This window comes from Candidatus Flexicrinis affinis, assembly GCA_016716525.1.
Taxonomy (GTDB): domain Bacteria; phylum Chloroflexota; class Anaerolineae; order Aggregatilineales; family Phototrophicaceae; genus Flexicrinis; species Flexicrinis affinis.
Window position 1 is genome coordinate 2,018,501 of the sequence record JADJWE010000001.1, and the last position, 56,950, is coordinate 2,075,450.

The following is a 56,950-nucleotide window of genomic DNA, read 5'->3' on the forward strand; positions in this document are numbered from 1 at the left end:
GAACCTGTTCCCGTCGAACATCAAGGGTCTGCCCACGTGGTACACCATCCGCGCGAGCAAAGACGGCTACACCGCCCGCAAGGCCGTGACCGAAATCTGCATCGCGTTCAATCAGGACACGGCCGCGGAAGACATCAGTAAGCTCCCGCCCGGCGGCGTATGCATTCTGCCGAGCGAGTGGAACTGGGGCCACAGCCGTGAAGACGTCATCTACTACGAGATCCCGGTGAAGGACCTCGTCAAGACCGTCGACATCAACCCGGATTTCCGCGACCGAATCAGCAACATGGTGTATGTTGGCGCAGTCGCTGAACTGTTCGACATCCCGCAGGACAAGATCTACGCGGCGCTGCTCGACTCGTTCAAGGGCAAGACCAAGCCGGCCGACATGAATATGAACGTCGTGAAGGCCGCTGCCGAGTGGGCGCGCGAGAACCTCGAGAAGCAGGACCCGTACAAGTTCGCGCCGCTCAACCTCAACGGCGACAAGATCGTCATCACGGGCAACGAGTCAGCGGCGCTCGGGGCGATCTTCGGCGGCGTGTCCGTCGTCGCGTGGTACCCGATCACGCCGTCGACCAGCCTTGTCGACGCGATCATGGGCTACCAGTATCTGCGGCGCGATCCGGACAACGGCAAAGAGACGGTCGCGGTCATTCAGGCCGAGGACGAGATTGCCGCGATCGGCATGTTGGTGGGCGCAGGCTGGGCTGGCGCGCGCGCGATGACCAGCACCAGCGGCCCGGGCATCAGCCTCATGGCCGAATTTACCGGCCTCGCCTACTATGCCGAGATCCCCCTCGTAATCTGGGACATCACGCGCATGGGCCCGTCGACCGGCCTTCCGACGCGCACGTCGCAGGGCGACTTGATCTTCACCTATTTCCTCGGCCATGGTGACAGCCGGCAGCTCATTCTGCTGCCTGGAACCGTGGAAGAGTGCTTCGAGTTCGGCTGGCGCGCCTTCGACATCGCCGAGGCGCAGCAGACGCCCGTTTTCGTGCTCAGCGACCTCGACATCGGCATGAACAACTGGATGGCCGAGCCGTTCCAATATCCCAGCGAGCCGCTCAACCGCGGCAAGGTGCTCAACGCCGAGGAACTCCAGCAGCACATCGAGAAATTCGGCACGTGGGGCCGCTACAAGGATGTCGACGGCGACGCGGTCGGATACCGCACGCTCCCCGGCACGAATCACCCGCGCGCGGCGTATTTCCTTCGCGGCACCGGCCACAACGAGATGGCGGTCTACAGCGAGCGTGCCGACGATTGGGTGCAGAACATGCAGCGCCTGCATCGCAAGTTCGAAAACGCGCGCACGCTGCTGCCTACGCCGATCGAAGTCTGGGACAAAGCCGCGCCCAAGAGGATCGGCATCGTGACCTTCGGCAGCAACGAAGACGCCATCCGCGAAGCGCGCGACTGGCTCGCGCAGGACGGCGTCGAGTCGGATTACTTGCGCGTACGTGGTCTTCCGTTGCATCCCGATGTTGCGGAGTTCATCGCGTCGCACGAACACGTCATTGTGATCGAAAACAACTTCGACGGCCAGCTCAATCAGGTGATCAACGTCGATATGGAACAACGCCCGCCGCGCAAGACATCGCTGACACTGGGCGACAGCCTGCCGATGACACCCGAATGGGTGTACGAGCAGGTCACTGCGGTAGTTTCGTAGGTCCGATCCATCGCTAGAGTGTGACAGAGGAAAATCATGTCTGCGAACCCTCGCATCAAGACTAACCCGATCGGCCTGACCCGCGAAGACTACAAGGGCGGTAAGTCCACCCTATGCCCCGGCTGCGGCCACGACTCGATCTCGAATCAGATCATCAGCATGGCCTTCGATCTGGGCCTCGAGCAGTACAAGATCATCAAGCTGAGCGGCATTGGCTGCTCGTCAAAGACGCCGGCCTACTTCCTCGGCCGGTCGCACGGCTTCAATGCGATCCACGGCCGTATGCCGTCGGTCGTGACCGGCGCGACGACCGCCAACCACAGCCTGACCGCAATCGCGGTCAGCGGTGATGGCGACACGGGTTCGATTGGCTTCGGCCAGTACAAGCACCTGCTGCGACGCAACGTGCCGATGGTGTACATCATCGAGAACAACGGCGTTTACGGCTTGACCAAGGGCCAGTTCAGCGCGACAGCCGATCAAGATCAGACGCTGAAGTATTACGGCACGAATACGCTCCGGCCGATCGACCTCGCGCTCGAGGCCGTCATCGGTGGGGCGACGTTCGTCGCGCGCAGCTTCAGCGGCGACGCCAAGCAGGTCGAGGCGCTGATGAAGGCGGCCGTGAATCATCGCGGGACTGCTGTCATCGACATCGTCAGCCCTTGCGTGACGTTCAACAACGAGATCACGTCGACCAAGAGCTACAGCTACGGCAAGGCCAACGAAATGCCGCTCCATGAAATCCGTTACGTGGCCCCGGGCTACGTTCCGGAGAAGGAAGAGATCGTCATCGAAGACTACGATCCGAACGAGGTCATCGAAGTCGAATTGCACGGCGGCGCGATCGTCCGGCTCAAGAAGCTGGGCCGCGACCATGACCCGCGCAACAAGATGCAGGCGATTCAGGCGCTTGAAGACGCCGAACGCGACGGCATCCTCATCACCGGCTTGATCTACTACGAAGAGCCGCGCCCGACGCTGGCTGAAACGATGCATCTGACCGACACGCCGCTCTCGGCGTTGCCGGCCGGCAAGCTGCGCCCCAGCGAGGACGCGCTCAAGAAGGTCTTGGCGAGCTTCCGCTAGCTCGACCGTCGGACTACGTGAACCGCCCTACGATGTCTCGCAGGGCGGTTTTGATTCGTGCCCCCGAAATGTGGGGACAGTCTGCCGCAGGTCTTGACAGTACTCATATTTTGACGATCATCTAATTTGACGCACATCACATTAAAAGGAGGTGGCTCGTGCTCACTAAAGCGCAGCAGATGGACGTGCTGCAACTGTTCAAAGCGCTGGCAGACGACACCCGGTTTGCCATGTACGCTCAGCTCGTGCAGGGTGAACAATCGGTCGGCGTGCTTGCAGAGGCGCTGCAGATCACCGAACCGACCGCTTCGCATCATCTCGGCAAGCTGCGGCAGGTCGGCTTGGTGACGATGCGTGCCAGCGGTACCCACCGCATGTACTCGATCGACCCCGGTCGCGTGAAGTACTTCAAGGCGATGGTCGGCCAGATCGACCAGCTCGACCATTCGGACGAACCCGAAGACAAGGCATGGCTCGACAGCCTCGATGTCAGCGAGGACGACCGCAAGGTGTTCAAGGACTACTTCGCCAACGGCCGGCTGACGCAAATCCCGACCAAGCAGAAGAAACTGCTGGTCGTGCTGCAGTGGCTGGCGACCAAGTTCGAGGCCAACCGCGAATACACCGAGCGCGAGGTCAACGCCATCGTGTCGGAGGTCCACGAGGACTACGCCACGCTGCGCCGCAACCTGATCGAGTTCGGGTTCCTGCGCCGCGAGCGCGGCGGGGGCCGCTATTGGGTAACGCCGGAGGACGAAAAAGGGACGCAGTGGGTTGAGTTCTAGCCGAGCGTCAGTAGCTGCGCTTCACAGCGAGAGTTGACTGAGCGCACAGCGACAGTACGGAAAGACCGCCGCATCGGTATGGTATGATTCGCTCCCTACTGCGGGGCACGGAGCATACCGCCGATGCGGATTCAGCGTTTACTGTTGGGAGTATGGATCGTCGTCGCGGCCGCAGGCTGCAACCTGACGGCATCCGAGCCAACGTCTACTCCTACGCCCGATGTGACCGTCACCGACACACCAACCGTGACCGCCACGCCGACTGCCAGCGCTACACCGACAGCGACGTTTACGGCCTCGGCCACATTCACGCCGAGCAGCACTCCGACCGTCACGCCCACACCGTCGCCGACGTTCACACCGACCGTAACACCCCAGCCCGTCGCGCTCCTGCGGGTTGACAACAGCGCGCTGCTTGACATCGCCGGCGACGTCCGCGACGGACTCGAGTTCCCGCACGTCGCCTATACTGTCTCCAACGACCGGCAGACGATCACGAACTTGTCCACTGCCCAGCCCGAGACAGGCATCGTGACGCTCTACTTTGCATCACCGTCCAACCCCGCCGGCCGCATCGAAATCGTCGAGGTCAACAGCCAAATCGACGATCAGTTCTACATTGCGCCAAGCGGCAGCGCCGCGGCCTACCTCGTCAGCGACCCATTGGGCTTAACCAGCGGGCTGTATGTCGCCGACGTGGCGCTTGGGTTAAGCGCGCGCATCAGCACGATGAACAGCTTCACCCAGCGTGGGCGGTTTAGCGCGCCCGATTTCTCGCCCGATGGGCGCAGGCTCGCCGTGGCGATGGCCACCGGATACGACCTTGACGTCTTCCTCTACGACCTCGATCAAGCACAGTGGTTCAATCTCACTAACGCCGGGTCGTATGACTGGGCGCCTCAGTGGTCGCCGGACGGGCGATTCGTCGCATTCCTGTCCGACCGCGAGACGTGTTCGTCTTGGATCCCGGGCGATGGCGGCTGTGTCGCAGGCGTCGACGAGCCGCAAGCTGCCGGCCATATCTATCTGTTCGACGTCACCAACGGCAGCGTCACGAAAGTGTCCGAAGACGCTGTCGTCGAACAGCCGCGTTGGGTCACGCCGAGGCTGTTGTCGTACGCCGTGACCGACCCGACCGACATACTCAGCCAGGAACGCAGTCTGTACCTCGCCGATGTCATCAGCGGCACGGTATCGCCGGTGCGCATCCGCGGGACGCAGGGCATGACCATCTACTCGAGCGAGGCATACTCGCGGGATGGGCGCTATGTACTGCTGCAGAACAGCACCAGCACGGCCAATCAGGTCGTTCTGATGACCGTGGCCGGCGACCCGATCGCCACGACATCGGACCTGAACTTCCCGCGCTTCGGCATGGCAGCGTCGTGGGACGCGGCCGGGACGCGGATCGTCATCGGCGGGCTGGCAGGACAGTGTCCTTTCGGCCGCGTAATGGTCGATGTGGCCGCAACCGTCGCGCAGCAGCAGTTCGTGTATACCGCTTCGCCGCTACCTCCTAACCCGACCAGCATGTGCCAGCCCGTGTTCAACGGGGACGGAACATGGGCGGCGCTCGTCGGCGTCAGCCGGCCTTCAGCGACCGCCCCCGACGGACGCGAGGACGTCTACGTCGTCAACAACAACGGCTATGACCAGCGCAACATGACCGGCACATTGCGCGGCTCGTTCCGGCTGCTTGGATGGGTCGGCGGCTGATCCGCCGCGATTGTGAGCATTGCGTTGGAATACTGGCGCGGCGCCGACAACTCGCGTATCATTTGAAAATATTCAAACGTGCTTGAAAGGATACCCCGCATGACCGATGCTCCCGCAGCGGAAGCCAAACAAACCGGCGCCGAAGACGTCGTTTGGGATCTCTCCGTATTCTATTCGAGCCTCGAAGATCCCCAAATCGAGGCCGATATCCAGCGTACGCACGAGCTTGCCGACGAGTTCGCGCGGCGCTACAAAGGCAAGGTCGCCACGCTCAGCGCCGACGAGATCGTCTCGGCGATCACGCTGTCCGAGGAAATCCAAGACCTCGAGGGCCGCGTCTCGTCGTTTGCGTACCTCAAGTTCAGCGAGGATGCGATCGATCCGAAGGCCGGCGCACTCGTGCAGCGTGTGACCGAGTTCGGATCGGAGATCGGCCAGAAGATGGTGTTCTTCGAGCTTGAGTGGAACGAAATGGACGACGAAGAGGCCATGGACATCATGGTCGAACCGCAGGTCGCCAAGTACCGCTTCCAGCTCGAGTCTGCGCGCCGCTACAAGAAGCATCAGCTCAGCGAGATCGAAGAGCAGCTGCTGATGGAGAAGTCGGTGACTGGCAACGCGGCGTGGGGGCGCTTCTTCACCCAGATCACCAGCGCGATGCGCTACGAACTGGACGGCGAGAAGCTCACGCAGTCGCAGATCATGGAGAAGATGCGCGATCCCGACCGCGAGCTGCGCCGCCGTGCGGCAGACGCGGTGACCAAGACCCTGCGCGAGAAGTCGATGGAACTGACCTACATCTTCAACGTGCTGGCCGCGGACAAGGCTCAGAACGACAAGCGCCGCGAGTACGAGTCGTGGATTTCGGCACGCAACCTCGCCAACCTCGCGCCAGACAGCGTGGTCGAGGCGCTGATCAGCGCCGTGACCGCCAGCTACGATATCGTCGCGCGGCACTACGACCTCAAGCGCCGCCTGCTGGGGGTCGAGACCTTGTACGACTACGACCGCTATGCTCCGCTTGCGCTTCAGGAGTCTGACGCGTTTTACCCGTGGGGCACTGCGCGCGAGATCATCCTCGAGGCGTTCGACGCCTTCAGCCCGACGTTGAAGGACACTGCCAGCAAGTTCTTCGACAACAACTGGATCCACGCGGCGCCGATGCCCAACAAGCGCGGCGGCGCGTATGCCAGCCCGACCGTGCCCAGTGCGCATCCGTTTGTATTCCTCACTTACCTCGGCAAGACCGACAACGTGCAGACGCTCGCCCACGAACTCGGCCATGGCATGCACATGTACCTGTCCGGGCAGGCGCATTCGTGGCAAGGTCTGTACACCCCGCTGACAACCGCAGAGATGGCTTCGGTCTTCGCCGAGATGTTGGTGTTCCAGGACCTGCAGAAGAAGGAGCCGAATCCCGAAGCGCGCCTTGCGATGCTGTTCGAAAAGGTCGAAAGCACGTTCGCGACCGTTTTCCGCCAGATCAGCATGAACCGCTTCGAGGACGCGATGCACACCGCACGCCGTGCAGAGGGCGAGCTTTCGCATGAGCGGCTCTCGGAGCTGTGGATCGAGACGCAGCGCGCGATGTTCGGCAGCAGCGTCGATCTGCGTGACGATTATGGCGCGTGGTGGAGCTATGTCCCGCACTTTTTGCAGGCGCCGGGCTACGTGTATGCGTATGCCTTCGGCGAGCTGCTCGTGCTGGCACTGTATAACCTGTATCTGGAGCGCGGCGCGGAATTCGCGCCCAAGTACGTGGACGTGCTGGCCGCCGGCGGTTCGGATTACCCGGACAAGATCCTCGCCAAGGTCGACGTCGACCTGAACGACCCGGCGTTTTGGAGCAAAGGTCTGGATGCCATTCGTGCGCTGGTTGCTCAAGAAGAGCAGATCGCGCGCGAGCTGTACCCCGAGAAATTCGCGTAGGACTGGCCCGCAACATACAACGGCCCGAGGGATCGCCCCCGGGCCGTTGTGATTCGGTCAAGTTTTCGCGGCGTCCTACGCCTCTTGCGACGTCGCTTCCAGATCACGTTCGGCGCGGCTGGACGCTACGCCGGTCAACCAGCGAAGGACGATCAGCACGGCGCCCACGACCGCGAAGACACCGGCTGCCCACTGCACGCGCGGGGGCATCGCGCGAACCCGCGCAACCACGCTCCGATCCGGCGTCCCGAGCAGGTCCGCGCGTAGATCGCGCACGAACTTGTGCGACGGCTCGACCGGCGTGAACATCGACCGCAGCGCGAGCAGGATCGGAATAAACGGCTCGACAAGGTCTTGATCATGCTCCCGCGCGCTGCGGCGCATGCCGGACTCGCCCGACGAGCCGAGCAGCGCCTCGGTCATCGCATTGAGTGCATCATCGAGGGGTGTTTCGACGTTCATCGGGTCGCTTTCCTTCGTTTCGACTTCTCGTCCTTCGGGGCCGTGTCAGTGGCCGGCCACGGCTTTTGCATTTCGTCGCGCAGCGCCAGCAGCGTGCGGTGGTACAACGATTTCACCGCGCCTTCGGTGCGGTCCATAATGGCGCCGACTTCTGCATTGGACAGCCCTTCGACGAACTTGAGCGTCAGGAGCTGTTGGCGTTCCTCGGGCAAGGTCTTGACAATGGCCCGCAGTCGATCGACATCTTCCTGTTCTTCCACGGCGCGGTCCGGCGCGTCGCTCACAAGCTCGCTGGCGATGTAATCCTCCAGCGCAACGATCTTGCGCCGGCCCTGATCGCGGTGCCAGTTAGCGGTCAGATTGTGTGCGATGCGATACAGCCACGCCTGAAATGGGATGCCGCGGTCAGTGTACGAGTCGATATGCCCCATCGCGCGGAAGAACACGCGCGACGTTAGGTCTTCCGCGTCTTGTGCGCTGCCGGTGCGGAAGTAAATGTAGTTGTAGATCCGTTTGACGTAGCGTTCGTACAGCTCGCCGAACGCCGCTTGATCGGTATGGCAATGCTCGACCAACTCCACATCGGATAGGTCTTTGAGGCTGGGCCGTTTGGGGACACGCTTAAAGAGTTTCATCACTACCAATAACCCACGTTTGCCCACTTCGTTGCGATTCGGCAGACAATTGTTTTGCACCCGCCGCTACACCGATGGTATGCTAATTGTTACAGTTTCCTGACCTTTTGGGAACGCGTATGTCCAAGTCGAAGATATTGCCTGTGTTGGCATTGTGTGCCGCTGTTGTGCTGAGCGGCTGTTTTCGTCAGGCTGATGAAACGTTTGACGAAGTGACGCTTGCCCCGGCAACGAGCTCCGGATTGGGGATCACGTCTGTGCCGGTGACCAGCGTCCTCGGGCCGACCAATACGGTCCCCCTGCTTATCACTCTGGCGGTGACAGAGACGCCGGGCACCTTGGCTACCGAAGCTGCGTCGGGCCAGTCTCTGACCGTCACGCCTGCGCGGACGTTCATCACGCCCGGTTCGCCGCTCGGCACCTTTACCGTCCCGACCATCACGCCTACGCTTGGGCCGACTGAGACGATAACGCCGGGCGGACTGATCACGCCGACCGACTTCTTCGACGCCGACGAGGCGGGCGTCAACTCGGCCTGCGAGTATGAGGTGCGCGGCGGCGACACGCTGTACAGCATCGCCCTGCGCAATCGCACGACGATCACGGCTATCAGAGAGGCGAACGAGCTCGCCAACGATACGATTTTCCCCGGCGACATTCTGATCATCCCGGGCTGCAACGACGAAGACGAGACCGAGAGCGCCGACGCTCCTGACGCACCGGACGTTCCGGAAGGGTTCATCGTCCACATCGTCCAGTCTGGCGAGGTGCTCGGTGCGATTGCCGAACGCTACGGCGTAGGCCAAAGCGTCATCGTCTCAGCGAACAACCTGACGAACCCCAACGCACTGTCGGTCGGCCAGCGCCTGCTGATCCCGGTGCCGACCGAGACTCCATAGAGGATTACCCCCATGGCCGACGCCGCCGATTCGATCAAGACCATCGCCGAGACCGAGAACTATCTCGCGTACAGCGCCGTCGAGCCAGACGGCGAGCAGACATTTCATCTCGAGCTCGGCTCCGTCACGCTGCATTTCTTCCGCGAGGAGTGGGACGAACTGTTGGGGTTGATGGACGACGCGATCGCTGCCTCTGGTAACAAAGGCAGACGCTGATCGATGGTCTCACCGCGCGTGGAACGACTGCTGTCGGAGGCGATGCTCAAACATCTACCGCCGAGTCAGTCGGCTATGCGAGTCCTCGATGTTGGCGGCAGGCTCAATGCGCTCATCAACGAGCGCCGGCCCGAAATCCACGTGACCGAGGTTTCGGGCGGCATTGCTGCCTCCGCGATCGAGCCTGTTGATGCGGTCGTCGCGTTTGATCACGGCCTTGATCCCGACCTGCTCGCCAGCGCAATTGCCGCGCTGCGCCCCGGCGGGCGTCTGATCGTTCTGTCTGTCGATGGCGATCCAGCACCGGAGCAGGTCGAAACCCTTGAGCGGTACGGTTACACACGCATTCTGGTCGAAACGGCCGCCGAGTGCCCTCTTCCGGTCGGCGTCCTCATGCGCGGTGAAAAGCCGCACACGACCGACGACACCCTTCAGCGCATCAAAGTCGCCGCGGACCCGGACACCGCAACCGGTGCGCTCGCTTCCTACTCCGGCCGGTACGTCTACCTGCTGATCCGCCAGTCGCCCAACAAGCCGGCGTGGGCGATGCGTGCCGACGACGTGATTGTGTGGGAGGCGGCGACGTTCGACGATCATCTGCTGGCGTTCAGCAGCTTGCCGAAAGCGGTCGCCTTCATGCAGCCTGTGATCCTCGGCGGGGCGCAGTTGGGCGTGTCCAAGGTCGCCAAGTTCCGCACCGATGTCGTCGCGTCGTGGGGCGTGCCTGTGCATATCAACCCTGCCCCCGCGCAGATCGATACATCCAAGATCGGCATGCTGCGCGTGGACCACGCCGCGGCTGAACAGGCCGACGAATAGGCGAAGCCGGCCCCGATTGACGGGCATGGCCGCCTGAACTACAATCGGGCCACCGAAGGTCGTGGGACATCAACGTCATGAAGTATCACATCTGGACGTACGGCTGTCAGATGAACACAGCCGATACCCAGCATCTTGCATCCGAACTGGAGCGCATGGGCCATCAGGCCGCGGCCCATGAGGACGACGCGGACATTTTCGTGGTCAACACGTGCGTCGTGCGCCAGTCTGCCGAAGACAAAGCGATGGGCCGGCTTCACCTGCTGCGCAAGGTCAAGCAGAACGACCCCGAGAAGGTCATCGGCGTCATGGGCTGCATGGTCGGTGTCAAAGACCCGCTGTGGATGCGCAAACGCCTGCCGTGGGTCGACGTGTTCCTGCCGCCTAGCGAACCGACCCCGATGGTCGAGTATCTTCGCGATCGCGGCTGGGAAGGTGAAGCGGTCGCCGCCGAGTACAACGAGCGTCTCAAGCGCGACGCCATTCAGGACGGCGACCTGATCCTGCCGGCGCACGAGGCCGGCGGGCTGATCAGTGCTCACGTTCCGGTCGTTTATGGCTGTTCGCACGCCTGCACGTTCTGCATCATCCCGTTCCGCCGCGGCATTGAGCGTTCACGCCCGGTCGGTGAAATTGTGGCGCATGTCCGCAGCCTCGCGCTGCAAGGCGTCAAGGAAGTCACGCTCCTCGGGCAGATCGTCGATCGCTACGGCAAGGACATCGCCGACGGCCCGGACTTGGCCGACTTGCTGCGGGTCGTGCACGACACCGCCGAGGAGTACGGAGTCCATCGCATTCGCTTCCTGACCAGCCACCCCAACTGGATGACTCCGCGCCTGCTCGACACGGTGGCCGAACTGCCGCGCGTGATGCCGGTGATCGAAGTGCCGGCTCAGGCCGGTTCGGATGCCGTTCTTGCGCGCATGAAACGCGGCTACACCAACGCGCAGTACCGCGCCCTGATCGAGGATATTCGCCAGCGCATCCCCGACGTCGCCATTCACACCGACATCATCGTCGGCTTCTGCGGCGAGACCGAGGCGCAGTTCATGGAGACGTACCAGCTTCTGGACGACCTCAAACTCGACAAGGCGCACCTCGCCCGCTACAGCCCGCGCCCCAACACCGTCAGCGAGCGCAAGATGGAAGACGACGTTCCCGACGAGGAGAAGGTTCGCCGCCACCATATGCTCGAAGAGCTGCAGAAGCGCGTGCTGGGCGAGCGTAACGCGCGCTGGCTCGGCGAGACGGTGCAAGTCTTGGTCGAGGATCAACACAACGGCAAGTGGCGCGGACGCACCCCGCAGAACAAGCTCGTCTTCTTCGAGGACGCCGCCGACTGGCAGGGCCAGCTTGTCGATGTCGAGATCGTGCACACGACGCCGTACAGCATGCAGGGTCGCCTGCCTGCCGATCCGCGCCCACAGGCTGACGATCCTCTGGTCGTGTTCGCCGGCTAACTATGTCGAGTGACAGCGCAAAGCCTTAACGCTAGGTTGTTGGGGAATAGCCTGTCGTTTGATATACTTTTCTAGCGTAGAATGGCCCGGCATCCGTAGGTGTCATTCCCACCACACACTCTGGAGGTCCGCAAGCGATGGCTCGCGACAAGAGCGGCTACTACTACCCCAACAAATTCGCCAAGATCATTCTTGAGTCGATGGAAGACGTCATGGGGACCAACGGCCTGAACACGGTGCTCAACCGCGCGGGCTTGCAGAACTACGTTGGCAACTATCCCCCCGACAACTTGGAGAAGGGGTTCGACTTCGCGGACTTTTCGTCGCTGACCGAGGCGCTTGAGGATATGTACGGTGCGCGCGGTGGGCGGGCGCTTGCTCTGCGTGCAGGCCGCGCGACGTTCGCCGAAGCCTTGCGCGGGTTTGGCGCGCTGGCCGGCGTGAGCGATCTTGCCTTCAAGGTGCTGCCGCTCAGCGCCAAACTGCGCATCGGCCTGCCGTCGATGGCCAACATTTTCAACCAGTTCAGCGATCAGATCTCGCACGTGCACGAAGAAGGCACCGACCGGATGATCTACACGCTGGAACGCTGCCCGATGTGTTGGCAGCGCAAATCGGACAAGCCGATCTGCCATGTCGGTCAGGGCCTACTGCAAGAAGGTTTGCGCTGGGTGAGCGGCGGGCGCGAATTCCAAGTTGATATGTCGACGTGTATCGGCGTCGGTGACGACATGGGCCGCTACATCATTTACAAAGAGCCGCTGAGCTGATTTGCGCGGCGGCCGCACACGCGAAGAATTCCCCCTAGCATTGCGGTAAAAAGCCGCTATACTGGCCCTTCGCTTCGTTTGATAGGAACCGACCGGGCTTATTTCCGGTTGTTTCGCTTAGGATAGGAATCACGCACAGGATGGCATCGTATCACGGCCCAAAGGCGAAGGTTCAGCGCCGCTTCGGTGAGGTGCTGATCCCGCGCGCCAAGTATCAGAAGATCCTCGACAAGCGGTCGTATCCGCCCGGCGAGCACGGCAAGGAAAAGCAGTTCAAGAGCGGCCGTCGCAGCGACTACGGCACGCAGTTGGACGAAAAGCAGAAGCTGTCGTTCATCTACAACATCCGCGAGCGTCAGCTGCGTACGTACTACCGCCGCGCGACCCGGTTGACCGGCCGTACCGGCAGCAACCTGATGGCGCTGCTCGAAACCCGGCTCGACAACATGGTCTACCGTTCGGGCCTCGCCGCTACGATTTGGGCCGCCCGTCAGCTGGTCAGCCACGGTCATGTCACGGTGAACGGCTCGGTAGTGAACCTGCCGTCGTACGCCGTGCGCGTGGGCGACACGATTGGCCTGACCGAGAAGATGCGCAAAAACGTCCATGTGGTCGAATGGTCGGAGTCGTCGGTCAATCCGCCTGAGTATCTGCTCACCGACAAGACCGCGTTGACCGCGACCTTGAGCCGCATGCCTGAGCAGGAAGAGATTCCGGTACAGGTCAACATTCAGCTCGTCGTCGAGTTCTACAACCGCCTGACCTAAACCCTCAGGGCAAGAACAGCCAACATGCGCCCGCCATTCCGCGGGCGCTTTCGTTTCTAGGGGCAGATCAGTCGTGCGAAAAGCAGCAGCGTGGGCAGTCCACTTCTACACCGGCCTTGGCGGTCTGATCGGGGTCATGGCCCTGCTGTTAGCCGCATCCGGCGACATTCGCGGCGCGTTCGGCCTGCTGGTCGTCACCATGATCATAGACGGCACCGACGGCATCCTCGCCCGCCGTGTGAAGGTATGGGAAGTCCTGCCACGCTTCGACGGTGCCTCGCTTGACAACGCCATCGATCTTCTGACGTACGGTTATATCCCGATCTTCATCATGGCCAACGAGGGCCTACTGCCCCATCCGTTCTGGGCGCTCGTACCGGCAGCGGCGCTGCTGTACGCCTACGGACAGGTCGACATGAAGACGCCCGACTCGTTCTTTCTCGGGTTTCCGAGCTACTGGAACGTCGTCGCGCTCTATATGTTCTGGCTTGAGCCGGCAGCGCCGATTGCCATCGCCATGGTCGTCGTCCCGGCTGTCCTCACCTTCATCCCGACCCGATACCTCTACCCGAGCAAGAATCAGATTTTGTGGCGCGTGACGTGGCCGCTGGTCGCAATCTGGTTCATCCTGCTGCTGGTGATGCTTGGCCAGCACCGGCCGGACCCGTCGCTCGTGCTGCTCAGCCTGTACTTCCCGATCTATTATACGGTTGCCAGTTTCTGGGTCGATTTCCGCGCACGCCACGGCACGCTGCCGCGCGAACCGCGTGAACCCGGCGGATGGCGCCGCTTCCGCCTGCTCCGGCGTCCATTTCAACGTATGCGCCGGCCCTTTCAGCGCGGCCATACCCACCACCACTAGGCGCGAATCTCGACGACGACCCCGTCCTCGGCCCACTCGTACAACTGCTGGATATTCGTGTTGCTGAGCAAAATACAGCCGTAAGTCACGCGCGTGCCGAGGCTGTTCTCCCACAGGATCTGCCCGCCGCCACGCGTTGGAAAGCCGTGGAACCCGTTTGTGAAATCGGCACCGGGGATCGGCTGATACACGCCCATGAAGTTCGGCATCCACAGATTCCAGTTGCCTGCGTAGGCATTCGGCACGTGCGAGATGATCTGATAGATGCCGGGCCACGTTGGACTGCTGGAGATCCCGGTGCTGGCCGGCCACTCCCACTTGACCGCGCCGTTCTCGTACACCCACACGCGCTGCTGACTCAGGCTCACGATGATGCGCTTGCCCGGCACTGGCTCGAACGGCATGAAATGGTCGACCGACGGAATGGTAATGGTCTGCCCGGCGTTAACGAGCTGGATGCCGCCGTTGGCCTGCTGGATCCACGGGTACGGCACGCCTTCGTCATAGGCGATGCTGATGATCGTCTCGCCGGACACCACGACGCGCTGCCGGTCACGGTGGTAGACGCGTGCGGTCACACGCGGGTTGCGCTGGCCGATAGCCGCCTGAATCCGTTCGACCACGGCGTCGACATCGATGTACTGGTCGTTTTCGAGGCGCGCTTGGCCCTGCGCTAGGAACCCGCGCAGCGCGTCATCCTCGAGGCTCAGGCGCAGTCCGCCCGGTGCGTTCGAATCAGACGCGGCACGCAGCCACCCCGCCCAGCTCTGCGGCGCGGCAGTCCACTGCGAGACGCCGCCGCTGCGCGGATCGTACACGTCGATCGTCAGTGGATTGGCCAGCAAGGCCTCGGCCGCGGCCACCATTGGCGCGGCATCGGTGATCGCCGGAGCCAGCGCCACCATCCTCATCGGGATTTCGCCGTGCTCCAGCCAGCCGACCGGGTCGGTTGCGATCAACTCGGCAGTGCCCTCAACGTCGATCGCGCGTCCATCGCGTGCGGGAAGCGCCTGAACCCGTCCGTCAACCAGCGCGATCTGCGCATCGACAGCGGGCTGCGTCACCTGATCGGCGAGGCTCGCCAACCCGCTGCGCGCGGCCTCAGGGTCGAACGTCAGCACAGGGGTCACCGAGGCGCCAAGGATTCCAGCAACCGCGTTGCCCGACACGCGCCCATAGCCGAACGCACGGGCGGCGCTCGCCGCCGGATCGACGATCAGTCCGAGCCGCGCGGGTTCAATCTGCCACTGGCGATCCGTCGCCCGGTCTTGCAGCAGCACCACCGGCCACTGTCTCGTCAACCGCTGCTCCGCTTCGATGACCGATAGCCCCCCGACCGATACGCCGCCTACGCGTACCCCGGGCAGGATATTGTCGCCGTTGACCAACGACACGCCGAGGATCAGCGCAAAGACGCCGGCGAACACCGTCGAGACGCCAAGCGCCACTACTGCGATTAGCCACAACGGGATGCCCGGACGCGGCTTGTGCGCCGCAGCGGGCATGCGCGGGAGCACGGGCGGCGGGCCGGGCGGGCGCGTGGCATATGACGGCGGGCGGGCAGCCCCCATCGGCAGCGTGTTCTGGGCCTGCTGCTGGGTATGCAAGGCGCGCTCCTCAAAGGGGCGCTCAGGGCGCGGGCCGCGCGGGTGATGTGGCTGCTGCGGCGGGCGGGATCGCGAATTTGCCATCGTCGGGTCTGGATGCCTTACGGAACATATGGTCTGAAGTCGCACAATTATAGCCTGATTTCTACCGGCGTAGGCCGGGCGTCAGGCAAGCGCCGTCGCTCTGTTTGGTCTTGACGCGGAAAGCGATTGACCTATAATGTTCCATACAACGCCTCCCTAGCTCAATTGGCAGAGCAGTTGACTCTTAATCAATTGGTTGTAGGTTCGAGTCCTACGGGGGGCACAGCGGCGGGATACCTGAACGTATCCCGCTTTTGATTCGTGGTCGACAGCAATGGGAGGCGAACACCATGCCGGTCTACGTGTCACTGCTGCGAGGTATCAACGTTGGCGGGAACAAGAGGATCAAGATGGCCGACCTCAAAGGCTTGTACGAGGCGCTTGGACTGCGGTCGGTGTCCACCCTACTCCAGAGCGGCAACGTCGTTTTCGAGTCGGACACGGCGGATGCTTCGGGGCTGACGTCGAAGCTTGAAGCCGCCATTGTTCACCACTTCGGGTTCGAGTCGAAAGTCATGCTGCGGAGCGGGCAGCGCCTCGCAGAGATCGTCGCAGGCGTACCGCTCACGCCTGAGCAGCTTGCCGAACCGAGCAGGATTCTCGTCACGTTCCTGCGTGAGACGCCGTCGGATGACCGCATCGCCGCCTTGCACGAAGCTCACGCCGGGCCGGAAAAGTTACAAGTTCGCGGGGATACATTGTATGCGTTCTATCCCGACGGCATGGGACCCTCGAAGCTCGACAATGCGTTCGTTGAGCGGCGACTCAAGACCCTCGGCACCGGGCGCAGCTGGAACACCGTCACCAAGCTGCTTGCGCTGGTCGGCAGCAGCGGAGTCTAAAGTTCGTCCTCGTTGGTCCGCCGTACGGATCGTCGATACAGCCGATAATCCTTGACTGCGCCGAGTTCCCTCGGCGTAAGTGGGCGCTGCTGTTTTGGACGCGGCCGATGCTCTGCCTCTTGTGGCTCGGGTGCGAGATCAGCATCAGGACTATCCCTGCGCGTTCTTCCAGAGAGCGGTTCGCGTTCACGAAATGACTCTACGGCGTCAGACCGTGAGTCCGCCGGGCGACGATTGCGCAGCTTGCGGAATCGTTCAGGGGGCGGCGGACTGTTCGAGAACTGCGGTTCCGGACGATATCGCTCCAGTTGTTCTCGGCGTTCTGCTTCACGCCGTGCCCTCCGCTTCAAGTAGCTGTATACATCACCTGAGAAAATGTGGACTTCGCCTAATGCCCAAATTCCCACGCCTGCCGTCCACAGCAGGGCGGCGAATGATAGTCCCACTATCAAACGCCAGACCAGAGAAGCGGCAACGAAGAGCGTTCGATCGACCTCGATCGGAGCCTGAAGGAAGTAGACTGTAACCATACGTGTGTTGAACGGACTTGGACGCAGTGGTGAATCAAAGCCCGCGCTGATCAGAACTCCGAGCGCGACCACGATTGCCAGGCTTCGCAGCAAGACGCTGCTAATCCAAAACGCTCCATATCCTCGCATGGTGGCAGTCCCTCACAACGCGTGTACACACCATGCTACGAATTGTAACGTATTATTGCCGCACGACCGTTAAGCTCGGCTAGTTGATCAGAGCCGGCGTGTGCCCTTGGATCGCGAATCATCCTCGACCTCGAACGTTACTGTCACATCCTTGATTCGAACTCTACGCCCGTCCAGATAGGCGGCCGCCAGCAGCCGGTCCGGCAGCGCAACCGCCGACCGCATGACGGCCTTCACATACCACTGCTCAAGTGTAGAAAGGTCTTCGTGCAGCGTGATGATTTGTCGTTCGGCCGGTTTGCCTGCCTTCACCACATGCCAGAACGCAACGACCGGTGCGTTGAGTACGTCGGCAAGCGACGGGCGATCTGGATATCCCTCATTGCCCCACGCACGCTCGTGCTCCTGTACGCGGTCGATTAGGTCACGCGACTTCTCTCCGGCCACCCCGACCTCCTAGCCAAACCGATATTCCTGTCCGGATTATATCGGCTTGATATCAAGCTTGTCGGAGAGATTGCCGAGCGAAAGGCTCAGGACGCCGTCGCTGCGCAGGAAGCCCATCGGGAACTCCGACCGGAATCCGCTGATCTTGCTCAGTGCAGCCATCTGATCGTCGGACAGGCTGAATTCAAGACATCCGAGGTTGTCTTCGAGATGCGCGACCTTGCGACAGCCCAGAATCGGGATCACGGTGCCGGACTGCTGGCGCACCCAATTGAGCGCGACCTGTGCCGGTGAACGCCCGATCTCCCTGGCAATCGCCACGACCGCCTCGCCCATTGCGCGTTCGCTGTCGCTGATCTCGCGGTTGCGCTTGGGATCGGTATTGTTCGGGTCGCTGTACTTGCCGGTCAGGACGCCCGCCTCCAGCACGCCCCATGGCAGCAGCGCCATATCGTGAAAGCGGGCCATCGGCGCAACCTCCCGTTCGATCGCACGGTCGGCGAGCGAATACGGCACCTGCATCGCGCACGGGCGCGTCCAGCCAAAGTCGTCGGCCTTCGCGACCGCATACGAGACGACCCACGCCGGCGTGTCGCTGAAGGCGAAGTGCAGCACCTTGCCGTGACGGATCAGGTCGTCCACGGCGCGCAGCACTTCCTCCGGCGCCGTCGTGAAGTCCCACATGTGGAGGTACAGCAGGTCGATGTATTCGGTCTGCAAGCGCCTCAGGCTGCCCTCGACCGAGCGCATCATGTTCTTGCGGTGGTTGCCGCCAGTGTTCAGGTTGTTGCGATTCTCAATGAGCGTGTACTTGGTGGCGATCACCCACCAGTCGCGCTCCCCCTTCGTGAACTCGCCGACGAACTTCTCGCTCGTCCCGTTGGTGTAGTTGCACGACGTATCGATGAAGTTCCCGCCGGCCTCACGGAATTTCTCCGTGATCTGCCGGCTGACGTCCATACTCGCTCCCCATCCCCAATCCTCGCCGAACGTCATCGTCCCGAGGCACAGCTCACTCACGCGTAATCCAGTTCGACCCAGCAGCTTATATCGCATCTCACCCTCCATTTGAAAAAACTTGAATGACGGTATGAGTATGCCGTGAACATCCCCGGCTTGCCAGTGAACTACGGCGAATCGACCGTTAAACTAGACCAAAGTACAGGAAGGAACCTGCCCGATGCCCAACCGACTCGCTCAAGAGACCTCGCCCTACCTGCGCCAGCATGCCGACAACCCGGTCGACTGGTACCCATGGAGCGACGAGGCATTTGAACGCGCCCGCAGTGAAGACAAGGCTGTTCTGCTGTCGGTGGGGTACAGCGCGTGCCATTGGTGCCACGTCATGGCCCATGAGAGCTTCGAGCATCCTGAGACGGCCGCGTTGATGAACAGTTTGTTCGTAAACGTCAAGGTCGACCGCGAGGAGCGCCCCGACGTCGATGACATCTACATGAACGCCGTACAGGCCATGACCGGTCATGGTGGCTGGCCGATGACGGTCTTCTTGCTGCCGGACGGCAGGCCGTTCTGGGGCGGCACGTACTTCCCGCGCGAGCCGCGCTACGGAATGCCGTCGTTCTCCCAGATTCTGCACGCCATTCACGACGCCTACGCCAATCGTCGAGCCGAGGTCGAACAGGCGGCAGCGAGCCTCACCCAAGCGCTCGACAACAGCCTGCTCGACGTGGGCACGTCTGCCGACGACCTGACCACCACGCTTCTCGATCGCGCTGTTTACAAGCTGGTGGGTGGATTCGACGAGATTAATGGCGGATTCGGCGGTGCGCCCAAGTTCCCGCAGCCCATGAACTTCGCCTTTCTGCTGGCGCATTACGTCCGTACTGGCAACACGGACCCGCTTGACGTCGTTACGCACACGCTTCGCAAGATGGCGCGTGGCGGCATGTACGACCAGATCGGCGGCGGCTTCGCGCGTTACAGTGTGGATGAGAAGTGGCTCGTCCCGCACTTCGAAAAGATGCTGTACGACAATGCGCAGTTGTCGCGCCTGTACTTGCACGCGTGGCAGGTGACCGGCGACCGGTTCTTCAAAGCGATCGCCGAGGAGACCTACGACTACATCCTGCGCGAGATGACGTCCCCTGAAGGCGGCTTCTACTCCGCCACCGATGCCGACAGCGAAGGCGAAGAAGGCAAGTTCTTCGTCTGGACGATCCCCGAAATCGAGTCCCTGCTGAGCGCAGACGACGCACGCGTTGCCATCGCCTTCTACGGCATGACGCCGGGCGGCAACTTCGAGGGCAAGAACATCTTGAACGTCCCGCGCGAACCGGAGGACGTCGCCGCCGAACTCGGCATGTCGGCTGACGATCTCGCTGCCGCCGTGGACCGGATCAAGCACACGCTGTACGCCGCGCGGTCGCACCGCATCCATCCCGGCCTCGACGACAAGGTCCTCACCGCGTGGAACGGTCTGATGCTCGGCAGCCTTGCCGAAGCGGCACGCGTCCTCGACCGTGACGACTATCGTTCAGCAGCAATTCGTGCCGGCGAGTTCCTGACGTCCACGATGGTTGATCAGACGGCCAATGGTCCGCGCCTGCTGCGCACGTACAACCACGGCAAAGCAAAGCTCAACGGCGTACTCGAAGACTACGCGTGCCTCGCGGAGGGCTTGCTCGATCTGTACATGACGACATTCGATCCGGCGCACTTTGACCTCGCGCGCGGGTTGACCGATCGCGCGTTGGCGCACTTCCGGGCCGAGGACGGCGGCTTCTTCGACGTCAGCGACGATCACGAAGCGTTGATCGTCCGCCCGCGGAGCCTGCAGGACAACGCCGTGCCGTCCGGCAGCGGAAAGCTGTGCCGCGTGCTGGCGCTGCTGTCCGCTTACACTGGCGATCCTCGCTACGATGACGCCGCACGCGCCGCGCTGCGTCTGCTGGTCAGCGGCATGAGCGAGTATCCGCAGGCGTTCGGCGAGTCGCTTGGCGCGGTCGAGCTGCTTGCCGGCGGCATGATCGAGCTGGCGCTGGTCGGACCGAACGAGTCGCCGGCCATGCGCGCGCTCACGCGCGAGGCGTGGTCGGCCTATCGGCCCAACCTGATCGCCGCGCACGCGGGATCGGATGCCCCGGTCGACCATCCGATCCCGCTGCTGGCCGGGCGTGCGCAGCGCGATGGCAAGCCAACCGCGTATGTGTGCCGGCAGTTCGCGTGTAAGCTGCCGGTCACGGAACCTGCAGCCCTGCGCAGCCAACTCGAGTCGATGGACTAACGTGGATCGCTTGAGTCGGCGCACCGCCTAAGCGATAATATCGGCCTAGCCACACGGGGGAGATTGTCTCATGCCGCGCATCGCAGATCGTGTCGTGCCGTTCGGGACGACGATCTTTACCGAAATCAACCAGCTTGCTCAGCAGCATAATGCACTGAACCTCGGCCAAGGCATGCCCGACTTCGACGGGCCCGCGGCGGCGATCGAAGCCGCGGTCGCGGCGCTGCGTTCAGGGAAGAGCAACCAATACCCGCCCGGGCCGGGCATCCCGGAGCTGCGGCAGGGGATCGCCAACCACGCGGCCCGCAGCTATGGTCTCTCCGTCGATCCGGCTAAAGGCGTTGTCGTGACACCGGGCGCGACCGAGGCGATCTTCGCGTCGATCATGGGCCTTGTCGACCCCGGTGACGAAGTAATCGTCATCGAGCCATTCTTCGACAGCTATGTACCCGACATCCTGATGGCCGGCGCGACTCCGGTGTTCGTGCCCATGCACGCGCCAGATTGGACGTTCGATCCGGACGAGCTGCGCGCGGCGTTTTCGCCCAAGACCCGCGCCATCCTGATCAACACCCCGCATAACCCCACCGGCCGCGTGTATACCCGCGACGAACTATCCCTGATCGCCGACCTCGCCAAGGAGTTCGACGCGACCGTCATCAGCGACGAGGTCTACGAGCATCTCGTCTTCGACGACGCACAGCACGTCGCAATCGCCACGCTGCCGGGCATGTTCGATCGCACCGTGACGATCGGGAGTGCGGGAAAGACGTTTGGCATGACCGGATGGAAAATTGGCTGGGCATACGGCCCGTCGGAATTGATCAAAGGTGTCGGGCAGGCCCACCAGTTCATCGCATTTGCGGCCAATCACCCGGCACAGCGGGCTGTCGCGTTCGCCTTCACGCTCGACAGCACGTACTACGAAGAATACCGCGAGCTCTACACACGTAAGCGCGACCTGATGTTGCAAGGTCTCGACGCCGCCGGCCTGTCCTACGTCACGCCGCAAGGGACATACTTCGTGATGGCCGATTTCAGCAGCGTGTTCGACGGTGACGACGTCGCGTTCAGCCGACACCTCATCGAGCAGGTCGGCGTCGCGACCATCCCGCCGACGTCGTTCTACAGCGCCGGGCACAAGCATCTCGGCTCGAAACACGTGCGATTCGCGTTTTGCAAGAACGACGCGACACTGGAGCAGGCCGCAGAACGTCTCGCGCGGCTCAAGCGCGGTTAGGGCGCTTACTCGCCCTTGGCGTGGGCGGTCTGCGCGAGATGCCCGACGTCGACCCGCACAAACACGGAATCCCCGACGGCGGTCAACACATCGCCGGCGTAGACCTCGCACAAGACGCGCGTCTTGCGCCCAACCTCGCCCTCGACGCGGGCGCGCAAGTTCAGTGGGACGCCCAACGGCGTCGGCTTGATGTACTTGACCGTCAGCGTGCCGGTGACGCAGTCGATGCGCGGCTGCGAGCCAGCCTCGCGGACCTCGGCGCGGTAGTGGTGCGCCATCGCGGTCCAATTCGAGTGGCAGTCGATCAGCATGGCGATCAGGCCGCCGTAGACCAAAGACGGCCAGCCCGAGTACTTGGGTTCGGGTATGTGCGTCATCACGACATGCACGCCGTCCGGATCCCAGAAGCTCTTGATCTGCAGCCCATCCTTGTTGGCCGAGCCGCAGCCAAAGCAAACGCCGTCAGGCGCGGCCAAATCCTGCAAGGCGATGGGGGCAGAGAGTTGGGTAGACATCACGCGGTGGTCCCCGTTGATGGGTATAATGAGTCTATTGTACAGGGAACCTTTCTATGAACGGAAAACGTGTTCGCATCACGGTCGATGCCTCGAATCCGCCGCAGCAGCAGCTGGAAGATTTGGCGTGGGGGCGAGAGAACGAAGACCGCCTTTTCACGCAATACGGAGATTGCTACGTTCTGATCTATAGACGACAAGTCGTTGGATCAGGGACGACAATTGCGGATGCGGTTTCAGACGCAGAGACTAAGTTGGATAAGGGCGAGGACGCAATCACTCCGGCGATTCACAAGCTGGTCGACCGAAGTAAGGCGGTGTTGTTCGGAGTTGTCCGTTCGGGCTCCACGCGGTGACACGAATCAACCTCAGGTTCTACGCGAAGGGTTTCGTCGAGGTGTTCTGTCGACTAAAGACTCGACACGAGTCAGCCTACAGACTGACAGCGGTGGTGGATACCGGTGCTCAAATCTCACTCCTTCCGCTTGAAATTCTGGACCTGCTTGAAGATGCCGGATCACCGCAGACGCGGATTTCGCTTGAGCAAGCGGGAATCACCAGGCATTCGTTTGAAGCTGTAGAAGCACGTATTGCCCTTCAGTTCGAGGATTTGGAAGGCAACGTATCGGAAGTCATTACCGCACCATGCTGGTTCGCAGATACCGAAGTCGCGCTGATTGGTTTCGAAGGCGTGCTGGATCGCGCCGTGCTGCACATTGACTACCCCGGCCGTATCGGATGGATTGACGTTTAGACACCGATGAACGACGAACGACTGACCAACTGCACCTACGATTTCTGGCTCGACACGTGGTTCTCGACCGCCCAATCCGAACATGCCGGCATGTGGCCGCATAACGCCGCCGGTTACTGGTGCAACCTGCCGCCTGAGATTGAACTCGAGTATGTGACACGCGCCTTCCAAACGGCGGACACTGCCCTCGCCCGGTTCCAAGAAGACCATGTCGCTGAGGCGCTCTGGGAACTGGCTGGATCGTCCGGAGTCTTTCACGTGCTCTCGCAGTTCCCAGCAGACAGCGCTCCTGTTGCAGGCTGTCTTGAGTCCATCGTCACGTTGTTTCGCGATTACCTTGCGCCGCGCTGCAGACCGGTGCTCGGGCACCTGGACGAGGCCGGCGCCGAACCGCTCAACCGCGTGTGCTATATGTGGTGGGACATCTTCCCGTTCGCGATCGGCATGAACGGATTGACGGCGCTGGACCGCTCGCTGCTCGATGTCATGAAGCAGCAGCTCACTATTGACCACGACGCCGTCCGCGAAAGCGCCTTGCACGGCCTCGGCCATGTCGTTAACCCGCGTGAGAGCGCCGTGCAGATCATCGACGGATTCCTAGACTCGCATCCGCGCATTCGCCCCGAACTGCGCCAGTACGCCCTCAACGCGCGCGCTGGGTGCATCAACTGAGTGATGAGTTGTGAGTGATGAGTGACGAGTCGGCGCTCAATCGCTCATTCGCAGTGTGCATCTGAGCAAGGGGCAGACGCCAGTCGTCGTCATGGAGTGGGCTAACGTGCGACCAAGTCGATCTTGAACACCAGCATGTCGCGCAACAGGATCCCGTTCTCGACCACTGGCGGGTCGATGTAGGCGAAGTAGTCGCGCTTGACCGCGTGCATGCGAAAGCCGCATTTCTGGTAGAACGCGATGTTGTCGAGGCTGCAGTTGCCTGTTCCGACGATCACGCTCGCCACCCCGCGCCGCCGGGCTTCCGCGACGCTCCACAGCACGATCGCCTTCCCGATTCCCTTGCCCCGGACAGCCGGCTGCACCGCCACGTAGACGATCTCCGACTCGTCCGTGTCCCAGCGCATGACCAGCGCCGCGACTCGCTGATCGGCGACCGATGCGGCATACGCCAAGACCGCCGGTTCGGCCAATGCGCGCCGGATTCGCTCGCTGCCTTCTTCCGCTTCGTCAAGCGCTTCAACGAGCCATTCGATGTCGGCGCAGACGTCGATGTGGAGGTGCAGCAGTGTCATGGCCCGAAGGAGTGGTTGAGCAGCTTGTAGAACAACACCGTCGAGATGAACTCCCCGTTGGCTGCGCGCGCAAAAACCGGGATTTCGCCGGCCCGAATGTATCCCAGTAGCGGATACATCTGCTCCGCGCCGCTGCCCAGTTCGGTGTCGAGTACCAGCAGCCACCGCCCCGCCTTGCGTGCTTCGTCCTCGATCGCCGCCATCAGCACCCGTGCAATCCCGCGCCGGCGCATGGACGTCAACACGAGCACTTTCTGCACCTCTGCGCGGTGCGCGCCATTGGGCTGACCGGCCATCGCGAGATGCGCGCAACCCACCACGCGCCCGTCGACTATTCCGCAGACCACGACCCGCTCGCCACGCTCGACCTCGCCGCCAACGCGGTCCCAAAACCGGCGATTAAGCCCCTCATCCAGCGGTGGAAGAAAATTGACAGACGAGCCGCCATCGACCGAGTCGCGCAGGAGCTCCACGAACTCGTCGATGCGGTCGCGAATCAGGCTCGCCGGCACACTGACCACTTCGAGTTTCGTTATGGCTTCCATCACCTGCCCCTTAGCCAAGCGGAATGACGATGAATGGGTCCTCGAGGTCCGATCCCTCGGGTCCAGTCGCAGACTCGGAGATTGTGCTCCATCCGATGCGCAGTGTGCATTGTGAAATGTCGACAGAATCCGGCAGCACGAACACCAGCGAATCCCGCACCGTTTCGCCTGCGGTCCACGTCGAAGTCGGTTCATATCCACCGAGCGGCGGGCGGTCTTGCTGCTGGATGATCTGCCCGTCCGGCCCAACGACGTGAACGAACCACGCATGGTCTGCCTTAAGCGACTCAGTCGCGGTCCACTCCAGCACGACTGAGAGCCGGCTTCCCGACCAGTCTACACCGTAACGCGCCAGCGTGATCGGGCCGAACGACCATCCGCCGGGTTGATCGGCCTCCGGCAGCGGCGAGGTGTCGAACAGCAGCGCGCGGTGCCCAGCGGCGGTTGTCTCGCGCACAAAAGCGGAGTCGCGCCACAGCGACTCCTCGATCCAGTTTGACGGGTCGCCCGGCAGAAACCATGTCACGTACCACATCAGATCGCCGCTCAACGCGTCAATTTGCGCCTTCACCGGCGGATGACCCACCGGCGCCTGCGGGTTGGTCACCACGAACCGCTGGTCGTTGTTGACGTCCATTAGCAGCGGGCCGATCTCGAACGAACCGACGAGCGCGGGCGCCGCCGGGATCAGGTCATGGCGGATCTGCTGCACCACCGCCCAATCAGGCCGGGCCTGCTGCCTCAGCGCAATGACCGCACTTCCAGCAAGCGCGACACACGTCAGGGCGATCAACGCTGCACGGCCGCCAAAGCGCCACGCCGCCCATGCAGCGATCAGGATCGCGCCCACCGCAGCGAAATGCACTCCATCCACGCCGTATTCGAGCCACGCCGGGGTCAGCACCGCGCCCTGCCTGATCTGATCCAACGCAGCCGCAAACATCGGCTCGGACGGGTCGAGCGCAGGGCTGATGGCACGCCCTTCGTAATACGGCACGTAGTCGGTAACCGCACCGAGGACGGACACCAGAATCGAAAAAGCGGCGACTGCGCCAACGAGAATCTGGCCGGGCCGATGGATCCACAGGCCGCGAATCGCGGCTGCGACGAACGGTATCCACAGCGGCAGGATTGGCAGCAGAAAGCGCGGCCCCCAGCCATATGCGCCGTCCCATGCCCACCACAGGCCGTAGACGATCGACTGCACGAAGGTCAACGCCAACGCAAGCGCTAGCCACGTCCGCAGTGCAGTGCCTGCACGGCGTCGTAACAGACTTCCAATACTTCCCCAAACTGCCAACAGCATGAGCGGGCTGTACCAGAACACACCGCGGTACGGGCTCAGCCAGTTGCCGTACAGTCCGAGCGCCAACGGTGTCGTAAAGCCCTCGCTTTGGCCGAGGCGGTAGCCTGTTAGCGCATCGAACCGTGCGAGGTTGTCAAGCAAGACGAGCGCAAGCGCAAGTGCCGCCGGGACTCCGAACCCGAGTGCCGACCGGACGCCGCCGCGCCCGATCACAACGAGGCCCGCGACACCGACAAGCGCGGTATACGTCAAGTTAACGCCCTGCGTGAGGCCGAACGCCGCGCCAGCGAGGATCAGCCAGCGCAGGTCGCGCCGGCGCGTCCACTCGAGCAGGGCGCCCACTCCGGCCAAGAGCAGAAACGCGGCCAGCGGCTCGCCAAACAGCGACCCGGCAAGCACCAGCGCCATCGTGCCTACGCCGTACAGCAGCGAGGACACCGCAGAGATGCGCCCGTTGAACCGCATGCGGCGCAAGATGGCGTACAGCACGCCACAGGTGGCCGCCGTAACCAGCGGATTGAGCAGCATTGCGACGGCACGCGTGGGCAAGTCGTCCCAGACTGTAGGCGCGATCAGCAGCGGGACGAGCGCGATCGACGGCAGGATACCCTTCTTGCTCGTGCGCTCGCCGTCCGGGCGAACAAGGTAGAGTTCGCCGCCTTGACCGTCCGACTCAATAAGCTGACGCGGCGAACTCAGGATCGTTGACGCTGCTATACCGTGCCGCAGCCACGTCTGCGCCATGTCGAGCGTGTCTTGGCCGTCAATGCTGCGCGGTGACGCCTGATACACGAGCAACGTGAGCGCAAACACGACCGCAGCGACGATCGCCGATTGACGAGCTGTCGATGCCGTGCCGGTGGATGTCGCGTTCACAGTCCTCCCGAGCCGAAGCCGATCTAGTCGGACGCGAGGGCGGTGCGGGCGTTCTCGATGTACTCAAGCGATTGATGGCGGAAGTACGTGTCGTACAGCTCGGCATAGTGCCCGCCTTGTGCCATGAGCGATTCGTGGCTGCCCTGCTCGATGATCTCGCCTTCGCGCAGCACGATGATCCGGTCGGCAGAGCGCACCGTGCTCAGGCGATGGGCGATCAGAATCGACGTCGACTGCTGCAAGATCAGGTCGAGCGCCTCCTGAATCTGCGACTCGGTGAACGGGTCGACACTTGCGGTCGCCTCATCGAGAATGAAGATCGCCGGGCGCTGCAATAGCACGCGCACGAGGCTAACCAACTGGCGCTGCCCCATGCTCAACCGCGCGCCGCGCTCCCCGACGCTGCTGTTTAGACCCTCCGGCAGCGTCTCAAGCCACTCACCGCCGCCGATGCTGTAGGCCACCGTACGCACGTCCTCTTCCGAAGCATCCGGCCGGCTGTACCGGATGTTGTCGATGATCGTGCCGCTGAACAGGAATGGCTGCTGCGGGACGATCCCCATGCGTGAGCGGTAGTCGTGCAAGTCGAGCGTGCGAATGTCCCGCCCGTCGATGCGAATCGCGCCCTTCTGAAACTCATAGAACCGAGTAATGAGCTTGGCGATGGTCGACTTGCCCGCGCCGGTATGGCCGACGAATGCGACGCTCTCGCCGGGCGCGATGGTCAGGTCAAAGTCCTTTAGCACCGTGGTCCCGTCGTCGTAAGCGAACGTGACGTTGTCGAACTCGATCTTGCCTTTGAGTTCGGTCACCGGGTCATTGGCCGTCTGCACGACGGTGTTCTGCGCGTCGATCAGCGCGAAGATGCGCTCCGTCGAACTTAGCGCTTGCTGGAACTGGCTCCAGAACGTCGACAGGTTGAGGATCGGGAAGTAGAAACGGTCGATACCCTGCAGGAACAGATACCACGCGCCCACGCCGATCGCGCCGAACACCACCTGCTGCGCGCCGGTCATCAGTACGAGCGAAACCGCCAGACCGGAGATCAGGTTGAGCATCGGAAACACCGATGCCAGCACGAACCCGCGCGCCAGATTGGTCTGGTAAGACTGCGTGTTGACACGCGAAAACTCCGAGTACAGGAATTCCTCGCGGCGGAAGTTCTTGGCGACGCTGATCCCGCTGACGCTCTCCTGAATGTTGTCGTTGACGTTGGCCATCGCGCGCGATCCGTAGCGGGTTGCGCGGCGTGCGAGGCGGCGGAACAGCATCGACGCGCCGATCGTGAGCGGCGTCGTCCCGACGAGTACGATGGTCAGAAACAGCGATTGGCTGAGCAGGACGAAGAACAGCACGATCAGCGAAATCAACTGTGTGACGACATCGCTGGCGATGATCGCGACGTCGCCGAACTCCTGCGTGTCGCTCGTGATGCGGCTGACGATCTTGCCGGACTTGTTCTTGTCGTAAAACGCCAGATCGCGCTGAAGGGCCGCGTCGAAAGCGTCCTTGCGCAGCGACGCGACCACGTTGCCGATCACCTTCGACATGAGAAACCGGCGCGCGTAGTTGATGAAGTACTGCAAGATGCCGGTAACGACCAGCGCAGCGACTAGGCCGAGGACGACCGTTGAGTTGCGGTCGAGTTCGAGTTCGTCCAGCGCGGCGCTGAACCACACGGGCTGAAACGACGCGACGAACGACAAGACCGCCAATCCGACGACGATGATCGTGACTTCGCGCCTGAAGCCGCGCAGGTAACTGGCGATGCGGCGGTACAGATACGTGTCCCCGTACTGCCGGTCGTACTTGTCGCCTTCGTCCAAGCCGCGAAAGAATACTGCCATGATCTACCCCGGTAATGTCGTTCGGTCGAGTCGTGAATGCGACTACTTTATCATTGGCATGCCGGCAACCGGTATGAAATGGTCTACGACCCCGGCACCATGAACCAGTCGAGCGGAATGCGCCCATCCGGGTAGCCAACGACCGGCAGGCGCTCGCCGGTCTCCCACGCGTATACGCTCACCATCACACTGTACGCGCCATCGACCCTCGGCACGTCAAACAGCGAGACATGGCACCCGTAGTCGCCGGTCGGCAGCGCGTAATCGTCCTGCTGTACAACCTCGTCCGTCCTGCTGTCGACCAGATGGACAGCCACCGACCAGCGCCCGTCCTTGAGCTTGGCGCCCGCCGACCACCCGAGCGCAACCCCGAAGTAGTCGCGTGAGAATAGGGCTCCGGCGCGGTCGTTGACAGTCTGCAGCGTAATGACTTCCATGCGCGCGCGCCCGGTGTCCTCGTCGCCATACTGGTGCGGAGGGCGCTGTCGCAGCGCGTCAAGGTCCGGCAATCGGCGGTAGAACGCCAACTCGGCGTCGGGCCGGGCATATACGACACCGCAGTCCGCGTAAACGTCCGCGAGCGCATCGCGCAGCACCAGCGACCGCTGCGACTGCTCGACCTCCGGCACGCGCAGCGTCCACACGCGCTCGTGCGCCCCGAGGATAGTCTCGACGTCCGACCGGTACTCGGCGTCGGTCTCGGCGAAGGAGTTGTTCATCAGCTCGAACTGCGCGTGGCTCAACTCTTCCGGAAGGTCGCGCGTGAGATAGTCTTCGATAAACAGGCCGAACGGTGTCGTGCCGGGTTGCTGAAAGTGAAATAGGAGCAGATCTTCGGAACGCACAAGGTCCCGCAGGCGGTCGCGGGCCGCCTCCACGCCTGCTGCTGGGGCGCGATAAATTTCCCCGAACAGCGAACGGTTGAAATCGAGCGTCAGGCTCTGTGCCGCGCCCACGATTCCCCATACGCCGAGGATCAATAGTGTGGGTACGCCCTGCCTGCGCAGCGCCTCAGCGCCGAGTCCAACGGCCAACGCGAGCGCCGGCCACGCGAACATCAGATAGCGCAGATGCACGAGAAACGGCACGAGCGCGTTGACGGCCAGCGCAAGCCCGACGCCGATCACGGCCCACAGCGCAACCACCGCTCCGCCGGCAAGCGGCGACCGCGCCGTCGCACGAACGCGCACGCCGAGCAGCGCCGCGCCGATCAGCACCAGCAAAAGCGCCGGGCTTCCGTTGCTGAACGCATACAACAGTGTCTGGATCGCCTGACCTGCATTCATCGAATCGAGTTGCCGGTTGACGTCCCCTGCCCCGCGCCGCGCGACTTCGAGCAGGGCCGGTATCCATGGGACGTACAGCAGCGCGCTCACCAGCATCACGCCTGTCGCCGTCCACCAGACACGTGTGCGAGACCGCAGCCCGATCGCCACATGAATCAGCGCGATCACGCCGGCGACGCTGAGCGCAACGTAGTGCGAGTATGCCAGCCCCACAAGCGCGAATATCAGCGCGGCGACCTGCCACCCGCGCGGGCGCGCCGTGCGCATCAACGCGACGTAAGCCCAGATCGAGAGCGCCGCCATCAACGAGACCTGCGTATAGGCCCGCGCCTCGTGCATGAAGTTGACGAAAATGGCCGAGGTTGCCAGCGCGACCACCGCCCCTATCCCGACACCCGGCGAGAACCAGCGCGTGCCGATGCGATACGTCACGGCGATGGCAAGCACGCCCATGAGCAGCGAGTACGCACGCACAGCCAGCGGGGTTGACCCGACCAGCGCCTGCCAGCCGCCCAGCGCGATATAGTAGCCCGCGCCCATCCCGCCCGGATCGATGGTCACGATCCGCGACCAGACCTCCCACGGGGCCAGCGGGCCATACACGTCACCGCCCGACTTGAAGATCGACCACCACTCGTCGACGAACGGCAGGTCGTAACTCAGCCAGCGGGCGGCCAACAGCGTCGACAGGAGCAGCAGGCCGATGACTGGTAGCCAGATCGGGTTTGTGCGCGGGTGGCTCTGCATGCCCTAACTCACCGGTGGCGTGTGCCGAAGCACGGCGATCAGAACCCACACCCACCCGGCCACCATCAGCACGCCGCCGATCGGGGCGATGGCGCCCATGATGCGCAGGTCGAAAATCGCCAGCAGATAGAGCGCGCCGCTAAACACGGCCGTGCCGATCGTCAGGACGACGCCGGCAGGTACCAGTGCCGATGTGTTGAGTGCCGCGGCCAGTGCGGCTATGCCGATCAGGGCTGCCGCGTGGATCAGGTGATAGCGCACGGCGGTATCGTACGTCGCGGTACGTCCATTGGCCTCGAGCACGGCGGACAGCCCGTGCGCGCCGAAGGCCCCTAGGGCCACGCCTGACGCCCCGAGCAGCGCACCTAACACCGCGATCACTTTGAACCCTTCTTCAGTCATTTCCGATCCTGCTTCTGATTCCGCATCGTCGCGAATGAGTGCGATTGTACTCGAAGCGCCGCGGACCTCGTATGGTGAGGCGGGCATGTGGCGTCTATACTGGGGTCATGCGGCCACTTCTCAACATTCTGAAATCTAGAAGTCCAATCGTCTATGCCAAAACGACTCCTCATAAGCTACGCCCACCCCGATGACGAGAGCTTCGGCTTGGGCGGCCTCATCGGCAAATACGTCGCCAGCGGTGTCGAGGTCTACTATCTGTGTGCGACCAACGGTGACGCCGGGACGGTCTCACCGGACCTGCTCAATGGCTACAAGTCGGTCGCCGAGCTGCGCCTCGCCGAACTGGACGCGGCAACCGAAATCCTCGGCTTCACGCACGTGTATAAGCTAGGCTACAAGGACAGCGGCATGATGGGCATGTCCGCCAATCACGACCCCGACAGCCTGTGGTACGCCGGGCAGCACAAGCCTGCTGAGGTTGTGCGGCGCGTGGTGGAGATCATCCGCGAGGTGCGCCCGCATGTGGTCATCACTTTCAACAAGTACGGCGGTTACGGCCATCCTGACCACATCGCCATTCAGCGCGCCACGACCGAGGCTGTCGACCACGCCGCCGACCCGGCCTACGCCACAGGCCATGAGCTGTGGCGCGTGCAGAAGCTGTACTACAGTGGCATCGCCAAATGGATGGTGCGCTGGCGGATTTGGCGGTCTCGCCTACGCGGAGAGAACCCGCGCAAGATGGGCCGCAACAAAGACATCGACGTGGTGAAGATCCTTGAACACGTCGAGCCGACACACACCCGCGTCGACGTCCGCGACTGGTTCGACATCTGGGACCGCGCCAGCGCCGTACACGTCAGTCAGGGCGGCGGGGGGTTCCGCAGCATTCCCAAGCGTCTGCGCCCCGTCCTCACGCCATACCAGACGTTCACCCGGGTCATCCCCAAGCCAGCGCGCAACCGCATCGACGAGGACGACCTGTTCGACGGTGTGTCAGCCGAGGACTGAGCGCACATGACGGCCACCGCAGAGGAAATCGAGCGCCTGCTCGACGCCATCGAGCTTCTCAAGGCGAACCAACGCGCGGAGGCGCGGGCGATCCTGCGCGGTGTCATTCAGTCCAACAGCGATTTCGAGGACGCGTGGCTGTGGATGAGCCTCGCCGTCGACACACTGGATCAGAGTGCGGTGTGCCTCGACAATGCGCTGCGGATCAACCCCGGCAACAACCGGGCGCTGGAAGCGCTCATGCGCTTGCGCGCCACGGACATCGTCGCGGCGGAACGGCGCGGGCGGCTGAAGCTGTATCGCGATCTGGCGGCTGTGACGCTGTGGCTTCTGGTCGTCGTTTCGTTGTGTGCGGCGCTCACCACGCTGGGTATGGTGCCGGGGCGCTTCGGCCCCGCCGGCTAGACTATGGCCCGTCAGGCGTCGCTACGACCGGCTGAAACAGCGCGCTGATGACCGACTGTCCTTCCGGGCTTTGCATCCATGCGGTCAGCGCGCGCGCCTGCCCTTGCGGCTCGGCGGCGGCGGCCACAAACACGGTCGATCGCAGCGGGTACGTGTTGTCGGACAGCGTGCGCACAGACGGCAGCACGCCTTCCACCGACAATGCGCGTACACTGCGATCCACCGACGACAGTGACACGTATCCAACGGCATTCGGGTCGCTGGCGACCTGCCGCAGCACGCTCTCGGTCGACGCGGCCGTAATCGCCGCGCCGGTGGTGGCGCGCGTGCCCATCACCAGTTGGTCGAACTGTGCCCGAATGCCAGAGCCATCTTCCCGGCTGACCACCGTCACGGGCCGATCGTCGCCGCCGAGGTCGGCCCATGTGCCGACCTGCCCTTGAAACAGACGGCGCGCGTTCGATAGGGAAATGTCTTCGATCGGGTTAGACGGATGGACGATCAACGTCACGGCGTCCTGTGCGACCGGCGCGGCCCACACCCGAACGGCATCGGTGGCGTCAAGGTGGGTCGTGACGACCAACTGAACATCGCCATCCAGCAGCATCGTAATCGCCTGCCGGTAGTTGCCCGTCCGCACTTCGACATTGAGCACGCCGGCATCGTACGCGCTGATCGCCTCCATCACCAGCGGAAGCGCCGAGGTCGTCGCGACGATCCGGAGCGGCTCGTCGGAGTCGGAGGGCGCGGTCGATGGCACGCCGCGCACACTGCACCCGATCAGTGTGGAAGAGAGAGCCGCCCATACGACAATCCGCTTCGGAAGTCCGGTCATTGCAGCGTTTCTACTCTGCCCAAATATCGGCTCAAGAACCGGCGCCCGTACTGCTCGAGATCTCCGCCTATGATCGCTTCGCGAATGCGCTCCATGTGGCGGATCAAAAACGTGACGTTGTGGAGTGTGAGCAGGTAAAACCCGAGCAGTTCCTCGGCCTTGAACAGGTGGCGCAAATAGGCCCGAGAAAACGTCTGGCAGCAATAGCAGTCGCAGTCCGCTTGAAGCGGGCGCTCGTCGCGGCTGAAATCGAGCTTCTTGACGGACAGGCGACCATCGGGCGTCAGCGCCGATCCATGCCGCGCAAGGCGGGTCGGCATCACACAGTCGAAGATGTCCACCCCGCGCGAAACCGCCTCGACCAAGTCGTCGGGATCGCCGACGCCCATCAAGTAGCGTGGCCGGTCGTGCGGAAGCAGCGGCGTCGTGGACGCGACCGTCTCGTACATGGCGGGCTTGCCCTCGCCCACGGCCAACCCGCCGATGGCGTAGCCGGGCGTGTCGAACGCGGTGATCGCCTGCGCCGAACGTTCGCGCAGGTCGGGAAACACGCCGCCCTGTACGATACCGAACAGCGCCTGCACGCCGTCGTCAGGATGGGCTTCGCGGCAGCGCGCCATCCACGCCGACGTGCGCTCGACAGCGCGCTCTACCACCAAGCGGTCGGTCGGGACCGGGCATTCATCGAACGCCATGATGATGTCGGCGCCGAGGTTCTCTTGAATCTGCATCGACACTTCGGGCGTAAAGCGGTGCCGCGAGCCGTCTATGTGGCTCTTGAAGGTGACGCCGTCATCATCGATACGGTTCATGGTCGTCAGGCTGAAGACCTGAAAACCGCCGCTGTCGGTGAGGATCGGGCCGTTCCAGCCCATGAAGCGATGCAACCCGCCCATTTCGCGGACCAGTTCGCTACCGGGGCGCAGGTGTAGGTGATAGGTGTTGGCGAGGATCAGTGGCGCGGGAATCGCGGCAAGGTCGCGCGGGGGCATCGTCTTGACGGTCGCCTGCGTCCCGACTGGCGCGAACACCGGAGTCGGAATGTCCCCGTGCGGGGTATGCAGTATGCCTGCCCGTGCACGCCCGTCTTGTGCGACGACCTCGAATGAGAAACTTCCCGCAGGGGTTGATTCAGTCATATCGCGACATTATAACAGGACTCGAGTCCTGTGCCGCAGCAGTCTGGCGGCGCTATACTATCGTTTACCGAGTGGAGACGAGTGATCGATGCAAGCTCCCGCCGCCCGCCCCCAACAACCGACGGAATTCGGCTTGAATCCGTGGCCGGTACGGCTTGTCGTGCTGGCCTTCTGGGCAGCGCTGCTGCTGGCCGTGGCCGTTCTCGCTCTAGCTGTTGTTGGGACACGCCTCTACGACGGCAAGATTCTTCCGGGCGTATCCGCGCTCGGCATGCCCCTTGGCGGTTTGACCGAGCAAGAAGCGGCGGACGCGATGCGGTTTGCCCTGTCCAGTGCTGTGCGTCCGGCCTACACCCTGACCTACGGCGAACGCGTGTGGGAGGTCTCGGCGGAGGACCTCGGGATCACCGTAGATGTCGAGCGTGCCGCCGCGGATGCCGCCCAAGCCGGACGCGCCGACGGACTGGTGAACGGTGCGGTCGCACAGGCGCTGACGTGGCTCAACGGCGAACACGTCACGCCGAGCATCACCTATGACCAATCGGCGGCAATCGCCGTATTGGCGGACATTAGTGCCGAAGTCAATCAGGCGGGCGCCGGCGGTGGACTCACGGTGACCGGGACGACCGTGCAAGCGGCATCGGCGCAAACTGCGCGTGTGCTGGACATTGCCGCGACTCTGCAAGCCATCGATCGGGCGATCGCGTCTGGAGAAAGCCAGTCGATTGCGCTGGTCGTCCATGACGTCAGCGGCGAGGTGGCCGGGCTGGACGAAGCCGCCGCAGCGTTGAACGCCGCCCTCGCGGCGCCGATCACCGTCACCGCCGAAGACACGTTCGGCAACCCGCTTGGTCCGTGGACGATTACGGCTGAACAGATCGCGCAGATTCTCGACGTTCGCATGGTATCCGGTCTGGATGGGGAGGTGTCGTACGCCGTAGATGCCGACTTCTCGCCGTTCGCCGCTTATCTTGAGTCATTGGCCGGCGGCTTTATCTCCTCTCCGGTCGACGGTCGCTTCCACTTCAACGAGGCGACCCGAGAGCTGGAGATGATTCAGCCGGCGGTCGGCGGGCGACGCCTCGACGTGCAGGCAACCCTCGACGAGCTTCGGCGCGTCGTGTTCCTACCGGCCGATCAGCGTACCGCGCGCATGCAGTTCACGTACATTCAGCCGACTTACCACAACAACATCCGTGCCGCCGACCTCGGGATCGTCGAGAAGGTCGCGGAAGCCGTGACGTCGTTCGCCGGGTCGGACGCAAACCGCCGCATCAACATTGCGTTGGCCACCAGCAAGATGGACGGAGTCATCATCGGCCCGGGCGAGGAATATAGTTTCAACCGTCTGCTCGGCGACCTCGAACCCGAGGAGGGTTGGGTCGAGGCCAACGTGATCTTCGCCGACCGCACTGGGACGGGGCTCGGCGGCGGCGTGTGCCAGGTCTCGACTACGATCTTCCGCGCGGCGTTCTCGGGCGGGTTCACCATCATCGAACGCCATCCCCACGGTTACCGGGTCGGCTTCTACGAGCAGGGCGGGTTCCCGCCGGGCCTCGACGCCGCGATCTTCACGCCGGAGCGCGATTTCCGGTTCCAGAACGACACGCCGTATCACCTGCTGATCGAAGCATCAGTCTATCCCGGCACCGATCAGCTCGCCTTCCGCTTCTACAGCACCAACACCGGCCGCATCGTGGAGATCGAACAGCCGCGCGTCGCCAACCGCATGCCGCCGGAAGCCACCCGCTACGAAGCCAACGCCAGCCTAGCCGTCGGTGAAGTCCGGCAGGTCGACTACTCTGCCGAGGGTGCAGACGTGAACGTAGGGCGTACCGTACGCGATGCCAACGGCAACATCATCCGGCAAGATAACATCTTCACCCACTATCTGCCGTGGGGCGCGATCTTTCAGGTGCACCCCAACGACCCGCGCTTGAACCAATAACGGTCCGAACAAAAACGGCGCGGGCACCATTGTGAATGCCCGCGCCGAATGACTGCGATTGCCCGTCCCTTAGTCAATCACCTTGAATCTGCGCACGGCCAGCATGAAGAACACCGCGCCGATTCCGAGCAGCACGGCCGACGGGCCGACGATGCCGGCGAAGCCCTGATCCAGCGCAATCACGTTGCGGAAGCCGTCGACCACCCATTTGAACGGCGAGATCACCGAGATCGCGCGCATGAACTCGGGAACGAACTCGAGATCGAGCGACCACCACGCACCGCCGATTGGCGCCAGCGCCAGCGTGACCAGTACGACGAGGCTGCCCGCCTGATCTTCGGTCTTCACGACCGTCGCCATGAACAGCGTAAACGTGCTGATGCACAGCGAGAACGCCATCATGACGATCAGCAGGGCCAGCGGGTTGTTGCCGAACGACACGTCGAGGATCTGGCCGTAGATCAACCCCACGCCGAAGGCCACACCGTACTGGATCATGCCGAGCGCGAAGCGCGCCAGCAGCTTGCCGAGGATGATCTCCGCCTTGGTGACGGGCGCGGCGGCAAGCCGCTGCAGTGTCCACAGCCGCCGTTCTTGCACGAGCGTGCTGGCACCGGCGAGGATCAGGAACATCACGTACATGCTGCCCATACCGGGGACGCTTTGCTGGAGGCCCACCAAGAAGTCGGGCTGCGTGAGAGGCGCGACCTCTTCGTTGATTGAAACCGGCGACTGCGCCCAGATTTCGGCCGCACTCGTGCGCATCGAATCGACAAACGCGTCGTCACCGTCAAGTGTCTCGTCGGCGATCTGCTGGGCAAGCTGTTCGGCGGACACGATACCTTGGACGCGCCGTACCGCCGTGCCGACCGCCTGCTGGGCGATGCTCTCCGCCGTCGCCGACTCGCTCGAGCGGTACGTGATGTGCGCCGCCTGGCCCGAGCGCAGTACTTCTTCGAACCCGGGCACGATCACGATATAAGCCAACGTCTGGGCACGATCAAGCCGCGACTGGGCATCGTCGGCCGAAATGCCGTCGGCATCGTCGCCCAGCGCGCACACGTCTTCGGCGTCATTCTGCTGCGGGCAGATGACGAGCGTGGGCTGCTGACCGACCAGCGCATCGACAAACGTGCCGGACAGCGTCGACTGATCCTGATCGACCACATCGACCAGATAGCGCACCGGTTCTGACGATCCGCCGAGGCTCTGGCCGTTGACGAGGCCGATTACGAAGATCAACGCCGCAGGAAGTAGCACGAGATTAATCCAGATCGTCCGATCGCTGAAGGCAATGCGGATGTCGTTGAGCGCGATGTTGAGTGCTTTCATCGTCGTCCTCCCTACCGATCACCGATGCGCGAACGGAACAGCACGAACCCGATCGCAAACGTCACCGCGCCGTACAACACCATCACGAGCAGATTGAGCATGATGTCGTTGTCGCCCGCGGCCAGTTTGGTGAAAGTGTCCGCGCCCCAATGCACGATCGACAGACTTGCCAGCGCCGTCGGCAGGGTGAAGCCGAAAGCGCCGCCAAACAGCGCGCTGAAGATGGCGACGACACTGCCGACCATGCCGGCCTGTTCTGCAGTCTTGGCGACGGCGGCGGTGATGCTCCCGATTCCTGCCGTTCCGAGCGCCGTCGCAGCGATCGCAGCGACGATTCCGAGAATGTTGGTACCCCAGATGAACTGGAGCGACCCGCCCAAGAGCGACGCCAACAACGTAAGGCTCACCACGAGAAACAAGACCTGCACCACCACAACGATGAACACCGCCAGCATCTTCCCGAGCAGCACCATCACGGCGGGCGTCGGCGTAATGAGCAGGCGCTGAAGCGTCCAGTTCTTGCGTTCGATGATAATGCTGGAGGCCTGCCCGTTGGCAGTGAACAAGCCGAAGAAGACGGCCTGCGCCGACCCGATCACGACCAGCGGATTGATCGCGACCTCGGTGCCAGTTGCCGACTGCCGGTCGACCACGACCGATGACGAGACGCCGGCAAAAGCACAAACGATGCCTTCGTTGAACGCGCTGCTGCTGAACACTGACGCAATCTGCAGCGGGTCGGACGGCAGTGACGCGATAAGGGCAGACAACGTCACATTGCCTGCTGCGAACCGCGTACTCATCTGGTCGACGACGCTGCGGACAATCTGCGCGGCGATCGGGCGCTCCGGCGAGCTGTATACCTCAATTGTCACCGGCGTTAAGGCGGGCTTGACGGGGGAAACCTGCAGGTCGGCGCTGAACGACGCGGGAATGATGATCGCCAGCGCATACTCTTCGGCTTCGACGGCGCGGCGCGCTTCTTCCACGCTGGTTAACGTTACCGGTGCGAGAAGCTCTTCCAGAGTCATCGAGTAATCGGCGCTGCTGTCGCCTGATGCCCCCGCGACGCTTGGACAGTCCGGGGCGGAGTCCGTCCACCCGGGAACCGTGCCGCCCATGTCCTCGCCGCTCAACACGCTGGTGATCAGCGCGCCGTAGTTAATGGTGCTGTCCTGCCCGCCGAAGTTCAACGGCGCGCCCTCGTCCAAATTGACGATGGCGACCGGTATTTCCGAGAGGGCACTGCCTCCGCTGCCGATACCGCCGAACGTCACGCCGATGATCGCGGCCAGCACCAGCGGCGCAGCGAACATGATCAGTAGCAAATTGCGGTCGGATAGAGTCGTCTGCAGGTCTTTGAGTGCGATAATGAACGCTTTGCGCATGACGTCCTCCGTCACTCGCGCAGCGCGCGGCCGGTCAAGGCGAGAAACAGCGTCTCAAGGTCCGGTTCGCGTACGGTGACCGACATAACGTCGACGCCTGCCGCGTTCATGGCGGTTAACACGTCGGGCAGCGCGCGCCGGCCAAGCCGAGCGTAGACGGCGTATTTGGCTTCACCATTGTCCTCGGCCACTGGCTCCGGCTGTGCGCGGCTGACGCCCTCGACCGCCTGAAGCACGCCCACGATCGAATCGTTGGCTTGTTCCTTTCCGATTGTCAGGACGAGGATGTCCTCTTCGCCCGTCTGCGACATCAGCTCCATCAGCGTCCCAAGCGCGATAATCGACCCGTTGTCGATGATCGCGACCCGGTCGCTCAGTTCCTGCGCCTCTTCCATCAGGTGGGTGGTGTACAGCACGGTCATGCCGTACTCGCTGCGCAGGCGCAGCACCGTATCGAGGATTCGCCGCCGGCTTTGCGGGTCGACCCCAACGGTCGGCTCGTCCATGTAGATCAACTGCGGGCGATGCAGCAGCCCGACCCCAATGTTCACGCGGCGCTTCATGCCGCCGCTGAACGTCTCGACTTTGTCGTTCTGCCGGTCCTTGAGGTCGATCACGTCGAGCACTTCGTCGATGCGCTTGCCGAGTTCGGCGCCAGACAGACCGTACATCCGTCCGAAAAAGTCGAGATTGCGCCGGGCCGTGAGCATTGGATAAAGCGCCACTTCTTGCGGCACTACACCGATCATGGCCTTTGCCTGCAGCGGATCGCGCGTGATTGAGTGACCGCCGATTTCGGCATCGCCGGCGGTCGGCGGGATCAAGCCGCTAATCATCGAGATGGTTGTGCTCTTGCCGGCGCCGTTCGGCCCCAACAGGCTAAACACTTCTCCCTTGCGAATTTCGAGGTCGATGCCGCGTACGGCTTCCACGACCGTCCCATCCTGACGCGTATAAGTCTTCGTCAGGCCCGATGCCCGTACGATCGGTTCCATATGTCCCCCCAGTTGTTTCCGTCGCAGCGTGGAGCACAAGCTCAGTATAGCGTAGTTAACGGTAATACGGTTCGATCGGCGCCTGAGTTGCTCCGAATGCGGGATGGCATGGCGCTGTGGTATCCTTGCGCCGCACACGACAGGGAGACTCATGACCGCGCTGCAATTGCTCCAACCGCACGAGACAATCGCCGACGTTGTACTGACCAACTTGCGCGCATTCAGGGATGATCGCGGTCAGTTCGTTGAAACGTTCAGGGCGTCGTGGTTCCCGCAGGTGGATTGGTCGCGCATCCAGACCAACCGGTCGGACAGCGCACAGGGCGTGCTGCGGGGCCTGCACTACCACTTCCATCAGGTCGATTATTGGGTCGTGACGCGCGGCCGGATACGGGTAGGACTCGCAGACTTGCGACCCTCGTCTCCGTCCTATATGACCGCGGCTGTCGTCGATCTCGATGCGGACGAACCACGCGGGCTGTTCGTGCCGGTCGGTGTGGCGCACGGCTTTTTCGCGGTGACGGACTGCACCCTCACCTACCTCGTCAATAACTACTACGATTCCTCCGACGAGCACGGCGTCGCGTGGAACGACGCCGAGTTGGCCGTGCCATGGGGTACGACTTCGGCCGTATTGTCGCCGCGCGACAGCACCAATCGCCTGTGGCGGGACATCCCAAACGACCAGCGGCCGCGCTGAGTAGCGCATGAACGTGCTTTGCACTTCGCATCGGCCGTGGTATCAATAACCGGTCGCGTGTTTGCGATTGGTTCAATAGAAAGGTACTGAACATATGCGCAAGTTGGTTATCGTGTGCACGCTTTTGTTGGTCGTTGCGGCGATTGGCGTGGCTCAAGACACGTCGCCGGTCGTGATTCCCGCATGGGATGAGATCGAAGCGGGCGCTTGGACGAATATCCCCGGCCCCGAAGGCACGATTTGCTCGAATGGTACGCCGTACAGCTTTTACGCACGGCCGGCCAGCGAGCCGTCCGACAAGCTGTTGATCCACTTTCAGGGCGGTGGCGCGTGCTGGATGCAAGGAAACTGCGACCTGACTGCGAACCCCACATACGACCCGTTCGTCGATGAGTCGGACGACCCGACCAACGGTGGCGGAATCTTCGACTTCGCAAATCCGGCGAACCCGTTTGCGGACTACAACATGATCCTCGCGCCGTATTGCACAGGCGACGTACACGTCGGTGACGCGCAGACGACCTACGAAGAGGGTGAGTCCGAAGTCACAATCAACCACAACGGCTATGCCAACGCGGCGGCCGTGCTGGGTTGGGTGTTCGCCAACGTCCCGACAGCCAGCGACGTGTTTGTCACGGGCTGCTCGGCCGGCGCGATCCCGTCGCCGTTCTACGTGTGGTGGGTTGCCGAGAACTATGGCGACGCGCGGATCGTACAGCTTGGCGATGCCGCGGGTGCGTATCGCAACGTCACCGGCGTGCTGACCGATGTTATGGGGTCTTGGGGTACGTTCGATATCCTCGGCGAACCCTACTCGGACGTGTCTGACGAGGATATGACGTTCGAGCAGTTTTACATCAAGATGGGCAACTTGTTCCCCGAAGTGCAGTTCGCCCAGTACAACGCGGCGTACGATCAGGTCCAGACCGGATTCGTCGTGCTCGCTGGCCTCGGCGAGCCGAACCTGCCGCAGCTTCTGGCAGACAACCTTGCCGACATCAAGGCCGGCCTCGAACAGGACAACTTCCACAGCTTTACGGCTGGTGGCAGCGGGCACTGCGTCACCGTGACGCCCGAGCTGTACACGATCGCCAGCAATGGCGTCCCGTTAATCGATTGGGTGACGGCTCTCGCCGCTGGTGAGCCGGTGCAAGACGTCGTTTGCGAGGACTGCACGGAAGCGGAGTACGTCGAGGGCGGCGAATAAGCTCGCTCCTCCTTGGATCGGCGCCCTTTGCGTGAACCGCGCAAGGGGCGCTATTGTTTAGGTGTACCGTCGATAATGGGACGCGACATATGAGCGTGCTCTACTGCCCGACCTGCGATTCCCCGCCCGATCCGCTCGATTGGCATTGCCGCGCGTGCGGCGGCGCGCTGGAGCTGCGCGACCAGCCGCCGTTCAAGGCCGACGCGATCAACACCGAACACTGGTCGATGTGGCGGTACGGATCATCGCTCGATGTCGAACGGCGTGTGTCGCTTGGCGCAGGCATGACGCCACTTGTGCCGCTGAAGCCAAGCGACGAGTCGGTGTGGATCAAGTGCGAGTACTTGAACCCCACCGGCAGCTATAAGGATCGCGGGACCGAGACGCTGCTCAGCTACCTCGCGGGTCACGGCGTGACGTCGGTCGTCGAAGAGTCGTCGGGGAACGCCGGCGCGTCAATGGCGCAGTACGCGGCACAGGCCGGCATGAGGGCGCGCATCTTCGTCCCGGAAAACGCTCCTCCCGGCAAGACACGCGCAATCGCCGCCGCGGCAGAATTGATCGTCGTACCCGGCCCGCGCCAGAACGTCAACGACGCGTGCCTTGCGGCCGCCGTCGACGGTACGGTGTACGCCAGCCACGGCTGGAATCCATACTGGATCGTGGGCCAGCAGACCATCGCATGGGAAATCTGGGAGCAGTTTGGCAAGGCGCCGGCAGCGATCGTCACGCCGGCCGGCCAAGGCGGGCTGCTGCTCGGCATCGCACGCGGGTTTCGGGCGCTGCACGCCGCCGGAGTCATCGACCGGCTGCCGCGACTGTATGCGGTTCAGCCGTGGGCGTGCGATCCGTTTGTCCGCGCGATTGAAGCCGACGCATCCGAGCCGGAGCTGATGATCGCTCAGCGCAGCGCAGCGGACGGGACGCTGGTCGGGAACCCGGTTCGCGGCCAGCAGGTGTTAGCTGCAATCCGTGAGACACACGGATGGGCATTCACAGTCGCCGAGGACGACCTGCTCGAGGCGCGCTCTCAGCTTGCGCGGCGCGGTTTCTATGTCGAGCCGACCAGCGCCATGACTCACGCGGCTTTGGCCCGCGTGCATGAACATATGGGCGGCGCGGGTGGACCGATCATCTTGATCGCTACCGGACACGGACTCAAGTCGTCGGCCTAGTCGAATGCCTCGATCGCGGCACGGACCTGCTCGGCCGTCAACCCGAAGGCACGCTGAAGCAGCGCAAACCCGGCGCGCTCGCCCGTCTGGATGTAGCCGTCGGCGCTGGCGACCGCAGCAGCCATGCTCAGCGCGAACATCCGCTGTTGCTCGGTCGTAAGAATCCCCGCCACCTTGTTGAGGCGAACCGACGGGCCCTCGTCATAGATCGCGTTGGCGCAGTCAAAGCATAGATCCATCAACTGCTGACGCGTCATCGCTTTGAGCGCCGGGTGGTTCTCGAGATAGCCGACGACGGTCATCTGCACCATGTTGAGTTCGGTCTTTCTCACGGTGCCGTCAGCGATCGCAAACAGCATCATCGTTTCGACATACGCCCGCAGTTCGTCATTGGTGAACGGCCCGGTCGGCTTGCTGAATGAAGTCATCAATCCATCCCCCATACTAGGCGTCCGTCAGCCCACACAAGTGTAGCATCCCACCACAATTCTGTGGGTTGACGCGGCCCTACAGCGCCTAAATGATCCGCTGGCCGAACAGGCTTGCGACCAAGTCGACCGCGAGATTCGCCGTGCGGTTGCGTTCGTCCAGCACCGGGTTGACTTCGACGACATCGACGGTGCGCGTCCGCCCGGTGTCGTGCAGAATCTCCATCAGCAGGTGGGCCTCGCGGTACGACAGTCCGCCCGGCACGGGCGTCCCAACGCCCGGCGCGAAGGTTGGGTCGCACGAATCGAGATCGAGGCTGAGGTGCAGCGTATCACAATGGGCGAACCCGGCAAGCAGATCCTGCGCGACCGCGTACAACCCGCGTTCGTCGATATCGCGCATGGTAAAGGTGCGGATTCCGCTTCGAGCGAGGCGTTGGCGCTCGGCCGAGTCGAGGTTGCGCAGGCCGATCATGGCGACATCTTCGGCGGCCAGCGCGGGCCTGCGGCTGCCGATCTCGCTCAGGGCCACTGGACCGTCGCCCAGCAGAGCGGCGACGCTCATGCCGTGAACGTTTCCCGACGGCGAGGTCTCCGGCGTGTTCATGTCGGCGTGAGCGTCGATCCAGATGACGCCAACGCTGCCCCGCTGCCGGACGGCCGCGACCGTCCCAATGCTGATCGTGTGGTCACCGCCGAGGAACACGGCGTTTTCATCCGGCTGAAGGGCTCCGACAATGTGCTCGTAGGCCTCGCGGCAAATACTGGCGATTTGCGGAAGATAACGTGCGTTCGCATGCGAGTCATACTGCTCGAATGCTTGTTCGGCTTGCGGCACGACGAGGTTGCCGGCGTCGATCGGAAGGTAGCCGAGCGCGCGCAAGCGGTCGCTCAGGCCGGCGTAGCGGATTGCGCTCGGACCCATGTCGACCCCACGCCTGCTTTGTCCCAAGTCCATCGGGATTCCGTAGATACGAACGATCGGGCTGGACATCGGCGCTCCTGTTTGTGTCAGCATGGCACGGGTCGGTCAATCGCGCGGGCCGAAGTGCTTTAGCGCGCGCTCTAGCTGCTCCACCACATCCTCGGGGGCGTCTGCGAAGGCGGGCCCATACTCGTAGTAGTGCGCGTACGACTGAATGTGGCTGGCGTCTCCGCATGCGCAGCCGATGTCGTCGAACCACTCGAGCACGGCGCGGTCGGCATCGACCTTTAGCCCGTTCACGCCACCGTCCTCATTCGCCCACATCCACTCGGTGTTGATGCGCTCAGCCACGCGGGCCATCTCCTTTGATCCAGCGCGCCGTGCGCCGTGCCGCATCGACCAAGCGGTTCGCCAGTGTCGGCTGCGCGGGACGCGCCAATTCGATTTCATAGATGTTCGTCGTGTAGGCAGGCATATCGACCTCGAGCCGGTCGCCAAACGGCGCAATGATCTGATTTGTCATGACGTTGACGAGGGGATGATTGCCATACTCGGTGAGCCGAATCGTGGTGTGCTGAGAATGTCCGGTGACGTTCGCGACGACCAGCCGCGCATTGATTGGCGTAGAGCAGATGTACGCCAGAACATCACCGGTGGATTCCAGCAGCGTCCAATGCCCGCACATCACCGGGGCGTTCATCACCTCGGACAGCAATCGCACATAGTATGCGCGCAGGGCCGGGTCGTGCGGCTCGTCCGGAGCACGGCCGATTTGCACCGGCAGTTTGATGCGCCGCCCGTCAAGCTGGCCGTCATGGAGCAGCACTGCGCCGGGAAGCGTCAGGCAAACAGCCGCCGCTGCTTTCTGCTTCGCGCCACCCCCTGCCGCGAAGTCCGCCGCGGCGCGAGGCTCGTCATGGTTCTCGATGAAGCGCAGCAAGTGGCGCTGGAAATCTTCGGGACTTGCGAGGTGCGACTTCAGGCCCGCTACGTCCTCGGACAACAGCCGATCGTAAAGGCGCTTGTCGTAGGCGTAGTCGAAACCCTGATCGATCAACTTGCCCTCGAGATCCCAGTACACTTCCGCGATGAACAGGAAGTCCGGGTTGACGCGGCGCACTGCTGGCACGACCTCATCCCAGAAGTCGATGCCTGGCGTCGGCGTCGTCACAAGGCCGCCCCACGTCGTCGCGAAGATCTCGTTCAGCATCAGCATCGCCATGTCGCAGCGCACGCCGTCGGCCTGCACGGCGATGTCGCTCAAGGTCGCGATCGTGGCTTGGCGCAGGATGTGAGAAAACGCGTTGAGCTGCGCGGTGTCATTCCACGGCGGGAAGTACGGGTCGCGCCCGTGCGCAGTGACGACGATCGATCCGTCCTGCCGAATGCTCTCGAAGAAGTCGTCTGGCCGCGCGGCGAGCAGTTCCGGCATTCCCCGCACGCAGAGGTCGGCCGCGCCGGTCACCCACGGGTGATCCAACCCGACGTGATTCGGAACGTAGTCGAGGATGATCTTCATGCCGTGGCGCAGCGCCGCTTCGCGGAAGGCGGCCAGCCCGGCACGGCCACCCGCCTCCGGGGCGACCTCGTACTTGCCGATCGAATACGCCGATCCGATCACGTCGTCCGGCGAAATGTCCGGCAGCGCGAATCTGTACTCGTCCTGATAGCGCAGCGCGCCTTTCCGCGCCATGCTGCTGCGAACCCAAATGCCCATCAGCCAAATGTGCGTCACACCGAGAGCAGCCAAACCGGCGATTACGCCGTCCGGCACCGAATCGAGCGTGACGTTGCGCGCAGCGTGACGGCTCAAGCTGTTCAGCCATACGCGCGTGTTGATTTCGTAGATCAGGGTTTTCGACATTGAATTACGATACCATGGGGTCACAATGCAGCGGATTGTAGCCGTGAGAGCCATCGCGGGCAAAGGGCGAACGGTGGCGCGCATCGTTCAGCATGGACTTATCTGTAAGGGTTTAACCCCTTGCAACTTTTAATTCAATCCCTGTATATTTAGGGAAAGTGTTCGGCGAGTCAGAACGAAATTCACGCGCATGTCGCTGACGTCAGCAATGCAAGACTATCTGGCAGAGGCTTACCGTCTCGCCAATTATCAAGGCGAACAGCAGCCGGTGACGACCTCGGCGCTGGCCGAGGTGTTGGGCGTAAGCGCACCTGCTGTCACCCGCATGGTACAGCGCCTTAAGGAGGCTGGCTACCTCGACCACGAGCCGTACCGGGGTGTGGCGCTGACCTCTGACGGCGAGCGCGAGGCACTCAAGTCGATCCGCCGGCACCGCCTCGTGGAACGATTCCTGACCGATATCATGGCGTTCGGTTGGCACGAAGTACACGATGCCGCCGACTCGCTCGGCGCAGTCGTGAGTGAAACGGTAGTCGAGCGCATGGCAGAGCTGGCCGGCCACCCGGTGCGCTGCCCGCATGGCGAGCCGATCCCTACCGCCGATGGCGTCATGCCGATCGTGCGCGACTTCCCACTGACCGAGGCTGCGCCGGACGTGCCGCTCAAGGTCAGTCGCGTCAACTCGCACGATGAAGACAAGCTGCGCTATCTCGACACGTTGGGCCTCAGGACCGGCGCCGACTTCAAGCTGGTCGAACGCGCACCCTTCAACGGGCCGCTCAAGCTGCTGATCCACGGCGACACGCATTTCATCGGCCATGAGCTCGCCCGTGTGCTGCGCGTGTGCCTCCCCGAGGACTTCGATCTCGCGTGACCTCCCGCACGGCGAACGTCATCGCACTGGCGGCTGTAATCGTCCTCGCGCTGGCCGCCCGCCTCATCGACATCCAAAACGTCGAGTTCTTCCACGACGAAGCCATGGTCGCCATGATGGCGCAAGAGATGGCAGACGGACTGGCGTTCCCGCTGCAAGGTATTCTGTCGTCGGTCGGAATCCCCAATCCGCCGACGAGCATTTACGTGATGGCAGTTCCGTACGCCTTCACCAACGATCCGGTCGCCGTGACCGCGTTCATTGCCGTGCTCAATGCCGTGGGTGTCGGGGTCCTGTGGGCTATCGTGCGGCGGTGGGTCGGATACGTGCCTGCGCTCGCCGCCGGAGTCTGGCTGGCACTCACCCCGTGGGCGGTGCTGTACAGTCGTAAGATCTGGGCGCAGGACTACATGCTGCCTTTCCTGCTCGTGGCACTAGCCGCAGCCTTGTGGGGATGGCGAGGCAAGCGGCGCTGGGGCCAGATCGCCATGCTGCCGGTGATGCTGTTCGGCATGCAGATTCACTTTGCGGGCTGGGCGCTTGTGCCGCTGTTCGCGTGGATCGTGTGGCGGGACCGCAAGCAAACGCGCCTCATTCCGGTTGCGATCAGCATCGTGCTTGGTATCGCCGTGATGCTGCCGTACGCCATCGGCCTCACGCAGACTTTGCGCGACGACCCGACTCGAATCGCGGACGTGGCTTCGCGCAGCGGCGGCGACCGTGACGGTGCGGTCGAGAGCCTCGCATACATCGCCCGCCTGACCACCGGCACCGCGATCGAGTCGTGGGTCGCACCGACGGTCGATCCGGCGCCTTTTGAGCGTCCTGCCATCGAAACAACGGTCGTCGTTGCGATCACTGCCGCACTGTTGATCGTCGGAGGCGTGGCCGTCCTCACCCGCCACCGTGATTGGGCTGTTCCTCTGCTGCTGTGGGTCGCGCTGCCGATCGTCGTGTTCGAGGTCGGGCTGGCCGATGTGTGGCCACACTACTACGTGCCGCAGCTTCCGGCCTTTGCGCTGCTAATCGGCCTCGGCGTTGACGCCCTACGGCGCACGATCGCCGCCCATTTGACTACGCGAACTGGATCAGTGGCCGCCTTCGGCGGGCTGGCGGCGTCGCTGGGATTCGCATGGGTCGGATATCAGTCCGTCATGCAGTACGCATATGCACACTACATCCCCATCGGCGAAGGCACGTCCGGCTACACAACGCCAAGCCGAATACTGAACGAGGTCGTCGACGCCATACCCGACGATATCGACGATGTGATCGTCGCGTCGGATGGTGACCGCGTGTGGTTCGACGTCGATGCCGCCCGCTGGCCGGTGCTCCTGCGTGACAAGGCTGAATGCGTTCGCGCCCGTCCTGTGGGCGCTCGGATGTGGCTGTATCCTGCGGGTCCATCGGCGCTGATCGTCGCGCCGACCGCCCCAATCGAATTTAGGAACGCGGTTGGCCCGGCGCTGGACTCGCCTGTCATAGCCGGCCGGATCGGTGAAGGCGATTTTCAGGTGCGCGCGGGCGATGCAGCGGTCCAGCCTCCCCTGCCCGGCCAATTGGAGTCGCCAATCGCGGTCTTTTCCAACGGCGCCGCGCTTGTGGCATTTCTCGTTCAAGACGGGCATGGCTCGGTCGGCTTCAGCGTGCCGAACAGCCCGGATCGCACTTTCTACGGCGGGCTGCAGCACGACTATCAGGTGTTCTTCCACGCGCTTGACGCCGCTGGGAATCGGATCGCGCAGCGTGACGCGTCGTTCTACCCGGGCCAGTTCTGGTGCACCGGTGACAGGATCTTGATGAACGTGGATCTCGATCTGACGGATGCGGCTACGCTGCGCGTCGGCTTCTACCGCATCCTCGACGCGGAGACTAGCGAAATCGAAGCGGTGGACGTGCTGGACATAGCCGGCAACCCTGCTGGCAACTGGTTCGATATCCCGTTAGGCGGTAGCTAGCGCGGCTCGTTTCCAACCGCGAACAGGATCACGCCCAGCGACGACAGGACGAAACTGCCGATGATCCCGGCGATCTGAAACTGACCGATCACCACGTCGTTTGCGAGCACGCCGGCGTTCGAGCCGAAGCCGAGCACGTCCGCCAAGCCGCAAATCGCGGCAAACACGATACCGGTCAGCGCAAGCCGGCTGCCGACCTGCTGTGTGAGATTGCTCTGGATCTTCGGGAAGTAGGTGAACTTGACGTAGATCAGCGCGCCGAACGTCATCAGCGACCAGCCGATCAACATGGCCGCCAACTGAACGACACCGACGTTCAGCGTCGGCGCGCGCCCCGTGATGCCGGGGAACAGCCCCATGACGAGCACTAGAAGCCCCAGCGCGCCCAGCGCGATCCCAAACTGCGCGACCCGGTCCAATGTCTTCGCCTCACAGGCCCAGATGACGCGCGACGCGAAGAATGCCGATAATCGATTTGCCGTCGTGCAGCATGCCACTCTGTGCTTGTTCCAACGCGTCCCGTAATGGCATTCGGCTGACCTCGATAAACTCGTCGTGGTCGGCCGGCAGCGGAGAGTGTTCGAGGTCGGTCGCCATGAATAGGTGAATCAGCTCGGTTGTGTAGCCGGGAGCGGCGAAGAACGACCCCATCGGCGTCAAAGAGCGCGGGATGTAGCCGATTTCCTCCTGAAGCTCGCGCCGCGCGCATTCCGCCGGGTCCTCGCCCGGATGCAGCGTGCCGGCCGGAATCTCGATCAGTACGTGATCGGCCGCGGTGCGATACTGTGATACGAGGATGACGTTGCCGTCCACATCGATCGGGACAACCGCCACTGCGCCGGGATGGCGCACGATCTCGCGCTTGGCCGCGTTACCGTCCGGCAGCGTGACGTCGACAATGTCCAACGTCACAACCCGGCCCTCGTAGATCCTTTTCGAGGCCGTCAGCGTCTCTTTCATGCCGCCCCCTTTACTGTAGGCGCAGCGTCGAGTTGAAGTAGATCAAATCCGGGTTGACGATCCCGTTCAGCGATTGAATGTCCCGGATCAGAACGTTACAGCGCAGCGAAATGGCGAACAGCGTGTCGTACTGCTCGACCACGATCGACGGGCCGCACGTGCTGCCCGTTGTTCCGACGCCCGAGCCGGTTCCCGTTCCGGGGAAGGAGCCGCTTTCGGTGCTGCCGGTCCCGGTGCTGGGGACCGTACCCGGAGCGGGTTGTCCGACACCACAGTTCGGAATGCGGATTTCCTGCCCGACACGAATCAGAGCCGGGTTGGCAATACCGTTGTAGTTCGCCAGCGTGATGTACGACATGTTGTACTGCAAGCCAATGCGGAACAGGTTCTGCCCTGCGGCCACAATGTGCACGCAGTCGCCGGTGCCGCCCGTCTGGAATGTCGGCGTGAAGGTCGGGAACACCGCGAACGTCGGGTCGAGCGTCGGGCTGAGCGTGGGAAGTTGGAAATCGATCTCGGCCTGCGCGGTCTGCGTCAGGGGGATTCCGGTCGCTGCCGCGACGGTCAGCGTGACTTCGAGAATGATCGGGTCGATGGTCGCCTCGACCACCTGCGCGATCGCCGTGAGCTGTGCCAGCTCGTTCGGGTCCGGCGTATTGGTGACGACGATGAACTCCGGCTCAGGCGTGGGGCCGGGCGTATGGGTCTCGGTCGGCGTCGGTGTCAGGCTGGGCAACAGCTGCGGGATCGCCGTCGGTTCGGCTGCACCTTCGCTGGCAGACAACAGACATCCTCCGGCCATCAATGCAGCGAAAATGAGGGAAGCCGCAAACGCGACAAGGCGCGCACTGAGCTGCTGCATATCGATCCACTCCCCTAGACAGCGGCTGGCAACACTTCGATTATAGTGGGTGATTCGTCGTTTGACCAACACGCGGCCTCAACCTATACTTCCGCGCATGAACCGCTACTTCTCCCTCACAGCAATCTTAATGCTTGCGGCCGCGGGCTGTGACGTCGCGTTCGGTCCCGAGCCCACCGCAACGCCTACGCCCGCGTTTCCCGAACTTGCCCCAAGCCCGACCATTGACATCCACCCGCCGACCGAGATCGCAGACGACGGCGCGCTAATCCTTGAAGGTGTCACCAACCCGACGGCGGCGGCCCTCCCTGCCGACTCGGCCTTCCTGCCCGCGATGCCGACGCCCGACCTGAGCAATCGCCCGATCTTGATTGAAACGATGCTGCCGTCCGGCACGAGGGTCGATGGTGAAGTGTGGCTGCCCGGTGGCCGCGCGCCGGGCGTCGTGCTGTTCGGCGCGACGTTTGAACAGTGGGCGGGCTTTCCATCACAGCTGCGGCAGGCCGGCTATTCGGTGGTTGTGTTCCAGTGGTCGCGCAGCATCACTCCGGATGACTTCACCATGCTGCTGAATTCAGCGGCGCTTCAACCGGGTGTCGACCCCGCACGCTTGATCTTGATCGGCGCGGAAGCTGGCGCAGACTCCGCGCTTGCAGCTTGCGCCGCAGACGGCCGGTGTCTGGGTTCGGTTCTGCTCAGCCCGCAGGGTTCGGACGATCCCCAAGCCGTGATGGACGCGTACAACCCGCGGCCCATCCTGCTCACGGCCAGCGAAGTCGACTCGGCATCGCTGCGCACGGCGAACACACTGCGTCAGCTCGCGACCGGATCGGCACTCCTTCAGCCGTTTGAAGACGCCGGGCGCGGTACGCAAATCTTGTTCAACCGCCCCGACATGGTTACGCTCATCGTCGACTACTTGGCGACCGTCACAGGATCCACGCGATGACACACGACATCCCCGCGCCAGAGGGCTACCGATACCTGACGGTGATCCCCATCCGCTACGGCGACATGGACACGCTCGGCCACGTCAACAATGCCAAGTTCCTGACCTACCTCGAACAGGCGCGTGTCGGGTACTTCCGCGATCAGAAGCTGTGGGACGGCAGCCTGTCGGAGCGCGGCATGATCATCGCCCGCGCCGAGATCGACTTCCGCGCGCCGATGACGCTCGATGATCGCGAGGCCTATGTCTGGACACGTGTGAGCAGGCTTGGCAACAAGAGTTTCGACATGACGCATGTGATCACCGTCATGCGCGAGGGACAGCCGGTCGTGACCGCCGACTCGCGTACCGTCGTTGTCGTGTTCGATTACACGGCGAACGCCACGGTCACTATGCCTGACGCGTGGCGTTCGCTGCTGCTTGCGTATGAGCCGCTGCTGGGCGGACCCAGCTCCGGCTAGTAGTACAGCTCGAAGTTGTAGCCGCCGCTCGGATTGTTCAACGTACCGCTGCCGTCCACACCGATGTTGGCGACGACATAGGCGCGCTGCGTGCCGGTCAGCCCGCGCGGAAGCTGCGAGTACGGCACGTGCATCCAGTAGTCCGTCCACGCGCTGGAGTCATAGCTTGGCGTCACCACTTCCTGTACCGTAAGTCCGCCTGAAGGGTCGCAGTAGTAGGTGTCGCTTCCGCACGGGATCGGTGTGCCGTCCGCCCAGAAGAAGAACAGCGCAACGCGCACCGGAACGCCCCGATGGCCCTCGGCCTCAAAATCGACGTAGGTCTTGATGCCTTGCTCGGAACTGCGGTCGCCGCCGACGTCGAACTCCATGCGCGTGATCGTGATCGAGAAGTCGCTCTGCGTGTTGGTCGTTGGTCCGCGCGAACCCATGGTGATCGTCACCGGCGCCGGTGAACTCGGATTGGTCAGCGTCGTTCCGTTGTTCGGGCCCACGTTGGCGACGACCTGAAAATTGACCGTCCCGGTGAAAGAGTCCGGCAATCCGATGTACGGAATCCAGAACCAGTAATCGTCCCAGATCGTGTCGTCAAACGACGGTGTCAGGACGGACTGCACGGTCAGGCCGCCCGACGGATCACACTCGTCTTCGGTCATGTTTTCGCACGAGATCGCCGAACCGTCGTTGTTCAGATAGAACAGGGCCGCGCGGATTTCCTGATCGCGGTAACCGACGGCTTGAATCTCGGTATGCACTTTGAACCCAAGCTCGCCGGTATCGTTGGCCGTTACGTCGTACTCGATGTTGGTGATGCGAATCGACAGCCCCTGATTGGCCGTCTGCTGAGTCTCGTCTGCCGGGTATCGCACGCGCGATGAGGCGGTGAAGTCGCGCTCGCGCAGGTTCACCAGCGCCGTGGCGCTGCAATCTTGCAGCAGCATGTCGTAGATGCCCGGTTCGATGTCGACAGAGAAGGATGTCCCCGGCGGAACAGTGCCTGTGTTCCCTAGGCGATCCGGTCCCCAGTCCGCGGCGTTACTCGGCGCGATGTAGATATAGCAGATCTCGGTGGACGACGTGTTGTCGAGCGTCACCGTCACAACGTCGGGGATCAGGCCTTGCGCATACGCGCTCAGCACCGTTTCGACCGCAACGAACGGCAATACACCGCCCAACCGGCCGAGCGTACGCTCTTCACTGCGGACCATCGTCGGAAGGCCGAGGAAACGTCCGTTGACATCGACAACCAAGCCACCTGAGTTGCCCGGCGAGATCTCGGCGTCCGTGCGATACCACAGCGGTACGCGCCGGTCGAACAAGTTGGCGTTCTCAACGCTGGTGATCGACCCCTGCGTGACGACCAGATAGCCGTCGCCGACGGTCGGGTATCCGAACACGTACACCGAGTCGCCCAGCGCAATATCCCCTGCCGCCTCGTTGATCACAGGCAGGTTGAGCGTGGCCGGGTTGATCGGGCTGCGGTCCGGCGCGCGGTCGATTTGCAGAATCGCAAAGTCGATTTCGTTGAATGCCCGAACCAATGACGCCCAACCGATCACTGCCGGAAGTTCGCCCTGCGCGGTCGTCTGGTAAATCTCAAAGTCGGTGCCGCCTTCCACGACGTGCCGATTGGTATAGATCAAGCCGGTCGGCTCGACAATCGTGCCTGAGCCGGTAGACACGGGTTCGCCGTCTACGTACTGCAAGATAAACACCACCGATTGCGAGATTTGCTCGATGGCTTTTGGTGTCAGGCCGCTTTGTGCGTTCGCTGCCGGCGCCACACCGGCACACAAAACCGCCGCGATGATGATGAGCAGTGCGAATCGGCGCATGTTTTTTCCCTCGTTTCCGCCACGGTCGTCACTCGTCCCTGAAACGATTATGACACAAGTTTTGCGCACGCGTGCTAATCGTACGCCCGACGATACGCAGTTCAATTTCTTTCGGCCTGACGATACAATACGCTGTTAAGTGCGTAGGGTACTTTTGGAGGAATTTCCCTTGCAAATCGTTACGTTTACTCGCAGTACGCCGGATACCGCCGCCCGCGTCGAAGTCGGCGGCGACGGCAAAGTGTCGTGGGGCGGCGCGTCCACCGTGGTCAATCCGTGGGACGAATACGCTCTCGAAGAAGCCATCGTTCAGGCCAAAAACATCGGCGGCAAAGCGACCGTCATCGCGATCGGACCTGAGATGCACAGCGAAGCCCTCAAGCACAGCCTCGCGATGGGTGTGGACGAGGCCGTGCGCATCGAAGACCCGGCGCTCGATCCGGTCGACGGCCTATCCTATGCCGTTGCCGCCGCCGCCGCCGTCAACAAGCTGGAGGATGTCAAGTTGATCATCTTCGGCAAAGAGGCGGTGGACGTCGGCACCGACCAACACACGGTGATGATCGCCCGCAAACTGTGTTTCCCGCTCCTCACCGGCGTTTCGAAGATCGTCTCGATCGACGCGGCCGCCGGCACCATTCAGGTCGAGCGCGCGCTCGAAGGCGGCAAGCAGGTTATGACGAGCAGCCTTCCGGCGGTCATCAGTGTGACCAAGGAGATCAACGAACCGCGCTACCCGTCGTTCATCGGCATCCGCAAGGCGAGCAAGGCCACCATCCCCGTCTGGTCGCTGGCCGACCTCGGAGTATCGCTGCCGGCGCGCCGCACGGTGGTTAACGCCTATTCGAACCTGCCGCCGCGCAATGTCGAGGTCGAGTTGATCGACGGCGAACCCGCCGAACAAGCCAAGAAGCTGGTCGACCGACTCCTCGAAGAAAAGGTGCTCTAACATGACCGTTCTAGTCTGGATTGAAACCGAAGGCGGCAAAGCCAAGCCCACCAGTTGGGAGGCGATTGGCGCCGGCAAACTGATCGCGGATGGCTTCGGCGTCGGTGTCACCGCGGTCGTGCTCGGAGAGAACGCGACAGATGTCGCGCAAGAAGCGCTCAAGTTCGGCGCGTCCGGCGCGCTCGCCTGCGACGACCCCACACTGGCGACCTACCGCTTCGAGGCGTATGCGGCAGTCTTGTCCAAGCTGGTTGCCGACCGGTCTCCCAAGGCATTCGTCGCCGTGGCGACATCGGCGGGACGGGAACTCGTCGCCGCTGCCGCCGCCGATACCAACAGCGCCATCGTCTCAGAGGCCATCGAACTGAGTGTGGCGGATGGTCAGGTTGTCGCGACGCGCCCTGTCTACGCTGGCAAGCTGCTCAGCCAAGCCGCCAGCACCGGCGAAGGGACGGTCTGCGTGACCGTTCGTGCCCGGGCGTTCAAGGCGCCCGCAGAGGGCGCGGCTTCCGGCAGCGTCGAGACGGTCCCTGCGGTGCTGACTGAAGATCAGGTTCGCACAAAAATTGTCTCGTTCGAAGCCGAAGCCGGCACGGTCAACCTGACGGACGCCGCGATCCTCGTCAGCGGCGGGCGCGGCATGGCAAACAACCCGAAGGACGCCCCCGCCGGCACCGAGAATCCCGAAATCTGGAAGGCGCAGGACGCGTTCGCCAACGTCATTCAGCCGCTGGCCGACGTGCTCGGCGGCGCAGTGGGCGCATCGCGCGCGGCGGTCGACGCGGGCTACATCTCGTACGCGCATCAGGTCGGCCAGACGGGCAAGACGGTCTCCCCCGACTTGTACGTCGCCTGTGCGATCAGCGGCGCAATTCAGCATCAAGCCGGTATGCGCACGAGCAAGGTGATCGTCGCCATCAACAAGGACGCCGAAGCGCCGATCTTTAAGATGGCGCGCTACGGACTGGTTGGGGACGTGTTCAAAATCGTGCCGGCGCTCACGGCCGAGCTG

55 protein-coding genes and 1 tRNA gene (2 of these 56 cut by a window edge) are annotated in these 56,950 nt (G+C 62.9%); 31 read left to right on the plus strand and 25 right to left on the minus strand.

Annotated elements, in window-relative coordinates; genetic code table 11:
* From IPM16_08640 to IPM16_08660, 5 genes are all read left to right on the plus strand, one after another.
* Nucleotides 1–1,678, plus strand: the 3' portion of a protein-coding gene (locus IPM16_08640; protein MBK9123173.1) for a 2-oxoacid:acceptor oxidoreductase subunit alpha. Its footprint begins 170 nt before the window's first position; 1,678 of the gene's 1,848 nt are visible here — the last part of the coding sequence; the start codon falls outside the window, past its left edge; the stop codon is at nucleotides 1,676–1,678.
* A 36-nt stretch (nucleotides 1,679–1,714) separates the two neighbouring features.
* Nucleotides 1,715–2,767, plus strand: coding sequence for a 2-oxoacid:ferredoxin oxidoreductase subunit beta (locus tag IPM16_08645; GenBank protein MBK9123174.1), 1,053 nt, complete (start codon nucleotides 1,715–1,717; stop codon nucleotides 2,765–2,767).
* A gap of 158 nt (nucleotides 2,768–2,925) precedes the next feature.
* Entirely contained in the window at nucleotides 2,926–3,552 is a 627-nt protein-coding gene (locus IPM16_08650; protein ID MBK9123175.1) for a metalloregulator ArsR/SmtB family transcription factor, read from the plus strand.
* A gap of 123 nt (nucleotides 3,553–3,675) precedes the next feature.
* Nucleotides 3,676–5,268: a PD40 domain-containing protein gene (locus tag IPM16_08655; protein MBK9123176.1), complete on the plus strand. Its 1,593-nt coding sequence runs from the start codon at nucleotides 3,676–3,678 to the stop codon at nucleotides 5,266–5,268.
* Nucleotides 5,269–5,367: 99 nt separating this feature from the next.
* Nucleotides 5,368–7,197 (plus strand): M3 family oligoendopeptidase, encoded by a 1,830-nt coding sequence (locus tag IPM16_08660; GenBank protein MBK9123177.1) that lies wholly within the window; start codon nucleotides 5,368–5,370, stop codon nucleotides 7,195–7,197.
* A 75-nt stretch (nucleotides 7,198–7,272) separates the two neighbouring features.
* Here IPM16_08660 and IPM16_08665 read toward each other — a convergent pair whose 3' ends face one another.
* Nucleotides 7,273–7,659, minus strand: coding sequence for a hypothetical protein (locus tag IPM16_08665; protein MBK9123178.1), 387 nt, complete (start codon nucleotides 7,657–7,659; stop codon nucleotides 7,273–7,275).
* Entirely contained in the window at nucleotides 7,656–8,294 is a 639-nt protein-coding gene (locus IPM16_08670) for a sigma-70 family RNA polymerase sigma factor (GenBank protein ID MBK9123179.1), read from the minus strand. The genes IPM16_08665 and IPM16_08670 overlap by 4 nt, the downstream gene beginning before the upstream one ends.
* A 119-nt stretch (nucleotides 8,295–8,413) precedes the next feature.
* Here IPM16_08670 and IPM16_08675 point away from each other — a divergent pair, with 119 nt between their 5' ends.
* From IPM16_08675 to IPM16_08705, 7 genes are all read left to right on the plus strand, one after another.
* Nucleotides 8,414–9,193 carry a LysM peptidoglycan-binding domain-containing protein gene (locus IPM16_08675; GenBank protein ID MBK9123180.1) on the plus strand — a complete coding sequence of 260 codons (780 nt, stop codon included), beginning with the start codon at nucleotides 8,414–8,416 and terminating at the stop codon, nucleotides 9,191–9,193.
* 12 nt (nucleotides 9,194–9,205) lie between these two features.
* Nucleotides 9,206–9,409 (plus strand): hypothetical protein, encoded by a 204-nt coding sequence (locus tag IPM16_08680; GenBank protein MBK9123181.1) that lies wholly within the window; start codon nucleotides 9,206–9,208, stop codon nucleotides 9,407–9,409.
* Nucleotides 9,410–9,427: 18 nt separating this feature from the next.
* Entirely contained in the window at nucleotides 9,428–10,228 is an 801-nt protein-coding gene (locus IPM16_08685) for a hypothetical protein (GenBank protein ID MBK9123182.1), read from the plus strand.
* Between the two features lie 77 nt (nucleotides 10,229–10,305).
* A complete protein-coding gene (gene miaB, locus IPM16_08690; protein MBK9123183.1) occupies nucleotides 10,306–11,688 on the plus strand; it encodes a tRNA (N6-isopentenyl adenosine(37)-C2)-methylthiotransferase MiaB in 1,383 nt (460 codons plus the stop codon).
* A 137-nt stretch (nucleotides 11,689–11,825) separates the two neighbouring features.
* Nucleotides 11,826–12,458 (plus strand): 4-vinyl reductase, encoded by a 633-nt coding sequence (locus IPM16_08695; protein ID MBK9123184.1) that lies wholly within the window; start codon nucleotides 11,826–11,828, stop codon nucleotides 12,456–12,458.
* Nucleotides 12,459–12,598: 140 nt separating this feature from the next.
* On the plus strand, nucleotides 12,599–13,225 hold the full coding sequence (gene rpsD / locus IPM16_08700; protein ID MBK9123185.1) for a 30S ribosomal protein S4: 627 nt from the start codon (nucleotides 12,599–12,601) through the stop codon (nucleotides 13,223–13,225).
* Nucleotides 13,226–13,298: 73 nt separating this feature from the next.
* Nucleotides 13,299–14,087 (plus strand): CDP-alcohol phosphatidyltransferase, encoded by a 789-nt coding sequence (locus IPM16_08705; protein ID MBK9123186.1) that lies wholly within the window; start codon nucleotides 13,299–13,301, stop codon nucleotides 14,085–14,087.
* Here IPM16_08705 and IPM16_08710 read toward each other — a convergent pair.
* Nucleotides 14,084–15,694, minus strand: a complete 1,611-nt coding sequence (locus tag IPM16_08710; protein MBK9123187.1) for a L,D-transpeptidase family protein — start codon at nucleotides 15,692–15,694, stop codon at nucleotides 14,084–14,086. The two genes, IPM16_08705 and IPM16_08710, sit on opposite strands and share 4 nt — an antisense overlap.
* A gap of 234 nt (nucleotides 15,695–15,928) precedes the next feature.
* Here IPM16_08710 and IPM16_08715 point away from each other — a divergent pair.
* Together IPM16_08715 and IPM16_08720 are read left to right on the plus strand one after the other, a co-directional pair.
* Nucleotides 15,929–16,001 (plus strand) — tRNA-Lys (locus IPM16_08715).
* A 67-nt stretch (nucleotides 16,002–16,068) separates the two neighbouring features.
* Entirely contained in the window at nucleotides 16,069–16,620 is a 552-nt protein-coding gene (locus tag IPM16_08720) for a DUF1697 domain-containing protein (protein MBK9123188.1), read from the plus strand.
* A gap of 746 nt (nucleotides 16,621–17,366) precedes the next feature.
* Here IPM16_08720 and IPM16_08725 read toward each other — a convergent pair.
* Nucleotides 17,367–17,726, minus strand: a complete 360-nt coding sequence (locus tag IPM16_08725; GenBank protein ID MBK9123189.1) for a hypothetical protein — start codon at nucleotides 17,724–17,726, stop codon at nucleotides 17,367–17,369.
* Between the two features lie 36 nt (nucleotides 17,727–17,762).
* Nucleotides 17,763–18,782, minus strand: coding sequence for an aldo/keto reductase (locus IPM16_08730; GenBank protein MBK9123190.1), 1,020 nt, complete (start codon nucleotides 18,780–18,782; stop codon nucleotides 17,763–17,765).
* Between the two features lie 124 nt (nucleotides 18,783–18,906).
* On the opposite strand from IPM16_08730, the gene IPM16_08735 reads away from it, so the two are divergent.
* Nucleotides 18,907–20,970 carry a thioredoxin domain-containing protein gene (locus IPM16_08735; protein ID MBK9123191.1) on the plus strand — a complete coding sequence of 688 codons (2,064 nt, stop codon included), beginning with the start codon at nucleotides 18,907–18,909 and terminating at the stop codon, nucleotides 20,968–20,970.
* Nucleotides 20,971–21,040: 70 nt separating this feature from the next.
* Complete coding sequence (locus IPM16_08740) at nucleotides 21,041–22,210, plus strand: aminotransferase class I/II-fold pyridoxal phosphate-dependent enzyme (protein ID MBK9123192.1); 1,170 nt, start codon at nucleotides 21,041–21,043, stop codon at nucleotides 22,208–22,210.
* Nucleotides 22,211–22,215: 5 nt separating this feature from the next.
* On the opposite strand, the gene IPM16_08745 is transcribed toward IPM16_08740, so the two are convergent.
* Nucleotides 22,216–22,725 carry a PaaI family thioesterase gene (locus IPM16_08745; protein ID MBK9123193.1) on the minus strand — a complete coding sequence of 170 codons (510 nt, stop codon included), beginning with the start codon at nucleotides 22,723–22,725 and terminating at the stop codon, nucleotides 22,216–22,218.
* A gap of 56 nt (nucleotides 22,726–22,781) precedes the next feature.
* Here IPM16_08745 and IPM16_08750 point away from each other — a divergent pair, with 56 nt between their 5' ends.
* From IPM16_08750 to IPM16_08760, 3 genes are all read left to right on the plus strand, one after another.
* On the plus strand, nucleotides 22,782–23,081 hold the full coding sequence (locus IPM16_08750; protein ID MBK9123194.1) for a hypothetical protein: 300 nt from the start codon (nucleotides 22,782–22,784) through the stop codon (nucleotides 23,079–23,081).
* 95 nt (nucleotides 23,082–23,176) lie between these two features.
* On the plus strand, nucleotides 23,177–23,479 hold the full coding sequence (locus IPM16_08755) for a hypothetical protein (protein ID MBK9123195.1): 303 nt from the start codon (nucleotides 23,177–23,179) through the stop codon (nucleotides 23,477–23,479).
* A 6-nt stretch (nucleotides 23,480–23,485) separates the two neighbouring features.
* Entirely contained in the window at nucleotides 23,486–24,151 is a 666-nt protein-coding gene (locus IPM16_08760) for a hypothetical protein (protein MBK9123196.1), read from the plus strand.
* Nucleotides 24,152–24,252: 101 nt separating this feature from the next.
* On the opposite strand, the gene IPM16_08765 is transcribed toward IPM16_08760, so the two are convergent.
* The 6 genes from IPM16_08765 to IPM16_08790 all read right to left on the minus strand — a co-directional run bounded on the left by IPM16_08765 (nucleotide 24,253) and on the right by IPM16_08790 (nucleotide 31,735).
* Nucleotides 24,253–24,726, minus strand: coding sequence for a GNAT family N-acetyltransferase (locus IPM16_08765; GenBank protein ID MBK9123197.1), 474 nt, complete (start codon nucleotides 24,724–24,726; stop codon nucleotides 24,253–24,255).
* Entirely contained in the window at nucleotides 24,723–25,271 is a 549-nt protein-coding gene (locus tag IPM16_08770) for a GNAT family N-acetyltransferase (protein MBK9123198.1), read from the minus strand. The genes IPM16_08765 and IPM16_08770 overlap by 4 nt, the downstream gene beginning before the upstream one ends.
* 10 nt (nucleotides 25,272–25,281) lie before the next feature.
* Nucleotides 25,282–27,453, minus strand: a complete 2,172-nt coding sequence (locus IPM16_08775) for a hypothetical protein (GenBank protein ID MBK9123199.1) — start codon at nucleotides 27,451–27,453, stop codon at nucleotides 25,282–25,284.
* 23 nt (nucleotides 27,454–27,476) lie between these two features.
* Nucleotides 27,477–29,300: an ABC transporter ATP-binding protein gene (locus IPM16_08780; protein ID MBK9123200.1), complete on the minus strand. Its 1,824-nt coding sequence runs from the start codon at nucleotides 29,298–29,300 to the stop codon at nucleotides 27,477–27,479.
* An 83-nt stretch (nucleotides 29,301–29,383) separates the two neighbouring features.
* The gene (locus IPM16_08785; GenBank protein MBK9123201.1) at nucleotides 29,384–31,333 is read right to left on the minus strand and encodes a glycosyltransferase family 39 protein; all 1,950 of its coding nucleotides are present in this window, start codon (nucleotides 31,331–31,333) and stop codon (nucleotides 29,384–29,386) included.
* 3 nt (nucleotides 31,334–31,336) lie between these two features.
* Nucleotides 31,337–31,735, minus strand: a complete 399-nt coding sequence (locus tag IPM16_08790) for a DUF423 domain-containing protein (GenBank protein ID MBK9123202.1) — start codon at nucleotides 31,733–31,735, stop codon at nucleotides 31,337–31,339.
* A 153-nt stretch (nucleotides 31,736–31,888) separates the two neighbouring features.
* Here IPM16_08790 and IPM16_08795 point away from each other — a divergent pair, with 153 nt between their 5' ends.
* Nucleotides 31,889–32,749: a PIG-L family deacetylase gene (locus IPM16_08795; protein MBK9123203.1), complete on the plus strand. Its 861-nt coding sequence runs from the start codon at nucleotides 31,889–31,891 to the stop codon at nucleotides 32,747–32,749.
* A gap of 6 nt (nucleotides 32,750–32,755) precedes the next feature.
* Nucleotides 32,756–33,154 (plus strand): hypothetical protein, encoded by a 399-nt coding sequence (locus IPM16_08800; GenBank protein ID MBK9123204.1) that lies wholly within the window; start codon nucleotides 32,756–32,758, stop codon nucleotides 33,152–33,154.
* A 1-nt stretch (nucleotide 33,155) separates the two neighbouring features.
* On the opposite strand, the gene IPM16_08805 is transcribed toward IPM16_08800, so the two are convergent.
* Both IPM16_08805 and tgt read right to left on the minus strand, forming a co-directional pair.
* Nucleotides 33,156–33,989: a substrate-binding domain-containing protein gene (locus IPM16_08805; protein MBK9123205.1), complete on the minus strand. Its 834-nt coding sequence runs from the start codon at nucleotides 33,987–33,989 to the stop codon at nucleotides 33,156–33,158.
* Nucleotides 33,986–35,128, minus strand: a complete 1,143-nt coding sequence (tgt, locus tag IPM16_08810; protein MBK9123206.1) for a tRNA guanosine(34) transglycosylase Tgt — start codon at nucleotides 35,126–35,128, stop codon at nucleotides 33,986–33,988. Before tgt ends, IPM16_08805 begins: the two co-directional genes overlap by 4 nt.
* A gap of 88 nt (nucleotides 35,129–35,216) precedes the next feature.
* Here tgt and IPM16_08815 point away from each other — a divergent pair, with 88 nt between their 5' ends.
* Nucleotides 35,217–37,076: a VanW family protein gene (locus IPM16_08815; protein MBK9123207.1), complete on the plus strand. Its 1,860-nt coding sequence runs from the start codon at nucleotides 35,217–35,219 to the stop codon at nucleotides 37,074–37,076.
* 69 nt (nucleotides 37,077–37,145) lie between these two features.
* Here the strand turns inward: IPM16_08815 and IPM16_08820 are convergent, their stop codons facing one another.
* The 3 genes from IPM16_08820 to IPM16_08830 are packed head-to-tail and all read right to left on the minus strand — an operon-like array spanning nucleotide 37,146 to nucleotide 40,791.
* On the minus strand, nucleotides 37,146–38,408 hold the full coding sequence (locus IPM16_08820) for an ABC transporter permease (GenBank protein ID MBK9123208.1): 1,263 nt from the start codon (nucleotides 38,406–38,408) through the stop codon (nucleotides 37,146–37,148).
* 11 nt (nucleotides 38,409–38,419) lie between these two features.
* The gene (locus IPM16_08825) at nucleotides 38,420–39,796 is read right to left on the minus strand and encodes an ABC transporter permease (GenBank protein ID MBK9123209.1); all 1,377 of its coding nucleotides are present in this window, start codon (nucleotides 39,794–39,796) and stop codon (nucleotides 38,420–38,422) included.
* A gap of 11 nt (nucleotides 39,797–39,807) precedes the next feature.
* The gene (locus tag IPM16_08830) at nucleotides 39,808–40,791 is read right to left on the minus strand and encodes an ABC transporter ATP-binding protein (protein MBK9123210.1); all 984 of its coding nucleotides are present in this window, start codon (nucleotides 40,789–40,791) and stop codon (nucleotides 39,808–39,810) included.
* 151 nt (nucleotides 40,792–40,942) lie between these two features.
* On the opposite strand from IPM16_08830, the gene IPM16_08835 reads away from it, so the two are divergent.
* The 3 genes from IPM16_08835 to IPM16_08845 all read left to right on the plus strand — a co-directional run bounded on the left by IPM16_08835 (nucleotide 40,943) and on the right by IPM16_08845 (nucleotide 43,873).
* Nucleotides 40,943–41,491, plus strand: coding sequence for a dTDP-4-dehydrorhamnose 3,5-epimerase family protein (locus IPM16_08835; protein ID MBK9123211.1), 549 nt, complete (start codon nucleotides 40,943–40,945; stop codon nucleotides 41,489–41,491).
* Nucleotides 41,492–41,585: 94 nt separating this feature from the next.
* Nucleotides 41,586–42,698 (plus strand): hypothetical protein, encoded by a 1,113-nt coding sequence (locus IPM16_08840; protein ID MBK9123212.1) that lies wholly within the window; start codon nucleotides 41,586–41,588, stop codon nucleotides 42,696–42,698.
* Nucleotides 42,699–42,787: 89 nt separating this feature from the next.
* Complete coding sequence (locus tag IPM16_08845; GenBank protein ID MBK9123213.1) at nucleotides 42,788–43,873, plus strand: threonine synthase; 1,086 nt, start codon at nucleotides 42,788–42,790, stop codon at nucleotides 43,871–43,873.
* Here IPM16_08845 and IPM16_08850 read toward each other — a convergent pair.
* From IPM16_08850 to IPM16_08865, 4 genes are all read right to left on the minus strand, one after another.
* Entirely contained in the window at nucleotides 43,870–44,301 is a 432-nt protein-coding gene (locus IPM16_08850) for a tellurite resistance TerB family protein (GenBank protein MBK9123214.1), read from the minus strand. The two genes, IPM16_08845 and IPM16_08850, sit on opposite strands and share 4 nt — an antisense overlap.
* An 88-nt stretch (nucleotides 44,302–44,389) precedes the next feature.
* Entirely contained in the window at nucleotides 44,390–45,295 is a 906-nt protein-coding gene (gene rocF, locus IPM16_08855) for an arginase (protein ID MBK9123215.1), read from the minus strand.
* Between the two features lie 36 nt (nucleotides 45,296–45,331).
* A complete protein-coding gene (locus tag IPM16_08860) occupies nucleotides 45,332–45,577 on the minus strand; it encodes a hypothetical protein (protein MBK9123216.1) in 246 nt (81 codons plus the stop codon).
* Entirely contained in the window at nucleotides 45,570–47,090 is a 1,521-nt protein-coding gene (locus IPM16_08865; protein ID MBK9123217.1) for an alpha-amylase, read from the minus strand. The genes IPM16_08860 and IPM16_08865 overlap by 8 nt, the downstream gene beginning before the upstream one ends.
* A 190-nt stretch (nucleotides 47,091–47,280) precedes the next feature.
* Here IPM16_08865 and IPM16_08870 point away from each other — a divergent pair, with 190 nt between their 5' ends.
* Together IPM16_08870 and IPM16_08875 are read left to right on the plus strand one after the other, a co-directional pair.
* Nucleotides 47,281–47,964, plus strand: coding sequence for a metal-dependent transcriptional regulator (locus IPM16_08870; protein MBK9123218.1), 684 nt, complete (start codon nucleotides 47,281–47,283; stop codon nucleotides 47,962–47,964).
* On the plus strand, nucleotides 47,961–49,922 hold the full coding sequence (locus IPM16_08875; GenBank protein ID MBK9123219.1) for a hypothetical protein: 1,962 nt from the start codon (nucleotides 47,961–47,963) through the stop codon (nucleotides 49,920–49,922). Before IPM16_08870 ends, IPM16_08875 begins: the two co-directional genes overlap by 4 nt.
* Here IPM16_08875 and IPM16_08880 read toward each other — a convergent pair.
* From IPM16_08880 to IPM16_08890, 3 genes are read right to left on the minus strand one after another with little or no spacing between them, the layout of a single operon-like run.
* Entirely contained in the window at nucleotides 49,919–50,341 is a 423-nt protein-coding gene (locus IPM16_08880) for a hypothetical protein (protein MBK9123220.1), read from the minus strand. The two genes, IPM16_08875 and IPM16_08880, sit on opposite strands and share 4 nt — an antisense overlap.
* A gap of 10 nt (nucleotides 50,342–50,351) precedes the next feature.
* Nucleotides 50,352–50,882: an NUDIX hydrolase gene (locus IPM16_08885; protein MBK9123221.1), complete on the minus strand. Its 531-nt coding sequence runs from the start codon at nucleotides 50,880–50,882 to the stop codon at nucleotides 50,352–50,354.
* A gap of 10 nt (nucleotides 50,883–50,892) precedes the next feature.
* Nucleotides 50,893–51,744: a LysM peptidoglycan-binding domain-containing protein gene (locus tag IPM16_08890; protein ID MBK9123222.1), complete on the minus strand. Its 852-nt coding sequence runs from the start codon at nucleotides 51,742–51,744 to the stop codon at nucleotides 50,893–50,895.
* A 130-nt stretch (nucleotides 51,745–51,874) separates the two neighbouring features.
* Here IPM16_08890 and IPM16_08895 point away from each other — a divergent pair, with 130 nt between their 5' ends.
* Both IPM16_08895 and IPM16_08900 read left to right on the plus strand, forming a co-directional pair.
* Nucleotides 51,875–52,693 (plus strand): hypothetical protein, encoded by an 819-nt coding sequence (locus IPM16_08895; GenBank protein ID MBK9123223.1) that lies wholly within the window; start codon nucleotides 51,875–51,877, stop codon nucleotides 52,691–52,693.
* A complete protein-coding gene (locus tag IPM16_08900; protein MBK9123224.1) occupies nucleotides 52,690–53,154 on the plus strand; it encodes an acyl-CoA thioesterase in 465 nt (154 codons plus the stop codon). Before IPM16_08895 ends, IPM16_08900 begins: the two co-directional genes overlap by 4 nt.
* Here IPM16_08900 and IPM16_08905 read toward each other — a convergent pair.
* A complete protein-coding gene (locus IPM16_08905; GenBank protein ID MBK9123225.1) occupies nucleotides 53,151–54,989 on the minus strand; it encodes a trypsin-like peptidase domain-containing protein in 1,839 nt (612 codons plus the stop codon). The genes IPM16_08900 and IPM16_08905 overlap by 4 nt on opposite strands.
* 169 nt (nucleotides 54,990–55,158) lie before the next feature.
* Between IPM16_08905 and IPM16_08910 the strand changes: the two genes are divergently transcribed.
* Together IPM16_08910 and IPM16_08915 are read left to right on the plus strand one after the other, a co-directional pair.
* Nucleotides 55,159–55,938: an electron transfer flavoprotein subunit beta/FixA family protein gene (locus tag IPM16_08910; protein MBK9123226.1), complete on the plus strand. Its 780-nt coding sequence runs from the start codon at nucleotides 55,159–55,161 to the stop codon at nucleotides 55,936–55,938.
* A 1-nt stretch (nucleotide 55,939) separates the two neighbouring features.
* Nucleotides 55,940–56,950: the 5' portion of an electron transfer flavoprotein subunit alpha/FixB family protein gene (locus tag IPM16_08915; GenBank protein MBK9123227.1), read on the plus strand. The gene runs 21 nt beyond the window's last position; only the first 1,011 of its 1,032 coding nucleotides appear in the window; it begins with the start codon at nucleotides 55,940–55,942; its stop codon lies off the right edge, out of view.

Excerpts from the sequence above, each read along its gene's own strand:
- IPM16_08645 (MBK9123174.1), top strand. The coding sequence starts at position 1,715 with ATGTCTGCGAACCCTCGCATCAAGACTAACCCGATCGGCCTGACCCGC.
- IPM16_08655 (MBK9123176.1), top strand. The coding sequence starts at position 3,676 with ATGCGGATTCAGCGTTTACTGTTGGGAGTATGGATCGTCGTCGCGGCC.
- IPM16_08660 (MBK9123177.1), top strand. The coding sequence starts at position 5,368 with ATGACCGATGCTCCCGCAGCGGAAGCCAAACAAACCGGCGCCGAAGAC.
- IPM16_08665 (MBK9123178.1), bottom strand. The coding sequence starts at position 7,659 with ATGAACGTCGAAACACCCCTCGATGATGCACTCAATGCGATGACCGAG.
- IPM16_08670 (MBK9123179.1), bottom strand. The coding sequence starts at position 8,294 with ATGAAACTCTTTAAGCGTGTCCCCAAACGGCCCAGCCTCAAAGACCTA.
- IPM16_08675 (MBK9123180.1), top strand. The coding sequence starts at position 8,414 with ATGTCCAAGTCGAAGATATTGCCTGTGTTGGCATTGTGTGCCGCTGTT.
- IPM16_08680 (MBK9123181.1), top strand. The coding sequence starts at position 9,206 with ATGGCCGACGCCGCCGATTCGATCAAGACCATCGCCGAGACCGAGAAC.
- miaB (MBK9123183.1), top strand. The coding sequence starts at position 10,306 with ATGAAGTATCACATCTGGACGTACGGCTGTCAGATGAACACAGCCGAT.
- IPM16_08695 (MBK9123184.1), top strand. The coding sequence starts at position 11,826 with ATGGCTCGCGACAAGAGCGGCTACTACTACCCCAACAAATTCGCCAAG.
- rpsD (MBK9123185.1), top strand. The coding sequence starts at position 12,599 with ATGGCATCGTATCACGGCCCAAAGGCGAAGGTTCAGCGCCGCTTCGGT.
- IPM16_08720 (MBK9123188.1), top strand. The coding sequence starts at position 16,069 with ATGCCGGTCTACGTGTCACTGCTGCGAGGTATCAACGTTGGCGGGAAC.
- IPM16_08730 (MBK9123190.1), bottom strand. The coding sequence starts at position 18,782 with ATGCGATATAAGCTGCTGGGTCGAACTGGATTACGCGTGAGTGAGCTG.
- IPM16_08735 (MBK9123191.1), top strand. The coding sequence starts at position 18,907 with ATGCCCAACCGACTCGCTCAAGAGACCTCGCCCTACCTGCGCCAGCAT.
- IPM16_08740 (MBK9123192.1), top strand. The coding sequence starts at position 21,041 with ATGCCGCGCATCGCAGATCGTGTCGTGCCGTTCGGGACGACGATCTTT.
- IPM16_08745 (MBK9123193.1), bottom strand. The coding sequence starts at position 22,725 with ATGTCTACCCAACTCTCTGCCCCCATCGCCTTGCAGGATTTGGCCGCG.
- IPM16_08750 (MBK9123194.1), top strand. The coding sequence starts at position 22,782 with ATGAACGGAAAACGTGTTCGCATCACGGTCGATGCCTCGAATCCGCCG.
- IPM16_08760 (MBK9123196.1), top strand. The coding sequence starts at position 23,486 with ATGAACGACGAACGACTGACCAACTGCACCTACGATTTCTGGCTCGAC.
- IPM16_08765 (MBK9123197.1), bottom strand. The coding sequence starts at position 24,726 with ATGACACTGCTGCACCTCCACATCGACGTCTGCGCCGACATCGAATGG.
- IPM16_08770 (MBK9123198.1), bottom strand. The coding sequence starts at position 25,271 with ATGGAAGCCATAACGAAACTCGAAGTGGTCAGTGTGCCGGCGAGCCTG.
- IPM16_08780 (MBK9123200.1), bottom strand. The coding sequence starts at position 29,300 with ATGGCAGTATTCTTTCGCGGCTTGGACGAAGGCGACAAGTACGACCGG.
- IPM16_08785 (MBK9123201.1), bottom strand. The coding sequence starts at position 31,333 with ATGCAGAGCCACCCGCGCACAAACCCGATCTGGCTACCAGTCATCGGC.
- IPM16_08790 (MBK9123202.1), bottom strand. The coding sequence starts at position 31,735 with ATGACTGAAGAAGGGTTCAAAGTGATCGCGGTGTTAGGTGCGCTGCTC.
- IPM16_08795 (MBK9123203.1), top strand. The coding sequence starts at position 31,889 with ATGCCAAAACGACTCCTCATAAGCTACGCCCACCCCGATGACGAGAGC.
- IPM16_08800 (MBK9123204.1), top strand. The coding sequence starts at position 32,756 with ATGACGGCCACCGCAGAGGAAATCGAGCGCCTGCTCGACGCCATCGAG.
- IPM16_08805 (MBK9123205.1), bottom strand. The coding sequence starts at position 33,989 with ATGACCGGACTTCCGAAGCGGATTGTCGTATGGGCGGCTCTCTCTTCC.
- tgt (MBK9123206.1), bottom strand. The coding sequence starts at position 35,128 with ATGACTGAATCAACCCCTGCGGGAAGTTTCTCATTCGAGGTCGTCGCA.
- IPM16_08815 (MBK9123207.1), top strand. The coding sequence starts at position 35,217 with ATGCAAGCTCCCGCCGCCCGCCCCCAACAACCGACGGAATTCGGCTTG.
- IPM16_08820 (MBK9123208.1), bottom strand. The coding sequence starts at position 38,408 with ATGAAAGCACTCAACATCGCGCTCAACGACATCCGCATTGCCTTCAGC.
- IPM16_08825 (MBK9123209.1), bottom strand. The coding sequence starts at position 39,796 with ATGCGCAAAGCGTTCATTATCGCACTCAAAGACCTGCAGACGACTCTA.
- IPM16_08830 (MBK9123210.1), bottom strand. The coding sequence starts at position 40,791 with ATGGAACCGATCGTACGGGCATCGGGCCTGACGAAGACTTATACGCGT.
- IPM16_08835 (MBK9123211.1), top strand. The coding sequence starts at position 40,943 with ATGACCGCGCTGCAATTGCTCCAACCGCACGAGACAATCGCCGACGTT.
- IPM16_08840 (MBK9123212.1), top strand. The coding sequence starts at position 41,586 with ATGCGCAAGTTGGTTATCGTGTGCACGCTTTTGTTGGTCGTTGCGGCG.
- IPM16_08845 (MBK9123213.1), top strand. The coding sequence starts at position 42,788 with ATGAGCGTGCTCTACTGCCCGACCTGCGATTCCCCGCCCGATCCGCTC.
- IPM16_08850 (MBK9123214.1), bottom strand. The coding sequence starts at position 44,301 with ATGACTTCATTCAGCAAGCCGACCGGGCCGTTCACCAATGACGAACTG.
- rocF (MBK9123215.1), bottom strand. The coding sequence starts at position 45,295 with ATGTCCAGCCCGATCGTTCGTATCTACGGAATCCCGATGGACTTGGGA.
- IPM16_08865 (MBK9123217.1), bottom strand. The coding sequence starts at position 47,090 with ATGTCGAAAACCCTGATCTACGAAATCAACACGCGCGTATGGCTGAAC.
- IPM16_08870 (MBK9123218.1), top strand. The coding sequence starts at position 47,281 with ATGTCGCTGACGTCAGCAATGCAAGACTATCTGGCAGAGGCTTACCGT.
- IPM16_08885 (MBK9123221.1), bottom strand. The coding sequence starts at position 50,882 with ATGAAAGAGACGCTGACGGCCTCGAAAAGGATCTACGAGGGCCGGGTT.
- IPM16_08890 (MBK9123222.1), bottom strand. The coding sequence starts at position 51,744 with ATGCAGCAGCTCAGTGCGCGCCTTGTCGCGTTTGCGGCTTCCCTCATT.
- IPM16_08895 (MBK9123223.1), top strand. The coding sequence starts at position 51,875 with ATGCTTGCGGCCGCGGGCTGTGACGTCGCGTTCGGTCCCGAGCCCACC.
- IPM16_08900 (MBK9123224.1), top strand. The coding sequence starts at position 52,690 with ATGACACACGACATCCCCGCGCCAGAGGGCTACCGATACCTGACGGTG.
- IPM16_08905 (MBK9123225.1), bottom strand. The coding sequence starts at position 54,989 with ATGCGCCGATTCGCACTGCTCATCATCATCGCGGCGGTTTTGTGTGCC.